At 66.0% G+C, this 57,136-nt stretch carries 47 protein-coding genes, 6 tRNA genes and 1 other RNA gene (2 of these 54 running past the window's edge); 42 read left to right on the top strand and 12 right to left on the bottom strand.

Annotation, left to right across the window (positions count from 1 at the left end; genetic code table 11):
* From AC3FKG_RS12385 to AC3FKG_RS12360, 6 genes are all read left to right on the top strand, one after another.
* Positions 1-6, top strand: a tRNA-Ala gene (locus tag AC3FKG_RS12385) (it extends 70 nt beyond the left edge of the window).
* Between the two features lie 64 nt (positions 7-70).
* Positions 71-146: transfer RNA gene (locus AC3FKG_RS12380), tRNA-Glu, on the top strand.
* 67 nt (positions 147-213) lie between these two features.
* A tRNA-Asp gene (locus AC3FKG_RS12375) sits at positions 214-290 on the top strand.
* A 190-nt stretch (positions 291-480) separates the two neighbouring features.
* A tRNA-Ala gene (locus tag AC3FKG_RS12370) sits at positions 481-556 on the top strand.
* A gap of 107 nt (positions 557-663) precedes the next feature.
* Positions 664-739 (top strand) — tRNA-Glu (locus AC3FKG_RS12365).
* 66 nt (positions 740-805) lie between these two features.
* Positions 806-882 (top strand) — tRNA-Asp (locus AC3FKG_RS12360).
* Positions 883-998: 116 nt separating this feature from the next.
* Here AC3FKG_RS12360 and AC3FKG_RS12355 read toward each other — a convergent pair.
* The 6 genes from AC3FKG_RS12355 to trxA all read right to left on the bottom strand — a co-directional run bounded on the left by AC3FKG_RS12355 (position 999) and on the right by trxA (position 7,581).
* Positions 999-2,351 (bottom strand): MATE family efflux transporter, encoded by a 1,353-nt coding sequence (locus AC3FKG_RS12355; protein ID WP_488743213.1) that lies wholly within the window; start codon positions 2,349-2,351, stop codon positions 999-1,001.
* Positions 2,352-2,446: 95 nt separating this feature from the next.
* Positions 2,447-4,228: an ArnT family glycosyltransferase gene (locus AC3FKG_RS12350; RefSeq protein WP_483708506.1), complete on the bottom strand. Its 1,782-nt coding sequence runs from the start codon at positions 4,226-4,228 to the stop codon at positions 2,447-2,449.
* 183 nt (positions 4,229-4,411) lie between these two features.
* A complete protein-coding gene (locus AC3FKG_RS12345; RefSeq protein ID WP_483708505.1) occupies positions 4,412-4,672 on the bottom strand; it encodes a type B 50S ribosomal protein L31 in 261 nt (86 codons plus the stop codon).
* A 174-nt stretch (positions 4,673-4,846) separates the two neighbouring features.
* A complete protein-coding gene (locus AC3FKG_RS12340) occupies positions 4,847-5,704 on the bottom strand; it encodes a M90 family metallopeptidase (RefSeq protein WP_483708504.1) in 858 nt (285 codons plus the stop codon).
* A gap of 103 nt (positions 5,705-5,807) precedes the next feature.
* A complete protein-coding gene (gene rho, locus AC3FKG_RS12335; RefSeq protein WP_483708503.1) occupies positions 5,808-7,070 on the bottom strand; it encodes a transcription termination factor Rho in 1,263 nt (420 codons plus the stop codon).
* Between the two features lie 184 nt (positions 7,071-7,254).
* On the bottom strand, positions 7,255-7,581 hold the full coding sequence (gene trxA, locus AC3FKG_RS12330; RefSeq protein WP_029046118.1) for a thioredoxin TrxA: 327 nt from the start codon (positions 7,579-7,581) through the stop codon (positions 7,255-7,257).
* Positions 7,582-8,005: 424 nt separating this feature from the next.
* Here trxA and AC3FKG_RS12325 point away from each other — a divergent pair, with 424 nt between their 5' ends.
* From AC3FKG_RS12325 to AC3FKG_RS12315, 3 genes are all read left to right on the top strand, one after another.
* Positions 8,006-8,281, top strand: a complete 276-nt coding sequence (locus tag AC3FKG_RS12325; protein ID WP_483708502.1) for a hypothetical protein — start codon at positions 8,006-8,008, stop codon at positions 8,279-8,281.
* Between the two features lie 176 nt (positions 8,282-8,457).
* On the top strand, positions 8,458-11,337 hold the full coding sequence (locus AC3FKG_RS12320; protein WP_488743212.1) for a PD-(D/E)XK nuclease family protein: 2,880 nt from the start codon (positions 8,458-8,460) through the stop codon (positions 11,335-11,337).
* Positions 11,334-14,933, top strand: coding sequence for a UvrD-helicase domain-containing protein (locus tag AC3FKG_RS12315; RefSeq protein ID WP_488743211.1), 3,600 nt, complete (start codon positions 11,334-11,336; stop codon positions 14,931-14,933). Before AC3FKG_RS12320 ends, AC3FKG_RS12315 begins: the two co-directional genes overlap by 4 nt.
* 228 nt (positions 14,934-15,161) lie before the next feature.
* Here AC3FKG_RS12315 and ffs read toward each other — a convergent pair.
* Positions 15,162-15,260, bottom strand: an RNA gene (ffs, locus tag AC3FKG_RS12310) — signal recognition particle sRNA small type.
* A gap of 132 nt (positions 15,261-15,392) precedes the next feature.
* On the opposite strand from ffs, the gene AC3FKG_RS12305 reads away from it, so the two are divergent.
* The 11 genes from AC3FKG_RS12305 (at position 15,393) to AC3FKG_RS12255 (ending at position 28,554) form a co-directional block, all read left to right on the top strand.
* Positions 15,393-17,873, top strand: coding sequence for an adenosylcobalamin-dependent ribonucleoside-diphosphate reductase (locus AC3FKG_RS12305; protein WP_488743210.1), 2,481 nt, complete (start codon positions 15,393-15,395; stop codon positions 17,871-17,873).
* A 99-nt stretch (positions 17,874-17,972) separates the two neighbouring features.
* Positions 17,973-20,144, top strand: coding sequence for a DNA polymerase III subunit gamma/tau (locus AC3FKG_RS12300; RefSeq protein ID WP_488743209.1), 2,172 nt, complete (start codon positions 17,973-17,975; stop codon positions 20,142-20,144).
* A gap of 64 nt (positions 20,145-20,208) precedes the next feature.
* Positions 20,209-20,535, top strand: coding sequence for a YbaB/EbfC family nucleoid-associated protein (locus AC3FKG_RS12295; RefSeq protein ID WP_224009115.1), 327 nt, complete (start codon positions 20,209-20,211; stop codon positions 20,533-20,535).
* Between the two features lie 58 nt (positions 20,536-20,593).
* Positions 20,594-21,208, top strand: coding sequence for a recombination mediator RecR (recR, locus tag AC3FKG_RS12290; protein ID WP_483708497.1), 615 nt, complete (start codon positions 20,594-20,596; stop codon positions 21,206-21,208).
* A 43-nt stretch (positions 21,209-21,251) separates the two neighbouring features.
* Entirely contained in the window at positions 21,252-22,157 is a 906-nt protein-coding gene (locus tag AC3FKG_RS12285; RefSeq protein ID WP_483708496.1) for a LysR family transcriptional regulator, read from the top strand.
* Between the two features lie 148 nt (positions 22,158-22,305).
* A complete protein-coding gene (locus AC3FKG_RS12280) occupies positions 22,306-23,502 on the top strand; it encodes a CaiB/BaiF CoA transferase family protein (protein ID WP_483708495.1) in 1,197 nt (398 codons plus the stop codon).
* Positions 23,499-24,473, top strand: a complete 975-nt coding sequence (locus AC3FKG_RS12275) for a hydroxymethylglutaryl-CoA lyase (RefSeq protein ID WP_488743208.1) — start codon at positions 23,499-23,501, stop codon at positions 24,471-24,473. The genes AC3FKG_RS12280 and AC3FKG_RS12275 overlap by 4 nt, the downstream gene beginning before the upstream one ends.
* A 78-nt stretch (positions 24,474-24,551) precedes the next feature.
* A complete protein-coding gene (locus AC3FKG_RS12270) occupies positions 24,552-25,565 on the top strand; it encodes a Bug family tripartite tricarboxylate transporter substrate binding protein (RefSeq protein WP_488743207.1) in 1,014 nt (337 codons plus the stop codon).
* Between the two features lie 168 nt (positions 25,566-25,733).
* Positions 25,734-26,777, top strand: a complete 1,044-nt coding sequence (locus tag AC3FKG_RS12265; RefSeq protein WP_488743206.1) for an ABC transporter substrate-binding protein — start codon at positions 25,734-25,736, stop codon at positions 26,775-26,777.
* Between the two features lie 136 nt (positions 26,778-26,913).
* Positions 26,914-27,726 carry an ABC transporter ATP-binding protein gene (locus tag AC3FKG_RS12260; protein WP_488743205.1) on the top strand — a complete coding sequence of 271 codons (813 nt, stop codon included), beginning with the start codon at positions 26,914-26,916 and terminating at the stop codon, positions 27,724-27,726.
* Between the two features lie 36 nt (positions 27,727-27,762).
* Complete coding sequence (locus tag AC3FKG_RS12255; RefSeq protein WP_483708489.1) at positions 27,763-28,554, top strand: ABC transporter permease; 792 nt, start codon at positions 27,763-27,765, stop codon at positions 28,552-28,554.
* Positions 28,555-28,561: 7 nt separating this feature from the next.
* Here AC3FKG_RS12255 and AC3FKG_RS12250 read toward each other — a convergent pair whose 3' ends face one another.
* Together AC3FKG_RS12250 and AC3FKG_RS12245 are read right to left on the bottom strand one after the other, a co-directional pair.
* Complete coding sequence (locus AC3FKG_RS12250) at positions 28,562-29,980, bottom strand: sensor histidine kinase (RefSeq protein ID WP_488743204.1); 1,419 nt, start codon at positions 29,978-29,980, stop codon at positions 28,562-28,564.
* Positions 29,977-30,657 carry a response regulator gene (locus tag AC3FKG_RS12245; RefSeq protein ID WP_483708487.1) on the bottom strand — a complete coding sequence of 227 codons (681 nt, stop codon included), beginning with the start codon at positions 30,655-30,657 and terminating at the stop codon, positions 29,977-29,979. Before AC3FKG_RS12245 ends, AC3FKG_RS12250 begins: the two co-directional genes overlap by 4 nt.
* A gap of 469 nt (positions 30,658-31,126) precedes the next feature.
* Here AC3FKG_RS12245 and AC3FKG_RS12240 point away from each other — a divergent pair, with 469 nt between their 5' ends.
* Positions 31,127-32,185 carry a porin gene (locus AC3FKG_RS12240; protein ID WP_488743203.1) on the top strand — a complete coding sequence of 353 codons (1,059 nt, stop codon included), beginning with the start codon at positions 31,127-31,129 and terminating at the stop codon, positions 32,183-32,185.
* Between the two features lie 170 nt (positions 32,186-32,355).
* Here the strand turns inward: AC3FKG_RS12240 and AC3FKG_RS12235 are convergent, their stop codons facing one another.
* Entirely contained in the window at positions 32,356-33,330 is a 975-nt protein-coding gene (locus tag AC3FKG_RS12235) for an NADPH:quinone oxidoreductase family protein (RefSeq protein ID WP_483708485.1), read from the bottom strand.
* Between the two features lie 207 nt (positions 33,331-33,537).
* Here AC3FKG_RS12235 and surE point away from each other — a divergent pair, with 207 nt between their 5' ends.
* The 5 genes from surE to AC3FKG_RS12210 are packed head-to-tail and all read left to right on the top strand — an operon-like array spanning position 33,538 to position 38,087.
* A complete protein-coding gene (surE, locus tag AC3FKG_RS12230) occupies positions 33,538-34,290 on the top strand; it encodes a 5'/3'-nucleotidase SurE (RefSeq protein WP_483708483.1) in 753 nt (250 codons plus the stop codon).
* 28 nt (positions 34,291-34,318) lie between these two features.
* Complete coding sequence (locus tag AC3FKG_RS12225) at positions 34,319-35,212, top strand: protein-L-isoaspartate(D-aspartate) O-methyltransferase (RefSeq protein WP_488743202.1); 894 nt, start codon at positions 34,319-34,321, stop codon at positions 35,210-35,212.
* Between the two features lie 8 nt (positions 35,213-35,220).
* A complete protein-coding gene (locus tag AC3FKG_RS12220; protein WP_488743201.1) occupies positions 35,221-36,081 on the top strand; it encodes a peptidoglycan DD-metalloendopeptidase family protein in 861 nt (286 codons plus the stop codon).
* A gap of 6 nt (positions 36,082-36,087) precedes the next feature.
* A complete protein-coding gene (gene rpoS / locus AC3FKG_RS12215) occupies positions 36,088-37,254 on the top strand; it encodes an RNA polymerase sigma factor RpoS (RefSeq protein WP_483708480.1) in 1,167 nt (388 codons plus the stop codon).
* Positions 37,251-38,087 (top strand): 3'-5' exonuclease, encoded by an 837-nt coding sequence (locus AC3FKG_RS12210; RefSeq protein ID WP_483708479.1) that lies wholly within the window; start codon positions 37,251-37,253, stop codon positions 38,085-38,087. The genes rpoS and AC3FKG_RS12210 overlap by 4 nt, the downstream gene beginning before the upstream one ends.
* A 36-nt stretch (positions 38,088-38,123) precedes the next feature.
* Here AC3FKG_RS12210 and AC3FKG_RS12205 read toward each other — a convergent pair whose 3' ends face one another.
* Positions 38,124-38,978, bottom strand: a complete 855-nt coding sequence (locus AC3FKG_RS12205; protein WP_488743200.1) for an endonuclease/exonuclease/phosphatase family protein — start codon at positions 38,976-38,978, stop codon at positions 38,124-38,126.
* Between the two features lie 131 nt (positions 38,979-39,109).
* On the opposite strand from AC3FKG_RS12205, the gene rlmD reads away from it, so the two are divergent.
* Entirely contained in the window at positions 39,110-40,513 is a 1,404-nt protein-coding gene (rlmD, locus tag AC3FKG_RS12200; RefSeq protein ID WP_488743230.1) for a 23S rRNA (uracil(1939)-C(5))-methyltransferase RlmD, read from the top strand.
* 79 nt (positions 40,514-40,592) lie between these two features.
* On the opposite strand, the gene AC3FKG_RS12195 is transcribed toward rlmD, so the two are convergent.
* Positions 40,593-41,294, bottom strand: a complete 702-nt coding sequence (locus tag AC3FKG_RS12195; protein WP_483708477.1) for a Bax inhibitor-1/YccA family protein — start codon at positions 41,292-41,294, stop codon at positions 40,593-40,595.
* Positions 41,295-41,638: 344 nt separating this feature from the next.
* On the opposite strand from AC3FKG_RS12195, the gene ndk reads away from it, so the two are divergent.
* From ndk to AC3FKG_RS12120, 15 genes are all read left to right on the top strand, one after another.
* A complete protein-coding gene (ndk, locus tag AC3FKG_RS12190; protein ID WP_483708476.1) occupies positions 41,639-42,064 on the top strand; it encodes a nucleoside-diphosphate kinase in 426 nt (141 codons plus the stop codon).
* Between the two features lie 51 nt (positions 42,065-42,115).
* On the top strand, positions 42,116-43,270 hold the full coding sequence (gene rlmN, locus AC3FKG_RS12185; protein WP_483708475.1) for a dual-specificity RNA methyltransferase RlmN: 1,155 nt from the start codon (positions 42,116-42,118) through the stop codon (positions 43,268-43,270).
* Positions 43,267-44,046: a type IV pilus biogenesis/stability protein PilW gene (gene pilW / locus AC3FKG_RS12180; RefSeq protein WP_483708473.1), complete on the top strand. Its 780-nt coding sequence runs from the start codon at positions 43,267-43,269 to the stop codon at positions 44,044-44,046. The genes rlmN and pilW overlap by 4 nt, the downstream gene beginning before the upstream one ends.
* The gene (locus AC3FKG_RS12175; protein ID WP_488743199.1) at positions 44,039-45,049 is read left to right on the top strand and encodes a RodZ domain-containing protein; all 1,011 of its coding nucleotides are present in this window, start codon (positions 44,039-44,041) and stop codon (positions 45,047-45,049) included. Before pilW ends, AC3FKG_RS12175 begins: the two co-directional genes overlap by 8 nt.
* Before the next feature lie 39 nt (positions 45,050-45,088).
* Positions 45,089-46,381: a flavodoxin-dependent (E)-4-hydroxy-3-methylbut-2-enyl-diphosphate synthase gene (ispG, locus tag AC3FKG_RS12170; RefSeq protein WP_483708470.1), complete on the top strand. Its 1,293-nt coding sequence runs from the start codon at positions 45,089-45,091 to the stop codon at positions 46,379-46,381.
* Between the two features lie 47 nt (positions 46,382-46,428).
* The gene (hisS, locus tag AC3FKG_RS12165) at positions 46,429-47,799 is read left to right on the top strand and encodes a histidine--tRNA ligase (protein ID WP_488743198.1); all 1,371 of its coding nucleotides are present in this window, start codon (positions 46,429-46,431) and stop codon (positions 47,797-47,799) included.
* 96 nt (positions 47,800-47,895) lie between these two features.
* Complete coding sequence (locus AC3FKG_RS12160) at positions 47,896-48,528, top strand: tetratricopeptide repeat protein (RefSeq protein WP_488743197.1); 633 nt, start codon at positions 47,896-47,898, stop codon at positions 48,526-48,528.
* 67 nt (positions 48,529-48,595) lie between these two features.
* On the top strand, positions 48,596-49,765 hold the full coding sequence (gene bamB, locus AC3FKG_RS12155) for an outer membrane protein assembly factor BamB (RefSeq protein WP_483711504.1): 1,170 nt from the start codon (positions 48,596-48,598) through the stop codon (positions 49,763-49,765).
* A gap of 225 nt (positions 49,766-49,990) precedes the next feature.
* Entirely contained in the window at positions 49,991-51,334 is a 1,344-nt protein-coding gene (gene der, locus AC3FKG_RS12150; RefSeq protein ID WP_483708467.1) for a ribosome biogenesis GTPase Der, read from the top strand.
* A gap of 210 nt (positions 51,335-51,544) precedes the next feature.
* Positions 51,545-51,784: an RNA chaperone Hfq gene (hfq, locus tag AC3FKG_RS12145; RefSeq protein WP_238263859.1), complete on the top strand. Its 240-nt coding sequence runs from the start codon at positions 51,545-51,547 to the stop codon at positions 51,782-51,784.
* 254 nt (positions 51,785-52,038) lie between these two features.
* Positions 52,039-53,274 (top strand): GTPase HflX, encoded by a 1,236-nt coding sequence (gene hflX, locus AC3FKG_RS12140; RefSeq protein WP_483708466.1) that lies wholly within the window; start codon positions 52,039-52,041, stop codon positions 53,272-53,274.
* Positions 53,275-53,378: 104 nt separating this feature from the next.
* Positions 53,379-54,749 carry an FtsH protease activity modulator HflK gene (gene hflK / locus AC3FKG_RS12135; RefSeq protein ID WP_488743196.1) on the top strand — a complete coding sequence of 457 codons (1,371 nt, stop codon included), beginning with the start codon at positions 53,379-53,381 and terminating at the stop codon, positions 54,747-54,749.
* Between the two features lie 10 nt (positions 54,750-54,759).
* Entirely contained in the window at positions 54,760-55,671 is a 912-nt protein-coding gene (hflC, locus tag AC3FKG_RS12130) for a protease modulator HflC (RefSeq protein ID WP_483708464.1), read from the top strand.
* 171 nt (positions 55,672-55,842) lie between these two features.
* Positions 55,843-56,994, top strand: coding sequence for an ATP phosphoribosyltransferase regulatory subunit (locus AC3FKG_RS12125; RefSeq protein WP_483708462.1), 1,152 nt, complete (start codon positions 55,843-55,845; stop codon positions 56,992-56,994).
* Positions 56,995-57,080: 86 nt separating this feature from the next.
* On the top strand, positions 57,081-57,136 hold the 5' end (the start) of the coding sequence (locus tag AC3FKG_RS12120) for an adenylosuccinate synthase (protein WP_483708461.1). 1,285 nt of this gene lie beyond the right edge of the window; 56 of the gene's 1,341 nt are visible here — the first part of the coding sequence; its start codon is at positions 57,081-57,083; its stop codon lies beyond the right edge, outside the window.

Raw genomic sequence — 57,136 nt, 5'->3', positions numbered from 1 at the left:
CCACCAAGACATCGGGATTATCTGCGGTTCGGGATGATTCCAGACGGAACGCGTTGAAAGACAAGTTTCTGTCCCCTTCGTCTAGAGGCCTAGGACATCACCCTTTCACGGTGAGTACAGGGGTTCGAATCCCCTAGGGGACGCCATAACATCAGGCGTAATCATATGTCTGGATTGTCACATCGAGCGAAGCTCGGTGTGACGATGGAATATGGAGTGGTAGTTCAGTTGGTTAGAATACCGGCCTGTCACGCCGGGGGTCGCGGGTTCGAGTCCCGTCCACTCCGCCAAAACTAAACCCACATGGTTAATGCCATGTGGGTTTTTTCTTATAAGTGAGAGGATTATCTGATAATCACCGCGGCGGTAAATAAGTGTTGCGGTTTATATCAAGGCAGTATAGAATCCTTTTATTCGCCGATGCATTTTCTTTAATGCTGAAGCGGTGAATAAGCAGTGCCGTAGTAAATGCTGTAATAAGGGGCTATAGCTCAGCTGGGAGAGCGCTTGCATGGCATGCAAGAGGTCAGCGGTTCGATCCCGCTTAGCTCCACCAGAATTCAGGATGCATCGCAGTAAAAAGATGCTTCCAAAGCGAAGAAAAGTTTGTTAGAATAACGGACTGCTCAACGCGAGACGGAACGTGTTGAAAGACAAGTTTCTGTCCCCTTCGTCTAGAGGCCTAGGACATCACCCTTTCACGGTGAGTACAGGGGTTCGAATCCCCTAGGGGACGCCATAACATCGGGCGTAATCATATGCCTGGATTGCTGCAGCGAGCGAAGCTCGGGTGGCGATGGAATATGGAGTGGTAGTTCAGTTGGTTAGAATACCGGCCTGTCACGCCGGGGGTCGCGGGTTCGAGTCCCGTCCACTCCGCCAAAACTAAACCCACATGGTTAATGCCATGTGGGTTTTTTCTTTTGTACTCTGCATGTCAAGCCAATGGCGCTGCGTCGCACCGTCCGTTCCGCCTGGAGCCGGCCAGGTGCGCGCAATCACTGCCGTTGCGCAGCACTGATGCGCATGAAGTAGCGCACCAGCAGGCAGCCGGCAATGGCCAGGCTCAAGCTGTTGGCGATCCAGAAGCCTGAGGCACCGCGCGTAAAGGCCGGCAGTGTCTCGATCAGGCCGAAACCCAGCACGTAGCCCCCGCCAATGCCAATGCCCCATAGCGAACCGGCGTAGATCAGCGTCGGGATCAGCGCGATCTTGTAGGCGCGCAGGATAAAGGCGGTCATGACCTGCACGGCATCAAAGGCCTGGTAGAAGGCGATGAACAGTACCAGCGGCAACGCGGCGGCCACCACGGCAGCATCCTTGGTATAGGCATGCAGCACGGGCTCCCTGAGCAGCCACAGCAGGCAACCTGTTATCAAGGCGAGGGAGGCGGCCAGGCAGATGCCGCGCCATGCGAGCCGGCTGGCGCCCGCCATGTCGCGTGCGCCGATCGACTGTGCCACCAGCGTCGACGTCGCGATGGCCAGCGATAACGGCAGCATGTAGGCCACGGCTCCGAGATTGGCGATGATCTGGTGCCCGGCAAGGGTGACTGTTCCCATGCGCGTGATGAAGATCGACATCAGCGTGAAGGATGTGATCTCGATCAGGTACGTAAGTCCCATCGGCACGCCCAGGCGCAGCAGTGCCATCAGCTGTGCCGGCGCCGGCCAGCTCCAGGCGGAGAAGATCTCCAGGGACAGATAGACGGCGCTATGGCGAAGGATCAGCAGGCCGGTAACGCACCAGCCCCAGCTGATCAGCGTCGACGCCAGTGCGCAGCCCGGACCGCCCATGGCCGGAATGCCAAATCCCCCGTTGATAAACCACGCGTTGAGTGGCACCTTCAGGCCCAGGCCGACGATTTGCAGCACCGTCACCATGACCGGACGCGAAAGCGCGTTATTGAGCGCGGAATAGATGCGGAAACCCAGTGCTGCGGGCAAGCCGAACGCGCCAATGTGAAGATACTGGCTGGCCTTGTCGACCAGTTCTGGCGGGGCCTTGGCAAAGGCGAGCAGTGGCTCCGGGAACATCAGCAGCAGCACGCCGGGAACAGACAGTGCCAGGCCCAGCCATGCGGCTTGCCTGACTTCGCTGCCGATCTTTTCGCTGCGGCCGGCACCGTAAAGCTGGCCCGCGATCGGTGCGAGTGCCTGCAGCACGCCCATCAGGCTGATATAGACCGTCACGTAGATCGAACCGCCGAGGCCGACCGCGGCGAGGTCATTCGCCGAGGCCCGGCCGGCCATGATGGTATCCATGACGCCGAATGCGATCACAGCGAGCTGGCCGACCAGTACCGGCGCGGCAAGATGGGCGATACGACGCAGATCGTGAAGCAGGTTCATGCCGGTTCCGCGCAGGCGCTTTCACGCGCCCGAGAGCCGGCCGGCAGCGGCGGCGGCGCGGCCGCCAGCCATGCCGCCGGCAGGAGGGTTGGGAATTACTGGGGCAGGCGGTGGCGCGGCAGTTCCGGTCGTGCGTGCGTGGCGCGCGAAGTATCGACCAGGCGATACATGCGGAAACGCTCGTCACGGTCAGCGGGCCGGCGACCTTCCCAGATCAGCCGCCATTCGAAATGCGAGATCTTGCTCGGTTCGCCGTAGTCGGCGCTATCGTGCCGCAGCAGGATGTCGCAACCGTCTTCGGGGCCGCCGAAGCGGAAATGGCCAAAGTAGGCGAATGACGCTAGCTGGGCATTGCCCATGCGGATCGGCTGCACGCACTGGTACGTAGACGGCAGCGCCATGGCGGCAGCCTCGACCACGTCGCGGTAGGTCTTGCCGTAGTTGATCGACGGCAGCCAAAGCGTCATGGCCATGACCCACATCAGCGTGGTGCCGGCGGCGGAAATCACCACCGGACGCCAGATCTGTTTGGGCGCGCGCGACAGCCGCCAGCGTACCACCAGCACCCAGGCCACGGTCACCAGCAAGGCAAAGATGACTGAGGAAAGCTTGAAGTGATGCTGGTAGCCGGGCAACTGCCGGAACACGTTGCCCGCGATGCGCGGTGGCCAGCCCGTGGTCTTGGCGAGCCACAGGAACCACACCGTGCCACCGAAAATGGTGAAGAACAGCAGGGCGAACCAGTCGATCGCGTTGATCACGCCGCGCGCCAGCGTGGGCAGCGCAAACGCACCGAGGATCGCCATCGGCGGCAGCAGCAGGATGAACTGGACATCGCTGGCATTGGTCTGCAGGAACAGCAGCGCCAGTGTCGGCAGCAGCAGCGCCAGCGGCAGCGCCACATGTGGGGCGCGGCGCATGCCGGCCCACGCCACCCAGGCCCAGGCCGCGATCGGCCAGACCGGCCACGCGTACAGGAACAGGTTGCGCATATTGAAGCCGAACGACTGCATGTTCGGCGCGCCGTAGCTGCGCCGGTCATAGCGGGCCCATTCGCGGATGAAGGTCACCGCGTCGTGCCGGTCCGCCGCGCTAAAGTAAGCGGCGGCCAGCCAGGCGGCGACAATCAGCAACGCCAGCGGCACGCCGATGGCCGCCAGCCGTCGACCGGGCATCGGGGCGCAGACGGCGGCGCAGATCGTGGCGGCAACCAGCAGGGCCAGCGGCAGGATCGGCCCGCTGGCCAGGGTCAGCGCGCCCAGGCCGAGTCCGAACACAAGGCTGCCCTGCACGGGCTTGTCGAGGCTGCGCACCAGCCCGTACAGGATCATGGCGATCAGCGCGACCTGGCCGACCTGCGCGGTGGTTTCATGTCCCCGGACCGCCAGCCCCACGCAGGCCAGGAACACGAGCAGGGCGCCGTCGGCCAGCGTGCGGCCATAGTCGCGCGCGCTGGGCTGGCCGCCGAAGGCGTAGGCAAACGGCTGCACTTCGTCCCGGCGGCCGAGCAGGTAGGTGGTGTACCAGATGAAAGCGCAGGTGCCGAAGAAGCACAGTGCCGTGGCCAGGCGCGACGCATCCGGGGCGCCGAGCCAGCCGCCGAACAGGCGGATCATGGCCGCGCCGATCCAGAAGACCAGTGGCCCGTCCTCGGTGAACGGACGTCCCGCGATGTTGGGCATCAGCCAATCATGCGCGCCGCCCGTGGCCAGTTGCCACATCACGCCGAAACCGGCGGCATCCTCGTTCTTCCACGGATCGCGGTGGAACAGGCCGGTCAGCCCATAGATGATGCAGATCGCCAGCAGCAGGGCGCGCGGCAACGCGCCCGTTGCGGCGGCGGTCAACTGAACGGGGGAAGTCTTGGCTTCACGCATCGGCGGATCGGGTCAGCAGCGCGGTACCGGCCGGGCTGCCGCAAGCGAGTGGCGGCGCCCAGGGCCGGAACGGTAAGGAGGGCACAAATGCAAAGAGGCAGCCGCTGCTGCCTCTTTGCGGGTCTGCGTGGCGCCGGAACATCTGTCCGCTGGCGCCGCGCAAACGGGTGTTCGCAAGAGCGATTACTTCGCAGCCTTGCCCAGCTTGCTGCCGAACTTCTGGCGGAACTTCTCGACGCGGCCGGCGGTGTCCATGATCTTCTGGGTGCCGGTGTAGAACGGGTGCGATTCCGACGAGACTTCGATCTTGGCCAGCGGGTATTCCTTGCCGTCCCTCACGATCGTGTCGCGCGTCTGGATGGTCGAACGCGTGATGAAGCTGAAGTCGCTCGACATGTCCTGGAACACGACTTCGCGGTAATTCGGGTGGATGCCTTCTTTCATGGTGATTCCTTTCTGGTTGGGTAGCCAGTCCGTTGCGCGCTGCCGGCCCATTGCCGCGGCGCGAGACGAACCACTTGCCGATTACGGGCAAACCGGGATTATGGCAGAAAAACAATGGCTTGGGGAAGCGTAACGGCAATTCCCATCGGGCCGGCGAGCCGCGGATTGGACAGCTTACGCCGATGTGCCGGCCGGGTCCTGCCGGAAGAACGTTGCAAGGCATTGGTACACCACGGGCCAGTGACGTTTCAGGCCCGTTGGTTCAACAAAAAATGCTTCGGCCGTCACGGCGAAGAATTCGCTCGGTGCTTCGCAGCCGTAAGGGTCGATCAGGCGCAAGGCAGGCGGCAGCCGTTCAGGGTGCTCCCAGGCTGTCGCAGGATGCTGGTCCCAGGTTTCGGCGAAACGGTCGTACTCGCTCAGGAAGGTCTCCGCCCAGGCTTCGGCATCGACGCCGGGGTGCAAGACCCGGGAGAAGGGTGGAACGCCGTCGGGTTCGCCGTCGAGCATGTCCAGCTTATGGGCAAATTCATGGACCACCACGTTGTAGGTGTCGGCCGGAACATCGTGTTCGGTATCGAGGCCGCCGCCCGGCATCTCGACATCGGGCCAGGACAGGATGACCGGGCCGTGTTCCCACGCTTCACCGCTGGCCTCCTCGACGACGCCATGCACCAGCCCGATTTCGTCCTGCACCGTGCGCCGGATGACGAACTCGCCCGGATACAGCACGATGCCGTGCCAGCCGCGATACCACTCGATCCCGAGCCGCAGGATGGGCACGCAGGCCTGCACCGCGACGCTGACCACCATTTCGTCGGTCAGCGGCAGCTCGTGCGCGGTGGAGTATTCCTTTTCGGCGATGAAGAGCGTGGCCAGTTCGCGCAGCGCGCGCCGGTCGTCCTCGGCGTAGCGCCGCACGAACGGCAGCGCCGACACGGTGCGTTCCCACAGCGCATCGGGAATGGCGTAGTGCTCGAGCTTGCGGGCTTTCGAGCGGGTACGCAGGAATTGGGTCAGTTTGCCGAGCATGGTGCGTTGAGGGCTAAAAGCCGGGGCCAGCCCTGGCAATGCGACAAAACAAAAAGGCGTGCCGCGGCACGCCTTTTTCTGTTCGGACGAAGATGCCGGAGGCTTAGCCGCCTCTGCGCATCATATCGAAAAACTCCACGTTGTTCTTCGTCGCCTTCATCTTGTCCATGATGAATTCCATGGCCTGCACTTCGTCCATGTCGGAGATGAACTTGCGCAGGATCCAGATCTTCTGGAGGATGTCCGGCTTGATCAGCAGTTCTTCGCGGCGCGTACCGGACTTGTTCAGGTTGATCGATGGATAGACGCGTTTTTCCGCAAGGCGGCGTTCCAGGTGCACTTCCATGTTGCCGGTGCCCTTGAACTCTTCGTAGATCACGTCGTCCATGCGGCTGCCCGTCTCGATCAGCGCGGTGGCGATGATGGTCAGCGAACCACCTTCCTCCAGGTTACGCGCGGCACCGAAGAAGCGCTTCGGACGTTGCAGCGCGTTGGCGTCGACACCACCGGTCAGCACCTTGCCCGAGGCCGGCACCACCGTGTTGTAGGCACGCGCCAGACGTGTGATCGAGTCCAGCAGGATGACCACGTCGCGCTTCAGTTCGACCAGGCGCTTGGCTTTTTCGATGACCATTTCGGCGACCTGCACGTGGCGGATGGCCGGTTCGTCGAAGGTCGACGCCACCACTTCGCCGCGCACCGAGCGCTGCATTTCGGTCACTTCTTCCGGGCGCTCGTCGATCAGCAGCACGAACAGGTCCGCTTCCGGATGATTGTTGGCGATCGCGTGTGCAATGTGCTGCAGCATCACGGTCTTGCCGGACTTCGGCGATGCCACCAGCAGCGCGCGCTGGCCGCGGCCGATCGGCGCGATCATGTCGATGATGCGGCCGGTGATGTTCTCTTCGGCCTTGATGTCGCGTTCGAGCTGGAGCGGCCGGTTCGGATGCAGCGGCGTCAGGTTCTCGAACATGATGCGGTTCTTCACCGCCTCGGGCGCTTGCCCGTTGACCTTGTCGACCTTTACCAGGGCAAAGTAGCGCTCGCCGTCCTTGGGCGTGCGCACTTCGCCTTCGATCGAATCACCGGTATGCAGGTTGAAGCGGCGGATCTGCGACGGGCTGATGTAGATGTCATCCGTGCTGGCCAGGTACGAGGTTTCCGGCGAGCGCAGGAAACCGAAGCCGTCCGGCAGAACTTCCAGGGTGCCGTCGCCGTAGATGGTTTCGCCCATCTTGGCGCGCTTCTTCAGGATCGCAAACATCAGTTCCTGTTTGCGCATCCGCTGTGCGTTGTCGATCTCGAGCGTTGCCGCCATTTCGAGAAGCGCAGACACGTGAAGCGATTTGAGTTCTGTCAGGTGCATAGACAAGGGGTACAGAAGCCCGGACGGGCGAGACCTAGAGGGAAGGGGGAAAGAAATGAGCGAACGCTCGGGGAAGTTGTTGGTGGCATCTTAGCACAATCCGACCGGCGCGCCAGGGGGTGGCGCACGCACATCGGATTGTGGGAAACCCGGAGCCCATGCCAGGGCTCCGGCATGCAAGCGCTTACAGGTTGCCGTCGAGGAACGCCGTGAGTTGCGACTTGGACAGCGCGCCGACCTTCTGGGCCGCGACCGCACCATTCTTGAACAGGATCAGCGTCGGGATGCCGCGGATGCCGAACTTGGCCGGCACTTGCTGGTTCTCATCGACGTTGATCTTGGCGACCTGCAGCTTGTCGCCGTAGTCCTTGGCCACTTCGTCCAGGATCGGGGCGATCATCTTGCAGGGGCCGCACCATTCCGCCCAGAAGTCGAGCAGGACCGGCTTGTCGGACTGGAGGACGTCGGCGTCGAACGAGGCGTCGCTCACATACTTGATTTGTTCACTCATGGCGGAAAACCTCTGGTTTCGCTCTGTTTATGTCAATGGCTGGGAATGGCCGAACTGCTACCTTACACGAGAATCCCGGGATTCGCCTGACGGTACAGTCGGGGATTCTCCGCGGCGGCGGCGGTTGCGCGCCGGTTTCGTCGACATGTTACCAGTTTGCGGATTTTCAAGATGGCACCCAAAAGAGCCCATTGGCAGTCCGGATAATCGACGGCGGTGCATATATACTGCCTTGGATTTGCGAGGCGCATGAATGGTTGTTTCAATCGCGGCGAGAGATTTCCGCAATCGAGGATGTGGGCTATGCCGCACGTTGTCCATGGCTCTGATTTGCCCGGCACGTGTGCCGGATGCGCCCGCCGGACGCGTAGAATAGAAGGACAGCACTTCCTGCGCGCCATGCGCCATTGACAAGGCCATCGACATGACTCCTGATTCCCGCAAGCCCACGCAGCCGGACGCCGAGCCGGCGTCTCCGGATGTGGAACACCTGAGCGACGCGCTGGACCACATCAGCAGCGCGGTGGAGACTGAAAGCATTGCCAGCGGCGCGGCCAAGGGGCTGGTTTACAGCATCATCGAAACCCTGGGCACGCTGGTCGGCGACCCGGACCTGCCCGAGCACGCGCGCTCGGGCTATGAAGGCCTGCTCGAAACCGCGCGCGAGATCCGGGCGCGGCTGGAGGGCGGTTCGGACTGAATCCGGTGCGGGGCAGCCCGCGCGATTTGCAGATCGCCCCGCGCGCTGACTTTTCAGTGCGCGGGAAGCGGCCTTCGTTGTTCCCGCAATAGCCGTTCCCGCAATAGCCGTTGTTTCCTTCCCTTGTTTTCACCCTTTGCCTCCCGCAGTCCGCCTGACCCGCGGCACGCGCGCCCATGACACCACTGCGCTTTCGTCCCGGCCCGGATTTCCTCGACCAGGCGGCTGCGGCTGCCTGGCATTTTCTTGACCACTGCGGTGTGCCGGAAGCCGCCGCGCATGTGGTCGTGCCGACCGCGGCGCAGATTCCAGGCGTGCGCATGGCGCTCGATGCCGTGGCGCGCGCGGCCGGCCGGCCGCGGTTGCTGCCGCGCGTCGTGACGCTCGGCCACTGGCTGCTAGACCTGCCGCCCGATGGCACGCCGGTGCGCAGCCCCGCCGCGCGCCTGCTGGCCGTGCAGCAGGCGGTGCGCGCGCAGGACTGGCTGAGGCGCTCGTTCGGCGCGCAAACGGAGTCCGCGGCGTGGGGCCTGGCGCAGACGCTGCTGTCGGTCTGCGACGAACTCAATACGCGCTGGCTCGAGGACGTCGCCGTGAGCGATGGCGAAGCCATGGACGGCGCCGATCGCGCATCGCTGCTGCAGGGCGCGCTGGAACGGACCTATGCGCATCTGACCGAGCGGATGCTCGGCGAGGAGGCGCGCATCGTGCTGGCGTTCTGGCAGGCGCTGTCCGGTCCCGACGATCCCATGCCATCGCGCCGGCGCGCGTTGCGGCAGCTTGCCCAGCAACTGCGCGGGCCGGTCGTGTGGATCGCCCCGACGCCGCCGACGCCGATCGAGTCCGCGTTCCTGAACGATGCCGCCGAGCTGGTGCCGGTGCTCGCGGTTGGCTACGACTGGTCCGGGGCCACCGAAGCCGGACACAAGGACGAGGCCGCCGGTTGGTATGAGACGCTGGTTGCCCTGTGGCCCGAGGCACGTATTGCCACTGACGACGATGCGCCGCCATTCACGCATGCCCTGCCCGCGTTGCCGGAAGCGCGGCCATCGATCCGCGTCATCGGCGCTGCCCGCTTCGAAGATGAAGCGGCCGCCGCGGCCGATCAGCTCGTGCAATGGCTCAACGCAGGCCGGCGCAACATTGCGTTGGTCGCGCACGATCGCGTCGTGGCAAGGCGCGTGCGGGCGTTGCTGGCCCGCGCGGGCGCACCCGTGCGTGATGAAACCGGCTGGAAGCTCTCAACCACGCGCGCGGCCGCGGCGCTGATGCGTTGGTTCGACTTGCTGGTGCGCGATGGCGACACTGCCGCGCTGCTCGATTTGCTGAAGAGCCCCTTCTGCCTGCCCGAATTCCCGGATCGCGGCGCCGCTATCGCGTTGATCGAGCGTCAGGTCCGGCGTGACCGTATCAGCGGCGGATGGGACCGGCTGCGCCACCTGTCCGGCGCGTCGTCATCCGTGTCGGCAGACGCCGACGATGCGGAAGTCCAGCGTGCGGAAGCGGCGCGCCGCAGCGCGGGTGACCTGCTTCTCGTGCTCGCCGATGAGGCGGCCCGTTGGCCGCGCGGCATTGCTCAGCATCCGTTGTCGATGTGGCTCCGTTGCCTGGAGGGTACGCTCGACGCGCTCGGCATGCGCGCCGCCCTCGCCGCGGAGGAAGCTGGCCGCCAGCTGCTTGACGCGCTGGCGCGGCTGCAGGAGCTGCCGTCCGACGAAACCAGTGCGCACGCCACGCTGTCCCAGGCGGAATTCCGCTCGATGCTGTCTGCGTTGCTGGAGTCGGTGGCCTACAAGGAGCCACCGGCCAGCGGCGCGGCGCGGATCACGATCCTGCCGCTGAACGGCGCGCGCATGCGGCGCTTCGACGGGGTCGTGGTGGTGGGCTGCGACGACGCCCAGCTGCCGTCGAGCGCCGCGGAGCTGATGTTCTTCTCCAACCAGATGCGCCGCGAGCTGGAACTGGAGGACCGCGAAGCGCGTTTTGCGCAGCAGGCCCGCGACCTGGCGGAAGTCCTGCTGAACAATGACGACGTGGTGCTGACCTGGCAGCGCCTGGGCGGGCGTGGCGAGCCCAAGCACGTGTCCGGCTGGATCGAGCGCCTGTCCGCATGCTGCGCGCGTGCGGGCGTGAAGATCGATGCGAGCATGGCGCCGCTCTTCCACCAGACGTTCGCCGATACGCGTGGCATGCCCGCGCCGGCGGCACCGGAGCTGGTGCCGGCCCGCTGGAGCGCGCAGGCCTACAACATGCTGCGTCGCTGTCCCTACCAGTTTTTCGCCGGCCGCATGCTGGGGCTGGCCGGGCTCGAGATCGTCAGCGACGACCTGGAAAAGCGCGATATCGGCGACCTGCTGCACCGCGTGCTGTTGCGCTACCACCGCGAACTGCTGGCGCGCCGCGAGCGCGGCGAGGCGGTGCCGGAAGCGGCGCGGCTCGAGCGGTTGCGCGAAATCTCGGACGACGTCTTCGGCGCGCTGATGGCCGAGGACGGCAATGCGATCGGCTACTACCGACGCTGGTGCGAAGTGCTGCCTTCCTATGTGTCCTGGCAGACCGCGCGCGAAGCGCAGGGATGGTACTGGCGCGGCGGCGAGGTCGACGCGGGCGTGGACCTGCCCATGCCGGACGGCAAGCCGATCCGGCTGAACGGCCGCATCGACCGGCTCGACCAGGGGCCCGATGGCACGCATGCCGTGCTCGACTACAAGACGCAGAGCGCCACGCGCCTCAAGCGCAAGGCGAGCGAGGTCGAGGAGGATTGCCAGTTGCCGTTCTATGGCCTGCTGCGTGCCGATGCCGTGGGCGGAAGCTGGGTGGCGCTGGAGGGCGCGCGCGAAGGCGCCGCCGCGCCGCAGCGCGAAGTCGACCTTCCGGATTTCGACGCCGCCGTGGCGTGGCTGGAGCGGCAGATGCGCGACGACGTCATGCGCCTGCGCCAGGGCGCGCGGCTGCCGGCGTTCGGCGACGCGTCGGCCTGTACCTATTGCAGTGCCCGTGGCCTGTGCCGCAAGGGCTTCTGGGAATCCACCGCCGTGCCGGTGCTGACATCATGACAGTCCACGCCTACCTGCGCGACGGCCAGCCCGTCAGCGAGCCCGATTTCACCCGCGCGGCCTGCGATCCCGCCAGCTCCGTGGTGGTGGAAGCCTGCGCCGGCAGCGGCAAGACCTGGCTGCTGGTGGCGCGCCTGGTGCGCCTGCTGCTGGCGGGTGCCGCGCCACACGAAGTGCTTGCCATCACGTTCACCCGCAAGGCGGCCGAAGAGATGCGCGAGCGCCTGCTGGAAGTGCTCGCGCAGATGGCGCGCGACAGCGACGACGCGGTGGTCGAGGCGCTGGTCATGCGCGGCATGACGACGCAGGCCGCGCATGAAGCGCTGCCGCGTGCGCGGCGCCTGCATGCGCAGGTGCTGGCGGCGCCCGGACGCATGGCCATCGACACCTTTCACGGCTGGTTCGGCACGCTGCTCCGGGGCGCACCGCTTGCCTCCGGGGTCGTGCCGGGCGCGTCCCTGCGCGAGGACTCGCTGCGCATGAAGCGCGAAGCATGGGCCCCGGTCTGGCGCTCGCTCGCGGCGCCGCGCTATGCCGAGCTGCGGCAGGCCTATGAGACGCTGGTGGATGCAGTCGGCGAGTTCCAGGCCCGTGGCCTGCTCGACGCCATGTTCCATGCACGCAGCGAATGGTGGGCCATGCGCGAAGGTGGCGACCCCGCCCGGGCGCTGGCCGATTGCCTTGGCGAAGATGCGCAGGGCGACGTTCTGGTGCCGGTGCTCAGCGACGAAGCCTGGCTTGAAATGTGTCAAGCGCTCGCATCGCGGCTCGGTGCCGGCGGCAAGACCGAACAAGCCCACGCGGGCCGGATCCAGGACGCGCTGATCGCCATCGGCAACTGGCGCGAGGACGGAGCGGCCGCTGGCAAGCCGGCCGAACACGCGTTCGCCCTGCTGCGCACCGCATTCTTCACCGCGGCGGGCAGTCCGCGTTCGCTGCGCCGAACCAGCGCGCTGGTCAAGGCGGCCGGCGGGGAATCGCAGGCCGATGCGCTGGTGGCGCAGCACGGCGAGTTGTGCGCGATGCTCGACGAGATCAGCGCGCGCCGCTGCGAGGCCGCGGTGCTTGCCGTCAACCTGGCGCTCTATCGCTTTGGCGACGCACTGCTGGACCGCTACCAGCAGTACAAGAGCGAGCAGCGCGCGATGGATTTCGCCGACCTCGAGTGGCAGGCCGCCTGCCTGATGGCCGAGGAAGAAACCGCCACCTATCTGCAGGTGCGCCTCGACGCGCGTTACCGCCACCTGCTGCTGGACGAATTCCAGGACACCAACCCGCTGCAGTGGCGCATCCTGCAGGGATGGCTGGCTGGCTATGCGGGCCTGGGCGAGCGCCCGACGGTGTTCCTGGTCGGCGATCCCAAGCAGTCGATCTACCGCTTCCGTCGCGCCGACGCGCGCCTGTTCGGTGCCGCAAGCGCGATGCTTCAGGCGGAGTTCGGGGCCACGGTGCTACGCACCAACCGCACCCGCCGCAACCGCACCGAAGTGCTGGCGTGGGTCAACGCCGTGTTCGATGCCGCCCGAGGCGAGGGCCGCTATCCGCTCTACGAGACCCAGACCACCGCGTTGCCGGAAGGCGGCGGCCCGGTCTGGCTGCTGCCGCTGGTGGAGCCTGAGGACGGCGGATCGGCCGCTGCGGCGGCCGAGGAAGATGGCACGCCTTCGGATGTGCAAACCGAAGCCGGCCATCGCGACACGCTGCTGCAGCCGCGGCAGCACGAGGGCGACTCGTTGCGCCTGGAAGAGGGGCGGCGCGTCGCGGCATGGTTGCGGCATATCCACGATACGGTCCCGGTTCATGAGGGCAGCGAGCGAAGGCCGGCGCGCTGGAGCGATATGCACCTGCTGGTGCGGCGCAAGACCCATCTGGCCGACTACGAGCGCGCCCTGCGCGAGGCCGGCATCCCGTGCCTGAGCCCGCGCCGTGGCGGCCTGCTGGCCACGCTGGAGGCGCTGGACCTGTCTGCGTTGCTGGCGTTCCTGATGACGCCGGAATCCGACCTGGACTTGGCACACGTGCTCAAGAGCCCGCTGGTCGGAGCCACCGACGATGACCTGATAGCGCTGTCGCAACAGGAAGGCGAGGGCGGCTGGTGGGCGCGCATCGAGTCAGGCGGCGTGCCGGAAGCCTGTTCCGATGCCGTCCGCGAAGGCGTGGCGCGGCTGCGGCGCTGGTTGCGGCTGGCGCCGCACCAGCCGGTGCATGACCTGATCGACCAGATTTTCCACGGCGGCGAAGTGCGGCGGCGTTACGCCGAAGCGGCGCCGCCGGATATCCGCGAGCAGGTGCTGGCCAACCTCGATGCGTTCCTGAAGCTGTCGCTCGACCTGGATGGCGGCCGCTATCCCAGCCTGCCGAAGTTCATCGACGAGCTGCAGGAAATCCGGCGTGGCGACGAGCAGGAAAGCCCTGACGAGGGCGGCATGGCGGACGACGCCGAACCCGCCGACGAGGACCCCACGCAGGCGGGCCTGGATGCCGTGCATATCCTGACCGTCCACGCAGCCAAGGGGCTGGAGGCGCCGTTCGTCGTGCTGCTCGATGCGAATCACAGCGACCCGGCGCCCGATCGTGGCGGGATCCTGATCGACTGGTCGCCGGAGTCGCGCGTGCCGCGGCATTTCTCCGCCTACGGCAAGCGCAGCGAGCGCGGGCTGGCCCGCGCGCCGCTGTTCGAGGCCGAAGCCGCGCTGGGCGAGCGCGAGAACTGGAATCTGCTGTACGTCGCGATGACGCGTGCGCAGCAGGGTTTGCTGGTCAGCGGCGTCAGGGGACGGGCGAGCCGCAACGCTGAATCCGAAGCGGGCAGCGAGATCGCGGGCAGCTGGTATGTGCGACTGCAGGCCGCCGGCGTGGCAGACGCCGTGGCGGAGCGTCCGCCCACCGTGGCGGACAACCTGCCCGCAGCTTCGCGCCTGAGTGAGCCCGTGCGTTTCACGGATTTCCGGCTGCGTTATCACGATGCGGCGGACGTAGTGGCCTTTGATGATGATGATGCCGACGGCATGGGGGAGCTACTGCTCGAAGCGTCGGCCGATGAATCCGAAGGCATCGTCTTCAATGCCGCCGCGGCCCGCCATGGCGAACTGATCCACGCACTGCTGGAGCGGATCACGCGCTATCCCGATGCGTTCGATGCCGTGCCGGACGTGCCGACCGTGCTGCGCTGGTTCCCGCTGGCGGGGGCCGGCTCCCCAGGCGCGCGGCAGGCATGGCAGGGGCAGGTGGAAGAGGCCGTCGGCGCGGTGCAGGCAATGCTCGCGGCACCGGCGCTGTCGCGGCTGCTGCAGCCGTTTGATGCGATGTCCGCGCGCAATGAGGTCGAACTCTATGATGCAAGGGGCAGGCTGCTGCGTATCGACCGCCTGGTCGAATTCGAAGACAGGGTCGTCATCATCGATTACAAGCTGCGTCTGTTGCCCCAGGAACATGCCGCCTATCGTGCCCAGCTCATGCGCTACGTGGCCGCAGTGGCGCCGATGTTCGCCGGCAAGCCGGTGGAGGCTGGCGTGGCCACGTCGAATGGCGAGTGGATTCCGGTCGAAGCGCTGTCCGCGCCGGCTGCGGAGCCGGTGCAAGGCTCCTTGTTCTGAATGCCTGACGGGCCGCGTCCTGCTGTCTCGCCCGAATCGGCGCAGAATGCGGGAGGCGGCGCCCGGAATCCCGCTGTACTAAAGTGACGGAATGCCCGGTGTGGCCGGCTGCAACAAGTTGCCGGAAAAGCCTGGGGATGCGTAGGGGATTCTTGCGGGACGGCCCGTGTTCCGATCGGATGACGGGAAGCGGGCGGCAAAGCGAGAGGCAAAGCGGGAAGGAATGAGGTGGACGAGCCTGGCCCTCGGCACTGGTGGAAAACGGCTATGGCTGCTTCGTTCCCGACCTGACCAGGTTGACCGCGCCACCATGCGAGGAGGCCCGTCCGACCGCTATTGTAACCCAGAGTGGCGCACTGCGTTGAAATTGCATCAAGCTTGATTTGGGACAGGCGATATTCGCTGTCATGGCACGAGCATACCGGCTGCCCAATCCGGACACGAATGGTGAGCCAAGACATGAACGCAAACGACCAGATCCTCCGCGGCGCGCTGGCGCCGCAGGAAATCTCGACCGAAGTCCTGCTGGAGAAATATGCCAAGGGCGAAGAGCAGAGCGTCACGGACGTGCGTGAGCGCGTGGCGCGCGCGCTGGCGCAGGTGGAGGCCGAAGACCAGCGCGAAGCCTGGGCGGCGCGTTTCCTGTGGGCGCAGGAGAACGGCTTCGTGCCGGCCGGGCGGATCAATTCCGCCGCGGGTACCGGTATCCAGGCCACGCTGATCAATTGCTTCGTGCAGCCCGTCGGGGACTCAGTGTCGGAGCCGCGCGAGGGCCGGCCCAGCATCTACACGGCGGTTGCGCAGGCTGCCGAAACCATGCGGCGCGGCGGCGGCGTCGGCTATGACTTCTCGGCCATCCGCCCGGCCGGCGCGCTGGTGCGCGCCACGCATTCGCGCGCATCGGGGCCGGTGTCCTTCATGAAGGTGTTCGACGCATCGTGCGCGACGGTCGAGTCGGCCGGCGCGCGGCGCGGCGCGCAGATGGGCGTGCTGCGCTGCGACCATCCGGATATCGAGAGCTTCATCCACGCCAAGGACAAGGGCGAACTGAGCAACTTCAATATCTCGATCGGGGTCACCGACGCGTTCATGCGCGCGGTGGAGGGCGACGACGAGGTGGAACTGATCCACGAGGCCGAGCCCGGCGCCGACCTGATCGCCAGTGGCGCGTACCGTCGCGACGACGGCCAATGGGTCTACCGCCGCATGCCCGCGCGCCTGCTGTGGGACCAGGTCATGCACGCGACCTACGATCACGCGGAGCCCGGCATCCTGTTCCTGTCGCGCATCAACGCCGACAACAACCTCTATTATTGCGAGACCATCGAGGCGACCAATCCCTGTGCCGAGCAGCCGCTGCCGTCGTATGGCTGCTGCTGCCTGGGGTCGATCAACCTGACCGGCTTCGTGCGCAAGCCGTTCATGGCGGACAGCGAATTCGACTTCGATGCGTTCGCGGAGGTCGTCCGCGTGGCCACGCGCATGCTGGACAACGTGCTCGACGCGACGTTCTGGCCCTTGCCCGAACAGAGGGCCGAGGCGCAGGCCAAGCGCCGCGTGGGCCTGGGGTTCCTCGGCCTTGGCAGCGCGCTGGTGATGCTCGGCCTGCGCTATGACAGCGAGCCGGCACGCGAAATTGCCGCCCGCATCTCCGAGCGCATGCGCGACGAGGCCTACCTGGCATCGACCGGACTGGCCGCCGAGAAGGGCGCGTTTCCGCTGTTCGATACCGAGGCCTACCTGCAGAGCGGCTTCGCCAGCCGGCTGCCCGAGCCCGTGCGCGAGGCTATCGGGCGCAACGGGCTGCGCAACTCGCACCTGCTGTCGATCGCGCCGACGGGGACGATCACGCTGGCGTTTGCCGACAACGCGTCGAACGGCATCGAGCCGGCGTTCTCGTGGACGTACAACCGCCGCAAGCGCATGCCGGACAACAGCTACCGCGCCTACGAGGTGGCCGACCACGCATGGCGGCTCTACCGTCACACGGGTGCCGACATGGAGCAGTTGCCGGACGCGTTCGTGACGGCGCTGCAGATGTCGGCGCTGGACCATATGCGGATGCTGCAGGCCGTGCAGCCCTATATCGACACGAGCATCAGCAAGACCGTCAACGTGCCGGAGGACTATCCGTACGAGGCGTTCCGCAACCTGTATTTCGAGGCCTGGAAGGCGGGGCTGAAGGGTCTGGCGACGTACCGGCCGAACAGCGTGCTCGGTGCCGTTCTGTCCGTCAGCGCGCCGGCGGCGGCACCCGTCGCGGCGCCGGCGGCGGACGATCCGCTGGTTCGCCCGTTCGGCAGCCGCCCGGTCGGCGACCTGGAAGGTGTGACCTCCAAGCTCGACTACATGACCTACGAGGGCCACAAGACCGTCTACCTGACCGTGAATTTCCTGCGGGTCAGCGGCATGCTCGATGGCAAGCCGGTCGAGATCGAGCGGCCGATCGAGTTCTTCATGCCGGCCGGGCAGCGCAGCGAGGGGCAGCAGTGGATCACATCGACCATGCGCCTGCTGTCCATGGTGGCGCGCTCGGGCGGGTCGGTGGCCAAGTCGCTCGCCGACATGCGCAATGTCGTGTGGGACAAAGGCACGGTGCGCTACGGCACGCTGGCCCGGCAGGACGGCACGGAGGTGCCGCGCTTCCATGATTCGGAGGTGGCGGCGATCGGGTATGCGCTACAGCGCATCCTGATCAAGCGCGGCTTCCTGGACGCCGAAGGCGGCCAGGTGCCGGTGGCCGGGCTGGCGGCGCGCCTGGCCAGGCGCGAGGGCGCCGCCGTCGCGGCGGAGAACGGCGAGGGCGCCACTGCCGCTGCCCCGGTCAATCCGGCCCTCGGCACGGGAAAACCTTGCCCGGAGTGCGGCGCGCACGCCCTGCACAAAGTGGACGGCTGTGCCAAGTGCGCCAACTGCGGATACGTGGGGGAATGCGGCTGACCGGGCCCGGCGCGAGCCCAGGCGGCGCCACGCCTGGCGGGCGGGCGGGTTGCCGCGGCGGCCGCCGTCGGCGCGCCGCCTTTTGCTACAATCGCCGCCATGAGTTATCAAGTTCTAGCGCGCAAATGGCGCCCCAGGGATTTCACCACGCTGGTCGGCCAGGAGCACGTGGTCCGCGCGCTCACGCACGCGCTGGAACAGCAACGGCTGCACCACGCCTACCTGTTCACCGGCACGCGCGGGGTCGGCAAGACCACGCTGTCCCGGATCCTGGCCAAGGCCCTGAACTGTACCGGCCCTGACGGCAACGGCGGCATCACCGCGCAGCCGTGCGGCCAGTGCAAGGCCTGCACGGAAATCGACAGCGGCCGCTTCGTCGACTATATCGAGATGGACGCGGCCTCCAACCGCGGCGTCGACGAAATGGCGCAGCTGCTGGACAAGGCGGTGTACGCGCCGACGGCGGGGCGCTTCAAGGTCTACATGATCGACGAAGTGCACATGCTGACCAACCACGCCTTCAACGCCATGCTGAAGACGCTGGAGGAGCCGCCCGGCCACGTCAAGTTCATCCTGGCCACCACCGACCCGCAGAAGATCCCGGTCACGGTGCTGTCGCGCTGCCTGCAGTTCAACCTCAAGCAGATGCCGCCGGCGCAGATCGTGTCCCACCTGGACAACGTCCTGGCGCAGGAAGGCATCGGCCACGACGGCAACGCGCTGCGGCTGCTGGCCCAGGCGGCCCACGGCTCGATGCGCGACGCGCTGTCGCTGACCGACCAGGCCATTGCCTATAGCGCCGGCCAGGTCTCCGAGGAAGCCGTGCGCGGCATGCTGGGGGCAATCGACCAGGGTTACCTGGTGCAGCTGCTCGATGCGCTGGCTGCCGAGGACGGCGCCGCGCTGATCGGTATCGCCGATGCCATGGCCGACCGCAGCCTGTCGTTCGCGGGGGCCCTGCAGGATCTCGGTTCCCTGCTGCACAAGATCGCACTGGCGCAGGCCGTGCCGGCATCGGTGCAGGAAGAGTGGCCGGAAGCCGGCGACGTGCGCCGGCTGGCTGGCGTGTTCGATGCCCAGGAAGTCCAGCTGTTCTACCAGATTGCCAATCTCGGCCGCAACGAACTGGCGCTGGCCCCCGACGAGTACGCGGGCTTCACCATGACGCTGCTGCGCATGCTGGCCTTCCGCCCGTCGTCCAGTCCGGAGCCCCTGCCCGCCACGGCAGCGGGGCAGGGCGGTGGTGCCACGCCACGCGCGCGGTCTGCGGCTGCCGCGCAGGTTGCGGCGCCAGTTGCCGCCGCCGAACCGGTAGCCCGCCCTGTGGCGGTCGCCGCGCCGCCGGCAGCCGCGCCCGTGGCGCAGGCTCCGGTCGCTGCAGCGCCGGCCATGCCGGATGCCCGTAGCGACGCGCCGATGTCGCCGGCCCGGGCGGCCCTGGCGGCGGCACGTCAGGCGTCCGCTGCTCGCGGCGGTGGCGGCCGTACGCCGGTCGCAGCGCCCATGCCGTCGCCGACAGGTGGCGCCGCGCGCCAGCCGGCTCAGCCGCTGCGCGCGCCCGCGCCCACTACGGTGTCACGTCCCGCTCCCGCTCCCGCTCCCGCGCCCGCTGCGAGGCCTGCACCGGCTCGCAAGCCCGAGCCGGAAACGGAAAGCGTGCCACCGTGGGAAGCCGCCGGTGGCAGCGACATCCCGCCGTGGGAAGACCTGCCGCCCGACCTGCCAGCCTTTGGACCTTATGACAGCGAGCCCGCGAGCCTGCCGCCGAAGGCGACGACTCCCGCGCGCCAGTCAAAACCCGAGGCCCCCGCGCCGGAGGCCCCGCGCGCGCGGCCCGTCGCTGCAGCGGTCGCGCCACGGCCGCCCGTCGCGGCGGAAGACGGCACGCCGCCCGTGTTCACCGGCGCGTGGCCTGCACTGGCTGCCAGCCTGTCGATCAAGGGCCTGGCGCAACAGCTGGCGTACCAGAGCGAACTGACCCAGGTGGTGGGACGCACCTTCCACCTGCGCATCCCGGTCGCGGCCATCGGCGAGAATGGCGTCGCGGAACGCCTGCAGCAGGTGCTGTCGGACCATTTCGGCGTCGAAGTGCGTGTCCAGTGCGAAATCGGCGCGGTTTCGGAAACGGCCGCCGCGGCCGATGCCCAGGCCCGCGCCGAGCGCCAGGCCGAGGCCGAGGCCAATATCGAGGCCGATCCATTTGTGCAAGGCCTGCTGCGCGATTTTGGCGGGCAGATCGTGCCCGGTTCGATCCAGCCGCGCGTAGCCTGATTTTCCGGGCCGCGCGGGGCGCGGCCTTCCATCCGTTTACCATCGAATCCAGGAGCATTCCATCATGATGAAAGGTCAACTGGCGGGGCTGATGAAGCAAGCCCAGCAAATGCAGGAAAACATGAAGAAGATGCAGGAGCAACTGGCCCTGATCGAAGTCGAGGGCCAGTCCGGCGCCGGCCTCGTCAAGGTGGTCATGACCTGCAAGAACGACGTCAAGCGCGTCACCATCGATCCGAGCCTGCTGGCCGACGACAAGGACCTGCTGGAAGACCTGGTGGCCGCCGCGTTCAACGACGCCGTGCGCAAGGCCGAGGCGACCACGCAGGAAAAGATGGGCTCGATGACTTCGGGCCTGCCGCTGCCGCCGGGCTTCAAGCTGCCGTTCTGATCGATACTGCCGGCACGATGATGCGCGCAATGTCCATGTCGACGACGGGAGAGCGGCCGTGAAGGCATCGCCGCCGACCTCGCTGCAGGCGCTGATCGAGGCGCTGCGGGTGCTGCCCGGCGTGGGGCCGAAGTCCGCCCAGCGCATGGCCTACCACCTGCTGCAGCACGACCGCGAAGGCGCGCGCAAGCTGGGCGACGCCCTGCGCGGCGCGGCTGACCATATCCGCCATTGCGCGCGCTGCAATACCTTCACCGAGCAGGAAATCTGCGAGACCTGCCTGGACGACCGGCGCGACGCCTCGGTCCTGTGCGTGGTGGAGACGCCCGCCGACCAGGTCATGATCGAGCAGACCCTGACCTATCGCGGCAAGTATTTCGTGCTGATGGGGCGGCTCTCGCCGCTCGACGGCATCGGTCCCAAGGAAATCCATCTCGATCGCCTGCTGGCACGTGCCACCGATCCGGAAATGGGCGGTCCGGTGGGCGAAGTCATCGTCGCCACCAACTTCACCAGCGAAGGCGAAGCGACCGCGCACTACATCGGCGAAATGCTCAAGGCGCGCGGACTCAAGGTATCGCGCCTGGCGCGCGGCGTGCCGGTGGGCGGTGAACTCGAGTACGTCGATGCCGGCACCATTGCCCGTGCGGTGATGGACCGGCGCAATCTCTGAGCCCCGGACTTCCGTCCGCCAACCCACTCCGGCAACGCCTGCAATGAACCTGGCCCGCTTCGATCTTGTCACGCTCGGCTTGTTCGTGGCCGTGGTCCGGCAGGGCAGCATTTCGGCGGGCGCCAGGCAGTCTCACCTGGCGGTGGCGGCCGCCAGCAAGCGGATCTCGGACCTGGAAGCGGCCGTTGGCGCGCCGCTGTTCTTCCGTCACGCCGCCGGTGTGCAGCTCACCGAGGCCGGGCAGGCCTGCTTCCACCACGCGCTGACCATCCTGCAGGACGTCGAACGCATGGCCGGCGTGATGTCGGATTATGCGAGCGGCGTGCGCGGACAGGTGCGCGTCTGCTCCAACACCTCGGCCATCACGCAGTTCCTGCCGGATGACCTCGCGACGTTCATGCGGCTGCACCCGACCATCCGCATCGAACTGGAAGAGCAGAACAGCAGCGATATCGTCGCGGCGCTGGTCGAGAACCGCGCCGACGTCGGCATCTTTGCCGACCGCACGCCGAGCGCGGGCCTGGTGACCGTGGAGTACCGCCAGGACGAGCTGGTCATGGTCACGCCGCCGGGCCACCCGCTTTCGGAGCGCGGGCCGGTGCGCTACGCCGATACGCTCGAATACGACTTCGTCAGCCTGCCGCAGGTGACCTCGCTGGCTGCGCGCCTGCTCGAGGAAAGCAGCCGGCTGGACCGTCCGTTCCGGCTGCGCATCCAGGTGCGCAGCTTCGACGCCATGTGCCGCATGGTGATGGCCGGGCTGGGCGTAGGCGTGCTGCCGCGCATCGCCGCCGAGCCGCATGTGAAGTCGATGGGCCTGTCGCTCGTGACGCTGCAGGATGCCTGGGCCAAGCGCTCGCTGCTGATCGGCATGCGCGATCCGGCCGGCCTGACCGTCTCGGCCCGGTTGCTGATTACGCACCTTTGCGGCGATCGCGCGCCGTTCTAGCCACCTCACGCAAGGCCGCGGCCTTTCGCATTCCGAGAAAGCCCGCTTCACCGATTGCCGATTCCGGCCAGCAGGCCGCTGAGGCACACTCCGTCAAAACGCAATTGCGGCCCTCGTAAGGACAGGCCGCAACGGAACGGAGACAAGCATGGCGCAACAGATTCTCGAGGGCATCCGCGTCCTCGAACTTGGGCAACTGATTGCCGGCCCTTTCGCTGCCAAGACCCTGGCCGACTTCGGCGCCCACGTGGTGAAGGTCGAACCGCCCGGGCAGGGCGACCCGCTGCGCAAATGGCGCATGCTGCATGAAGGCACCTCGGTGTGGTGGGAAGCGCAATCGCGCAACAAGGAGTCGATCTGCATCGACCTGCGCCAGCCGGAAGGGCAGGCGCTGGTGCGCAAGCTGGCCGCCGAGGCCGACGTCCTGATCGAGAATTTCCGCCCCGGCACCATGGAGAAGTGGGGCCTTGGCTGGGACGTGCTGCACGCCGACAATCCGCGCCTGATCATGCTGCGCGTGTCGGGCTATGGCCAGACCGGCCCGAAGAAGGACGAACCCGGGTTTGCGGCCGTGGCCGAAGCCATGGCCGGCCTGCGGCACCTGACCGGCGAGCCGGGCCGTGCGCCGGTGCGCGCGGGCCTGTCGCTCGGCGATACGATCGCAGGGCTGCACGGCGCAATGGGCGTGCTGCTCGCCCTCTACCAGCGCGATGCGCGTGGCGGCGAGGGGCAGGTCATCGACGTGGCGCTGTATGAGTCGCTGTTCAACCTGAGCGAAAGCCTGCTGCCGGAGTACTCGGCATTCGGCGCAGTGCGCCAGCCTGCGGGCGGCGCGCTGCCCGGCATTGCGCCGTCGAACGCCTATCCGTGCCAGAGCGGGGAATATGTCCTGGTCGCGGCCAATGGCGACGCCATCTTCAAGCGACTGATGCACGCGATCGGCCGCGCCGACCTGGCGGAAGACCCGGCGCTCGCGCATAACGACGGCCGCGTGAAGCGCGTCGAGGAAATCGACGCCGCCATTACGGCCTGGACCCGCACGCAAGGCGTGGAACCGGTGCTGGCCGTGCTGCGCGAGGCCGAGGTGCCGTCGGGGCGCATCTACACCGTGAAGGACATTGCCGAAGACCCGCACTACCGCGCGCGCGGCGTGATCGAATCGGTCACGTCGGCCGGCGGCCTGACCGTGGAAGTGCCCGGCGTCGTGCCGAAGCTCTCGGGCAGTCCCGGCGGCATCCATGACCGCGCGCCGACGCTGGGCGAGCATACCGATGCCGTGCTGGCCCAGGCGGGGTTCGATGCCGCGGCCATCGCAGACCTTCGTGCCCGCAAGGTGATCGCATGAGCGCCGCAGCAAGCTCAGCCCTGCGCGGCCCCGCCCGCATCGAGATCAACGAGGTGTCGCCGCGCGACGGCCTGCAGATCGAGCCGGTGGTGGTGCCGACCGATGCCAAGGTGGCCTTTCTCGATGCGCTGTCCGCTTGCGGCTTCGCCCGGATCGAAGCAACGTCGTTCACATCCGCCAAAGCCATCCCCGCGCTGGCCGATGCCGAGGCGCTGATGCACCGCATGCACCGCCAGCCCGGCGTGCGCTACACCGCGCTGGTGCCGAACCTGCGCGGCCTGGAGCGCGCGCTGTCGTGCCAGCCGGACGAGGTCAACCTGGTGATGTCGGTCAGCGAAACCCACAACCGCGCCAACCTGCGCATGACACGCAAGCAGTCGCAGGCGCAGTTGCTGGCGATGATCGCCGAGGCGCGCGCCGGGGGCGTGCCGGTCAACGTGTCGTTGTCGACAGTGTTCGGCTGCCCGTTCGAGGGCGAGGTGGACAGCGATGCGGTAATGGCGCTTGCGGAGAACTTTGCGCAAGCCGGCGCGCAAGGCATCACGCTGTGCGACACCACCGGCATGGCTTATCCGAATCAGGTGGCGCAGCTGTGCGAGCAGTTTCAGCAGCGCCTGCCGGACGCGGGGCTGACCATCCATCTGCACAACACGCGCGGCATGGGGCTGGCCAATGCCGTGGCGGCATGGGAAACCGGCGTCACGCGCTTCGATGCCGCCGCCGGCGGACTGGGCGGCTGCCCTTATGCGCCGGGCGCCAGCGGCAACGTCGGCACCGAGGAACTCGTGCACATGTTTGCCTGCATGGGCGTGCAGACCGGTGTCGACCTCCCGGCGCTGCTCGACGTCGTGGCCGGCATTCCGGCGCTGGTGGACCGCGAAATCGGCAGCCAGCTGCTGCGCGCCGGCCCGCGCCTGCGCACGCATCAGCCGCCGGCCTGGCTGGCCGAACACTTCGCCGGCCAGGACTAGCTTCCTGCGGCAAGCGCGCCGCCGCAAGGCAGGCGTCACCATAAAAAAATCAGTCAATACCGATACCGGAGACATTTCATGAAGAAAGCCTTCTCTTTCCTGCCCGCGCGCCGCAAGCTGATGGCCGCAGCCGTGCTCGCCCTTGGGGGCGCCATCGCGGCGACGACCCCACGTGCCTTTGCCCAGGACGGCAGCTACCCGAGCCGCCCCATCACCCTGGTGGTTTCCGCCGCGGCCGGCGGCACCACGGACCTCGCGGCCCGCATGATTTCCGAGCCGCTGGCCAAGGCCCTGGGGCAGGCCGTTGTCGTGGACAACCGCCCGGGCGGCAACGGCAGCATCGCCGCGCAGGTCGTGGCACGGGCCAAGCCCGATGGCTACACGTTGCTGGTGCAGTACTCGGGCTTCCATGTCATCACGCCGCTGCTGGTGAAGAACCTGCCGTGGGACCCGGTCAAGGATTTCGCGCCGGTGGCCAACCTGCTGTCGGCGCCGCAGGTGCTGGTGGTGCGCCAGGCGCTGCCGGTCAAGTCGCTCAAGGAGCTGGTGGCCTATGCCAAGAGCCATCCGGACAAGCTGAACTACGCGTCGTCGGGCAACGGCTCGCTGCAGCATGTCTCGACCGAGTTGCTGAACCAGATGGCGGGGATCCACATCACCCACGTGCCGTACAAGGGCACCGGTCCGGCGATGACCGACCTGCTTGGCGGCAACGTGGACATGACCATGACCACGCCGCCGCCGCTGATGGGCCATATCGCCGCGGGCAAGCTGCGCCCGCTCGTGGTGACCAGCAAGACCCGGCTGCCCAGCCTGAAGGACGTGCCGTCGGCGCCGGAAGCGGGCTACCCCGACCTGGAGGTGTCGTCGTGGTTCGCCATGTACGCACCGGCGGGCACGCCCAAGCCCGTAATCGACAAGCTGGCCGGCGAGATCGAAAAGATCATGCGCACGGACGCGTTCCGCAAGAAGGCCGAGGAACTCGGCGCGCAAGCCGATTTCATGGGGCCGCAACAGCTGGCGCAGTACCAGAAGGCAGAGCTGGCGCGCTGGGCCAAGGTCATCAAGTCCGCCGATATCCACGCCGAATAGGCCCGGGCGGCAAGCCGATCGAAAGCAAAGGCGCGTAAGCTGGGGCCGGCTGCCATTTGGCCGGCTTTAGGTGTTCGCCCCGATGCGGGTCCGTGAAGGGTCCGCTAGCATCGCACTGAGCCGCCGCGCGGCACGCCGTTTGCAGACCCCAACGGGCAGGAGAATCAAATGGATAACAAGAAATTCTGGAAACAGTTGCTGATCGCGCTGGCGTTGTTCCTGGCAGGGTGGCTCACCTTCGGCCAGGCGCAGGCACAGGGCAAGCCGGAAAAGACCAAGGTCACGATTGCCGTCGGCGGCAAGAACCTGTTCTATTACCTGCCGCTGACCATCGCCGAGCGGCTTGGGTACTTCAAGGAAGAAGGGCTGGACGTCGATATCGTCGACTTCGCCGGCGGCGCCAAGGCGCTGCAGGCTGTGGTGGGCGGCAGCGCGGACGTGGTGTCCGGCGCGTACGAACACACCATCGGCCTGCAGGCCAAGGGCCAGCGCTACCAGGAGTTCGTGCTCCAGGGCCGCGCGCCGCAGATCGTGCTGGTGGTGTCGAACAAGACCATGCCGGGCTTCAAGTCGGTCGCCGACCTGAAGGGCAAGAAGATCGGCGTGACCGCGCCGGGCTCGTCGACCAACATGATGGCGAACTTCGTGCTGGCCAAGGCCGGTCTCAAGCCGTCGGACGTGTCGTTCATCGGCGTCGGCGCCAGCGCCGGCGCGGTGGCGGCGATGCGCTCGGGCCAGATCGATGCCATGGCCAACCTGGATCCGGTGATCTCGATGCTGACGCAAAAGAACGAAGTCCGCATCGCATCGGATACCCGCACGCTCAAGGACACGCAAGCGGTGTTCGGCGGCAATATGCCGTCGGGCTGCCTGTATGCGTCGTCGGCGTTCATCCAGCAGAACCCGAACACCACGCAGGCGCTGACCAATGCCATGGTCCGCGCGCTGAAGTGGCTGCAGAAGGCCGGTCCGTCCGACATCGTCAAGACCGTGCCGGAGAGCTACCTGCTGGGCGACCGCGCGCTGTACCTGGCAGCCTGGGACAAGGTCAAGGAAGCGATCTCGCCGGACGGCATGATGCCGGCTGACGGTCCGCGCACCGCGCAGAACATGCTGCAGCAGTTCGATGCCGAACTGAAGGGCAAGACCATCAAGCTGGAAGACACGTACACCAACGCGTTTGTGCAGAAGGCCAACGCCAAGTACAAGTAAACCCAGTTCACCCACACAGCCTCCGTTGCCGGCCCGCTGTGCGCAGCGGGCCTTTGCTTTGGGCGGCGGTGGCCATTCACTCACTCGATCCGAGCCGGCGCAAGCCGCGGCGGCAAGGTTGACGAGACGGTTTCCCATGAGCACTCCCGCACTTTCCCTCGACAAGGTCACCTGCACCTTTGTCTCGCGCGAAGACCGCAACCAGCGCTATACGGCGGTCAAGGACGTTACCCTGGCGATCCAGCCGGGCGAGTTCGTATCGGTGGTCGGCCCGACGGGCTGCGGCAAATCCACGCTGCTCAATGTCGGCGCCGGCCTGCTGGAGCCGTCCACCGGCAAGGTCACGGTGTTCGGCGAGGCGCTGCGCGGCATCAACCAGCGCGCCGGCTACATGTTCCAGGCCGAGGCGCTGATGCCGTGGCGCAGCGCGCTCGACAACGTGGTGGCGGGACTGGAGTTCCGCGGCGTGCCGCGTGCCGAGGCGGTGAAGCAGGGCGAGGAATGGCTGCGCCGCGTTGGCCTGGGCGGTTTCGGCGACCGCTATCCGCACCAGCTCTCCGGCGGCATGCGCAAGCGCGTCAGCCTGGCGCAAACGCTGGTGCTGGACCCCGACATCATCCTGATGGACGAGCCGTTCTCCGCGCTCGATATCCAGACGCGCCAGCTGATGGAGAACGAGGTGCTGGGCCTGTGGGCGGCCAGGCGCAAGGCGGTGCTGTTCATCACGCACGACCTCGACGAGGCGATTGCCATGAGCGACCGCGTGGTGGTGCTGTCCGCCGGACCGGGCACGCACCCGATCGGCGAGTTCGCGATCGACCTGCCGCGCCCGCGCGACGTGGCGGAGATCCGCAACCATCCGCGCTTTGTCGAGCTGCACGCCGCAATCTGGGACGTGCTGCGCGAAGAAGTTCTCAAGGGCTATGCGCAGCAGCGCAACGCGGCCTGAACCCGACGGCCAATCTGATACCGAAACCGAATTCCCATGGCATTCCGTCCTGACTCAAAGGGCATGCTGCGCGTCTGGCAGCTGCTGGTCCTGGTGGTGATCCTCGGCGTGTGGCACTTCGCCACGCGCTCGCAAGAGATCGCCTTCTTCTTTGGCGAGCCGCTGATGGTGGCGCAACGCATCTGGAACTGGTTTATCGTCGAGCGCGATATCTACCTGCACCTCGGCGTGACGCTGATCGAAACGGTGCTGGCATTCGGCATCGGCACCGTGGCCGGCCTGGGCGTGGGCCTGTGGCTGGCGCTGAGCCCGATGACCGCCGCCATCCTCGATCCCTACGTGAAGGCGATGAACTCGATGCCGCGCGTGATCCTGGCGCCGATCTTCGCGGTGTGGTTCGGGCTGGGGATCTGGTCCAAGGTGGCGCTGGCCGTGACGCTGGTATTCTTCATCGTGTTCTTCAACGTCTACCAGGGCGTGAAGGAAGTGAGCCCGGTGGTGCTGGCCAATGCGCGCATGCTGGGTGCCAACCAGCAGCAGTTGCTGCGCCACGTGTACCTGCCGAGCGCGACGAGCTGGGTGTTTTCGTCGTTGCACACCTCGGTGGGCCTGGCCTTCGTCGGCGCGGTGGTGGGCGAATATCTCGGCTCCGCGCGCGGCGTGGGCTACCTGATCCTGCAGGCCGAGGGCACCTTCGACATCAACACCGTGTTCGCGGGCATCGTGGTCCTGACGGCCTTCGCGCTTGTGCTGGACTGGATGGTCGGCATCGGCGAAAAGCGGCTGATGAAGTGGCAGCCGAAGACCGGCGAGACCGAAAAACTCTGAACGGACGCTAGGGCAGCGACTGTCCGCCCGGCGCGGGGAAGCGCACCGTGACGGTCAGGCCTCCGCCGGGAGTTTCATCCAGCGTGGTAGCGGCCTGGTGCAGCCTGGCGATCTCCCTGACGACCGGCAGGCCAAGCCCGGAGCCTTCGACGCCCTGGCCGCTCTCGCCGCGGTAAAAGCGCCGGAACACGTCTTCGCGCTCGGCCGGCGCAATGCCGGGGCCATTGTCGATCACCTGCAGCACGGCGGCCCCGTCCGCTTCTTGCGCGACCCTGACCGTGACAGCGGCGCCAGCGCCCGCATAGCGGATGGCATTGTCGATGAGATTGGCGGTCAGCTCCTGCAGCAGTTCCGTTTGCCCGAGCACGGTCGCCGGCTTATCTCCCTCGAAACCCAGATCGACGCCCTGGCGGCGCGCGACCAGCGCCCATTCCAGCGCCACCGCGCGCGCCGCGGCGTCGAGCGGAAGATCGCGTAGCGTGGGCGCGTAGCCGCTTTCTGAGTCGAGCCGCGACAGCGACAGCAGTTGCTGCACACCCTTTGCGGCATGGCGCACGGTGCCGTGCAGCACACGCATGTGTTCGCGCACGCGCTGGCCATCGGGCTCGCGCAGCGCCAGTTCGGATTCGGCCTGGATCACGGCCAGCGGCGTCTTGAGCTGGTGCGCGGCATCGGCGAAGAAGCGCTTGCGCGCCTGCAGCATGCGGTGCAGGCGGTCGACGTACTGGTTGAGCGCGCGCACCAGCGGCTTCATCTCCGACGGCAGGTCGCGGTGCTCGATCGGATCGAGCTGGCTGGCGCTGCGCGCCGCCACGGTATCGGACAGGCGGTGCAGGGGCCGCAGGCCGCGGCGCACGCCGAGCCAGACGATGCCCAGCGCCAGCGCCACCAGCACGAGTTCCTGCAGCAGTGAACCGACCAGGATCTCGCGCGCCAGTGCCTGGCGCGGCTCGATGGTTTCGCCGATGACGATCCATACCAGCTGGCTGCGCGCGGAGCCCACGTCGTGGACCGGCAGTGCCTGCGCCGCCATGCGCAGCGGCTGCTCGCGGAAGACGGTGTCGTAGAACACGGTCCGGTACAGCGGCGGGCGCGCGCCGGGCGGCCCCGGCAGGTCGTTGTAGCCGGTGACCGTGTCGCCATGGTCGTCGCGTACCTGGTAGAAGACATGCGGGCCGGCCTTGTCGTCGAACAGCTCCAGGGCGAGGTTCGGCACGTCGATGTCCAGCCGGCCATCGCGCAGCGCAATGCCCTCGCGCATCGCGCGCAGCGAGGCTTCTAGCGTGCGGTCGAAGGCCGTGTGCGCCGCCGACATGGCGCGCTCGTACGTGAGCCAGGCATCGAGTGCCAGCAATCCCAGCAGCGGCAGCAGCAGCCACAGCGACAGTTGCAGGCGCAGGCTCGGCGTCCTGCCGAGGCGGCTCATGGCGCGGGATCTGCGCGCGCTTCGAGCAGGTAGCCGAGGCCCCGCAGGGTGACGATGCCCACGCCGCTGCCGTCCAGCTTCTTGCGCAGGCGGTGGATATAGATCTCGATCGCATCGGGGTTGACCGACTCGTCGATGCCGAAGATCTTCTCGGACAGGGCCGCTTTGTTCACGGCCTTGCCATCGCGCAGCATCAGCACCTCCAGCACCGAGCGCTCGCGCTTCGTGAGCTGCAGCAGTTCGCCGTCGATCGTGAAAGCGTGGCTGATCGTGTCGTAATGCAGCGGGCCGCAATCGAGCTGCGTGGATTCGTGCCCGTGGCTGCGGCGGATCAGCGCCCGTGCTCGTGCCTCCAGTTCCGAGAGATCGAAGGGCTTGGCCAGGTAGTCGTCCGCGCCCAGGTCCAGGCCGCGCACGCGGTCTTCGACCGAGCCATGGGCGGTGAGGATCAGCACGGGCATCCGGTTGCGGCGCTGGCGCAGCCGGCGCAGCACCTCAAGACCGTCGAGACGCGGCAGGCCAAGATCCAGGATCAGCAGCGCATAGTCCTGCGTGGCCAGCAGGTGGTCGGCGCTGCGGCCGTCGTGCATGCAGTCGACCGCGAAGCCGGCCTGGGTCATGGCCTGCGTCAGGGAGTTGGCCAGCATCACGTTGTCTTCGGCAAGCAGGATACGCATCAGGTAATTCAAGGCAGCAGGGCAGGCGGCGCGGCGGCATGGGCCGGGCGGCGCTCGCTGCACAAGCGGGATGTGCCCGTCCGTGACCCGTCACGGCGCACAGCCCTGGGCAATTCAAATGAATGGAATGGCCCAGACTGATACAGCGAAGTGCGCAATCTTTAAAGCTAGGGAAACTCCCAACCCCGAGTTGGCCCAACACGCGCCAAAGCGCGTTCGCCCGAAAGCGAACTGAAAGTGCCGCTCCCCTACGATGCCGCCATTCCAGCGTTCCACCGCTTGCCGGATGGAACGCCATAACGACCAGGGGACAGTTGCGAGGGACGTGCCGGCAGACGGCTGCCGGCACCGGGGCCGACGCGGGGCGGCCACGACTCCAACGCAATGCGCTGCCGGCTTGCCCGGCGGACAAGATCCTCCGGCGCAAGCGACTGGCATTACCACAACAAGCAAAGCAAGGAGGGAAAGCATGAAACGTACGGCACTGGCCCTGGCCTGCATCGGTCTGACGGGTACCGGTTCGGCCTTCGCGCAGTCGAGCGTGACGATGTATGGCCTGGTGGATGCAGGCGTCGAGTATGTCAACCATGCCGGGCCCAATGGCTCGTTGGTCAAGCTGACGTCGGGCGGCCGCAATACCTCGCGCTGGGGCCTGCGCGGTACCGAGGACCTGGGTGGTGGCCTGAAGGCGCTCTTCAACCTGGAAAGCGGCATTGCCATCGACACCGGCAACCTCGATACCAGCGGCACGCTGTTCGATCGCCGTGCGACGGTGGGCCTGAGCAGCAGCTATGGCCAGGTGGTGATGGGACGCACGTTCACCACGACCTACGATTTCATGCTGCCTTTCGATCCGATGGGCTACGCGCCGAACTATTCGTGGGCGACGTCTTCGACCGCCACCGGCGGCCGCAAGGACGGGCTGTTCTCGCGCGCGTCGAATGCCATCCGCTATGACGGCGCCTTCGGTGGCTTCAAGCTGGGCGCGACCGCGGCCATGGGTGAAGTGGCCGGTGATTTCAAGACTTCGTCGAAGTATGCCCTCGGCGTTGGCTACAACGCGGGCAAGTTCGCCGCCGCGGCGACCTGGGACCGCCAGAACGGCGCCGGCAGCAGCACCACGCCAGCCGATGCCACCGACTACATCCAGGGCATCCACGCTGGTGCCAGCTATGACTTCGGCAGCCTGTCGCTGTTCGCCGGCTACCGCAACTACAAGCGCACGCTGACCACGGGCGCGGCTTCGGAGCGCAGCGACATGTACTGGGGCGGCGCCAGCTACGACTTCACGCCGGCGTTCACGCTGTATGGCGCGGTCTACAAGCAGAACATCAAGGGCGGCAACGACGCCGACCCGATCCTGTTCTCGCTGCGCGCGCAATACTCGTTCTCGAAGCGCACGCTGGCCTATCTGTCGGCCGGCTACGCCAAGGCCCGCAATGGCCAGAACGTCAGCCTGTCGCGCGATTTCATCGGCTATGCCAACAGCCAGACCGGCGTGATGGCCGGTCTGCAGCACCGCTTCTGACGAGGTTCATGTCGATGCAGCAATCCACCGATTGCTGATTTGGGAACTGTCTTCCGCTGCCAGTAGGGGTGTGCATTCAGGCGGAAGACGGCTTGGGGCGAATTGCCCCATCGGAGGGCGCAGGGCGTTGCCGCACGCACTGCGCCCTTATTTTTATGACCGTTTCCGCTTCAGGGAACGATCACGACCTTGCCGGTCACCTTGCGCGCTTCCATGTCCTTGAGCGCTTGCGGAGCCTGCTCCAGCGAGTAGCGCGCGGAAATGTGCGGACGCAGCTTGCCTTCCCTTATCCAGCCCAGCATCTGCGCCATATTGGCCGCGTTGGCTCGCGGTTCGCGCCGCACGAAATCGCCCCAGAACACGCCCACCAGCGATGCGCCCTTCAGCAGCGCCAGGTTCAGCGGAATCTTCGGGATCTCGCCATTGGCGAAGCCCACCACCAGATAGCGGCCGCGCCATCCGATCGAGCGGAAGGCCGGCTCGGCATAGACGCCGCCGACGGGGTCGTAGATGACGTCCGGGCCGTTGCCGTCGGTCAGCGCCTTGACGCGTTCGCGCAGGTCTTCGGTGCTGTAGTTGATCAGCGCGTCGGCGCCGTGCTCCTTGCAGACCGCGAGTTTTTCATCGGTCGATGCCGCCGCGATGACCCGCGCGCCGATTGCCTTGCCGATTTCGATCGCGGCGAGCCCGACGCCACCAGCGGCGCCCAGCACCAGCATGGTCTGGCCAGCCTTGAGTTCGCCGCGGTCCACCACCGCGTGGTGGGAGGTGCCGTAGGTGAGGGTGAACGCTGCCGCGGTTTCAAAATCGATGCCCGGCGGCATCGGCATGACCTTGTTGGCGGGCGCTTTCACGTGCGAAGCGAAGGCGCCATTACCGAGATAGGCAATCACGTGGTCGCCCGGCTTGACGTGGCTCACTCCCGCGCCGACCGCGGTGACGATGCCTGCCAGTTCCGAACCCGGCGTGAACGGCAGTTCGGGCTTGGCCTGGTATTTGTTCTGGATGATGAGCACGTCCGGAAAGTTCACGCCGGCGGCCTTCACCTCGATCAGCACTTCGCCCTGGTCCGGGACCGGATCCGGCAGGGTTTCGACGGTCAGGGAATCGGGCGGCCCCCAGGCTTTGCACAGAACGGCTTTCATCTTGTCTCCGGTGATAGGTATGGTTGATTAATGCTGGCGCCTGTCCGCTTGCCGCAGCCAGACGGCAAAGCCAAGTGTAGCGCAAATAGCACGATCGTTTTTTTTCTCGATTTCACCGGTTTGCGTCCCGCATGGCGGCGCGGGACGGCAGCTTTCGCGGCGCCTGCGGGGGCCGCTTGTGCAGGCGCCGTCAGGTACAATCGCGGGATGCACATCCTTCTAGCCAACGACGACGGTTATCTCGCGCCGGGACTCGCCGTCTTGCACGCCGCGCTCGCTCCGCTGGCGCGTATCACGGTGATTGCACCCGAGCAAAACCACAGCGGGGCTTCGAACTCGCTGACGCTGCAGCGGCCGCTGTCGATCTACGAGGCGCGTGAAGGCGTGCAGAAGGGATTCCGCTTCGTCAACGGCACGCCGACCGACTGCGTGCATATCGCGCTGACCGGCCTGCTCGACGAAAAACCCGACCTGGTGGTGTCCGGCATCAACCAGGGGCAGAACATGGGCGAGGACGTGCTGTATTCCGGCACGGTCGCGGCCGCCATCGAGGGCTACCTGCTCGGCATTCCCTCGATCGCGTTCTCGCAGGTGCACAAGGGCTGGGAGCATCTCGACGCTGCTGCGCGTGTGGCGCGTGCCGTGGTCGAGCGCGCGATTGCGACGCCGCCCACCGAGCCGTTCCTGCTGAACGTCAATATCCCGAACCTGCCTTTCGAACATATCAAGGGCTACCGCGCGACGCGGCTTGGCAAGCGGCATCCGTCGCAGCCGGTGATCACGCAGGTCAACCCCCGCGGCGATACCAACTACTGGATCGGCCCGGCGGGCGACGCGCGCGATGCGAGCGAGGGCACCGATTTCCACGCGACGGGCGAGGGCTATGTGTCGCTCACGCCGTTGCAGCTCGACCTGACGCATCGCGGCCAGCTCGACGCGCTTGCCAAGTGGCTGAACTAGCCATTCCCGCCGTAGCGTCTCACCCCCGATGAGCCCAACGCCCCCTCGCAGCAAGTTTCCCCTGCCGCTGGACGCCGTCGTGCAGCGCAAGCCGGAACCGGCGCGCACGGCCGGCATGCCGGCAGTCGGCGCGCCACGCCCGGCAGGGGCGCCGGCCAAGCTCCGCGACAAGCAGCCCTGCACGCCCACGCCGGCGGCGAGTGCCGTGGAGGCACGCGCTTCGGCCGCGACGGCGGGCGGCGGCGGCATGGCATCGGACCGCGCGCGTGGCGCGCTGGCGGCGCGGCTGCGTGCCGGGGGCATCCGCGACGAACGCGTGCTGGCCGCCATCGGCACCGTGCCGCGTCATCTGTTCGTCGAGCCAGGGCTGGCATCGCAGGCCTATGAGGATGCCGCGCTGCCCATTGGCCATCAGCAAACCATCTCGAAGCCGTCGGTGGTCGCGCGCATGATCGAACTCCTGCGTGAGGGACTGCCGGCGGCCACCCCCCTGGAGCGCGTGCTGGAGATCGGCACCGGCTGCGGCTACCAGGCCGCGGTGCTGAGCCTGGTCGCGCGTGAAGTCTTTTCCATCGAGCGCATCCGTCCGCTGCATGAGCAGGCGAAGGCGAACCTGCGGCCGCTGCGCGTGCCAAACCTGCGGCTGCATTATGGCGATGGCATGCTCGGCCTGCCGCAGGCGGCGCCGTTCTCGGCCATCATCCTTGCCGCGGCCGGCATGGACGTGCCACAGGCCCTGCTCGAGCAGCTTGCCATTGGCGGCCGGCTGATCGCGCCAGTGGCGCTGATGCCGCCACCGGGAGCAACGGGCCAGACGGTCACGCAGCAGCTGCTGCTGATCGAGCGGCTCAATCGGCATCGCTTTCACCGGACCGCGCTTGAAGCCGTTTTCTTTGTGCCCTTAAAATCGGGCACCATCTGAGTCGAACTATGCACAAGATCGTGAATTCGCATCACTTTGCACGCGCTGGCCAGCTTGTGGCGGCTTCCACGCTGGCGACGCTGTTGGCCGCCTGCGCCAATTCGCCGATGCCGGCGCCCGTGGTGGACCGCACCTCGACCGCCAGCACGGCGGCTGCGCCGCTGGAACCCGCACCTCCTGGATACTATCGGGTCAAGCGAGGCGATACCCTTTACCGCATCGCGCTCGAGAACGGCCAGTCGTACCGCGATGTCGCGGGCTGGAACAATATCAGCAACGCCAACCAGATCGAGGTGGGCCAGTTGTTGCGTGTCGTCCCGCCTGGCGCGGACGTCAATGCCGGCCAGGGCGTGACCACCACGCCGGTGGCGCCGGGTTCGATCCAGGGGCAGCCGCTCGACCAGGCGCGTCCGGCTGGCACGCCGGTGCCGCCTGCCCCGGCCGCCGCCGCGCCGGCGGCAGGTGCCGCAGCGTCCGCCAGCACGTCCGCGCCGGTCGCCGACGGGGCGATGAAACTGGCGTGGCCGGCAACCGGCCAACTGATCGGTAGATTTGATGACAAGAGTAATAAAGGCATCGATATTGCGGGCAAGAAAGGCGATGCCGTGCTGGCTGCCGACGACGGTCGGGTGATTCACGTTGGCCCCTTGCGCGGCTACGGGAATCTTGTCATCATCAAACACAATGAGACATTTCTTACTGCCTACGGTCACAACGACAAGGTGCTGGTGGCAGAGCAATCAACGGTCCGAAAGGGACAGAAGATTGCGGAGATGGGCAACAGTGATACCGACCGGGTAAAGCTTCACTTCGAAGTTCGCAAGAACGGAAAACCGGTTGATCCGATGCGGTATCTGCCGCCACAGTGAGGGTTCATGCCACGCCAGAAAACTGTCTCCTCCGGAACCGCCAGCAGGGCCCGCCGTCCCAAGCAGCCGGAAGTGAAGGCTGGTGTGGCCCATGCCGACGATCGCGTTGATCTGGACGACGTCGGCGCTGACCTGCTCCCCGTCACCGATGAACCGATCGCGACGACGGCGGCCGTCGGCCTTCGCGAGGCCGACCTGCTCAGCGACGACAATGATCGCCAGCTGCGCGATGATGACGACGATGAGGCAGAAGAGGAAGAAGAGAGCGAGGGCGAGAATGGCACTGAACCCGCCGCGGCGGAGCACGATGACTTCCGCACGGTCCTGCACACGGAACTGGCTGCCGATACGGTCCAGCACTACCTGAACCGCATCAGCATCAAGCCGCTGCTGTCGGCGCCCGAGGAGCTGCATTTCTCGACGTTGGCCAAGGACGGCGACTTCTCCGCGCGGCAGGTCATGATCGAGCGTAACTTGCGCCTGGTCGTGAGTATCGCCAAGGGCTACCTGAACCGCGGCGTGCCGCTGCTGGACCTGATCGAGGAAGGCAACCTCGGCCTGATGCACGCGATCGAGAAATTCGATCCCTCGCGCGGCTTTCGTTTTTCCACTTATGCGACCTGGTGGATCCGCCAGAGCATCGAGCGCGCCATCATGAACCAGGCGCGCACGGTACGCTTGCCGGTCCACGTGATCCGTGAACTCAACCAGGTGCTGCGTGCAAAGCGGCACCTGGAAAAAGGCGGCACCGACGGCCGCGACGCCAGCCTCGAAGATATTGCCCACCTGCTGGGCAAGACGCCTGACGAAGTGCAGGACGTGCTGGCGCTTAACGAACATACCACCTCGCTCGATACGCCGTTTGACCTGGACCCGGGCTCCAGCCTGCTGGACTTCCTTTCCGACGAGCACAACGCCGCGCCGGACCAGGAGGTCGCGCACCGCGAGCTCGAAGGGCTGATGAAGCTGTGGCTGGCCCGCTTGTCGGAAAAGCACCGCTATGTGGTGGAGCGCCGCTTCGGCCTGAACCACATCGAACCGGCCACGCTGGAAGAGCTGGCCGAGGAAATGGGCCTGACGCGCGAGCGCGTGCGCCAGATCCAGCAGGAAGCCCTGGTCAAGCTCAAGCGGCATTTCGCATCGCAAGGTGTCAGGAAGGACGCCGTTCTATGACTCCTGTGCTGGTATTCGACATCGAGACCATTCCCGATGTCGACGGCCTGCGCCGTTTGCATGACCATCCCGCATCGATGAGCGACGACGAAGTCGCCGAGCATGCGTTCTCAGCCCGCCGCGAAAAGACCGGAAGCGATTTCCTGCCGCACTACCTCCAGCGCGTGGCAGCGATTTCCTGCGTGTTGCGCCGTACGCAGCGCGACGGATCGGCCGTCTTCCATGTCGGCTCGCTGGGAACCCTGGAGGATGGCGAGGCGACGCTGATCCAGAAATTCTACGAACTGATCGCACGTTACAGCCCGCAACTGGTGTCGTGGAATGGCGGTGGCTTCGACTTGCCCGTGCTGCACTACCGTGGCCTGGTCCACGGCGTCGCCGCGCCGCGCTACTGGGAAATGGGCGAGGGCCGCGAGGACGACAGCCGCGACTTCAAGTGGAACAACTACATCAGCCGCTACCACATGCGGCACCTGGACCTGATGGACCTGCTTGCCATGTACCAGCCGCGCGCGAGCGCACCGCTGGATGACCTGGCCAAGCTGTGCGGCTTCCCGGGCAAGATGGGCATGGACGGCAGCAAGGTATGGCGCGCGTTCCAGGATGGCCAGCTCGAATCCATCCGTGCGTACTGCGAGACCGACGTCGTCAATACGTATCTGATGTACTGCCGCTTCCAGCTGATGCGGGGCGGCGTGACGCCGCGAGAGTTCGATCAGGAGGTGGAGCTCGTGCAGGAGTCGCTGGCCGAACTGCCGGGCGAGCAATGGATGGAATACCTCCAGGCGTTCCGCCTGAAGCGCCTGACGCCGGAAGACGAAGAGCTGGACTGAGTCACCGGCGGGGCCCGCCGGTGGCGCGGGCTTTCTTCAGATGTCCAGTGACAGCACGATGGGCTGGTGGTCCGAGTCCTTCGTCGCGGCATTGACCTCGCACCGGGTGACCTGGCCGGCAAGATTCTCCGTCACGAAGACGAAATCGCAGGCGAAGGGCGGTTCGGGCCATTGCTCCTTGTCGTACATGGCGCAGGTGGGCGCGTGCGGCTGGCCCGGATGCCCGAGCAGCCATGCGTCGCGCCATCGCGTGGTGCCATCGTCGAAAGGCTCCAGCACCCTCCGGTAAGCAATGTCGGAGGGTTTGCTGTTGAAGTCGCCGCACAGGACGGCTTCGGATGGCCGGGCTTCCGGTGTGAATGGTCCAGGGGTCGGTTCGCTGCGGCCGGGACGGCGTGCGTGGCCGCAGGCCTCGGCGTGCCAGTTGCGCAAGGCGTCGGCCTGGGCCGCACGCTGGGTCGCCGAATAGTATTCCAGGTGCGTACAGACGACGCGCAGGCGCTTGCTTCCCGATTGAACAGTAGCTTCCAGTGCCACGCGGGGCATCGATGCCACATCGGGATCGGGAGGCCAGGGCAGGGCGTGGCGGAATAACTCTCGCACCGGTAGCCGCGTGGCGATCACATTGCCGAACTGGCGCGGACCGCCGTTGCTGCCGAAGCGGTCGACGCCCGGGGCGAACATCACGCGATAGCCCGGCAGCAGCGCCGCCAGCTCCGCCACCTGATCGGCACCGGGGGCTCCGCGCAGGTCGCCAAAGCCGCGGGTGACTTCCTGCAGGCAGATGACGTCGGCGTCTGCCATCGCGCGCATGGTGGCCACGCTGCGCGACAGGTCGACTTGTCCGTCGGCGCCCCGGCCCCACTGGATATTCCACGAAATCAGTTCCATGGCATGACTCCTTTCGCGGTGCGCCACCGTTCGACCGGCTTCGCACTGCGTGTCTGGACTACAATCGCGCTTTCGCAAAACAATACGTCAGGTTTCGTCTGGTGTCCCAAGTCGTGTCCTCTCCGCAAGAAATGCCGGCAACGCCGCGTGCTGTATCTGCCAACCCCCCCGCGGCCCCCGCTGCCGCCGCGCCCACGGCCGATCCCGTGGTCGCCATTGACAGCCTCGACATGGAGGCCCGCGGTGTCGGCCGCCTGGTCAATGAGGACGGTACACCCGGCAAGGTGATCTTCGTCGAGGGCGCGCTGCCCGGCGAGACCGTGACCTACAAGAGCTATCGCCGCAAGCCGAGCTACGAGCAGGCGCACCTGCTTGAAATCCGGCAAGAGTCCGTCATGCGGGTCAAGCCGGGCTGCCAGTATTTCGGCATTTGCGGCGGGTGCTCGATGCAGCATCTTGACTCGCGCGCGCAGCTCGCCATCAAGCAGCGCGTGCTGGAAGACAATCTCTGGCATCTCTCGAAAGTCCGGCCGGAAGTGATGTTCCGGCCCATTGCCGGCCCGGACTGGGGCTACCGCTATCGGGCGCGCCTGACCGTACGGCACGTCGCCAAGAAGGGCGGGGTACTGGTCGGCTTCCACGAACGCAAGAGCAGCTATGTCGCGGATATGAAGAGCTGCGAGATTCTTCCGCCACATGTCTCCGCGATGCTGGTGCCGTTGCGCGAACTGGTGGGGAGTCTCTCGATCCTCGACCGCATGCCGCAAATCGAACTGGCGGTCGGCCACGAAGTCACGGCGCTGGTGCTGCGTATTCTTGAGCCGCTGACCGAAGCGGACAAGGACTTGCTGCGCGCTTTCGCCGACCAGCACAACGTCCAGTTCTGGCTGCAGCCCAAGGGGCCGGACACCGTGGCGCCGTTCTATCCGCTCGACCGGGAGCTGGCCTATACGCTGCCGGAGTTCGGCATCCGCATGCCGTTCAAGCCGACGGATTTCACGCAGGTCAACCACCAGATCAACCGTGTGCTGATCGGCCGTGCTTTGCGTCTGCTGGACGCCAGGCCGGATGACCGCCTGCTCGACCTGTTCTGCGGCATCGGCAACTTCACGCTGCCGCTGGCTACGCAGGGCCGCTCCGTCATGGGTATCGAAGGCAGCGAAGCGCTGACGACCCGCGCGCTGGCCAATGCCGGTCACAACGGGCTGGCGCACAAGACGGAATTCGCCTGCCGCAATCTGTTTGAAGTCACTGCCGAGGATATCGCCGCGCTGGGCCGCTTTGACCGCTGGCTGGTCGATCCGCCGCGCGAGGGCGCGCTGGCGGTGTGCAAGGCGCTTGGCGAACTGGCGCAGCAGGGCAGCGACGTGCTCCCGAGCCGGATCGTCTACGTTTCATGCAGCCCGTCGACGCTGGCCCGCGATGCTGGCCTGCTGGTGCACGAGGCTGGCTACCGGCTGGTGGGCGCGGGCGTCGTGAACATGTTCCCGCATACCTCGCACGTCGAGTCGATCGCCGTGTTCGAGCGCGGTTGAGCGGCAGGGCAGCGATAGCCGCCCAATGAAAAACGCCGGCCATGTGGCCGGCGTTTTTCTCATCTTCGCCGAAGCGGTGTCAGTCCCGGCTGCCGCCGAAAATGCCCAGCAGGGCCAGCAGGTTCGTGAACACGTTGTAGACGTCGAGGTAGATCGCCAGGGTCGCGGTGATGTAGTTGGTTTCGCCGCCATTCACCACGCGCTGCACATCGAACAGGATGTAGGCCGAGAAAATACCGATGGCGATGACCGACACCGTGATCATCAGCGACGGCAGTTGCAGCCAGATGTTGGCCACGCTGGCCAGGATCAGCAGGATCACGCCGACGAACAGGAACTTGCTCAGCCCGGAGAAATCACGCTTGCTGACCGTGGCGATGGTGGCCATGGCGCCGAATACGGCCGCGGTGCCGCCAAAGGCATACATGATCAGTGCCGGCCCGTTCGAGAACTGCAGCACCGCGCCAATCAGGCGCGACAGCATCAGCCCCATGAAGAACGTGAAGGCCAGCAACAGGACCACGCCCATGCTGCTGTTCTTGGTCTTCTCGATGCCGTAGAAGAACGCGAACGCGATGCCCAGGAAGAGGATCAGCGACAGGCCGGGGCTACCCGCCATGAAGCTGAAGCCGCTCGCCACGCCGATCCACGCGCCGAGCACGGTCGGGATCATCGAGATGGCCAGCAGCCAGTAAGTGTTGCGCAAGACCCGGTTGCGCACGACGACGTCACTGACCGTCGACGCATTGCCGAATCCATATGTGTTCAGCTTGTTATCCATGGTGACTCCTGTTTCTTAACGGTGAGGCGCCGGGGCAACCCGGTGCCGACGCATCGCCAATGTGGCATCGCCTCTGCGGAATTGCAAGGGGATTAAAGTGTTACATCGGTCACTTATATGCAGTTGTGGTCGGGTTTGTGGCTCATGTTTGACGGTTTTGCATGTATTGCGTTCCGTGCATGGGGCCGGCGCGGGATATGAAGAATGTGTCGCATCGCATGTTGCAGTGCCGCATCCGGCTTCCCTTGGGCCAGCATAGGGCGGGCGCGCTCGAAACCGTCATCGTCTCATGCTAGAATTCTCGTTTAATCCATTTGTAACCCCTTCATTTTTCGGAGTTTTTCATGGCGATTGAGCGCACCCTGTCGATTATCAAGCCGGATGCCGTGGCCAAGAACGTTATCGGCCAGATCTACGCCCGTTTCGAAGCTGCTGGCCTGAAGGTCATCGCTGCCAAGATGGTGCACCTGTCGCGCGGCGAAGCCGAGCAGTTCTACGCTGTCCACAAGGAGCGCCCGTTCTTCAAGGACCTGGTCGACTTCATGGTTTCGGGCCCGGTCATGATCCAGGCTCTGGAAGGCGAGAACGCCATTGCCAAGAACCGTGAGCTGATGGGCGCCACCGACCCGAAGAAGGCCGACAAGGGCACCATCCGCGCCGACTTCGCCGACAGCATCGATGCCAACGCCGTGCACGGTTCGGACGCTGCTGAAACCGCCGCTGTGGAAGTTGCCTTCTTCTTCCCTGGCATGAACGTTTACAGCCGTTGATTGTCTGGTCTTCCACAAGCCTGGACTAAAACGGAAGTTGAGTTTGCCGTCATGAACGATCTCGTCAACCTGCTCGACCTGGATGCGGACGCGCTCACCGCCTATTGCGGAGAGCTCGGCGAGAAGCCGTTTCGTGCGCGGCAGCTGCAACGCTGGATCCACCAGTTCGGTGCCAGCCGTTTCGACGCCATGTCGGATCTCGCCAAGTCGCTGCGCGAAAAGCTCGCGACGCGCGCCGAGATCCGCTCGCCGGCCGTCATCACCGACCATTTGTCGGGTGACGGCACGCGCAAGTGGCTGCTCGATGTCGGCAACGGCAACGCAGTGGAGACGGTGTACATCCCCGAGGAAACGCGCGGCACGCTGTGCGTCTCCTCGCAGGCCGGATGCGCCGTCAACTGCCGGTTCTGCTCGACCGGCAAGCAGGGGTTTTCGCGCAACCTGACCACGGGCGAGATCATCGGCCAGCTCTGGATGGCGGAATTCGCCATGCGCGAGCAACTGGGCCGTGGTCCCAAAGATGACCGCGTCATCTCCAACGTGGTGATGATGGGCATGGGCGAGCCGCTGCTGAACTACGACCAGGTCGTCCCGGCCATGCGGCTGATGCTGGACGACAACGCGTATGGCCTGTCGCGCCGGCGCGTGACGCTGTCCACCTCTGGCGTGGTGCCGATGATGGACCGGTTGTCGAAAGACCTGCCGGTGGCCCTGGCGGTGTCGCTGCACGCGTCCAATGACGCCCTGCGCGACATGCTCGTGCCGCTGAACAAGAAGTATCCGCTGGCCGAGCTGATGGCGGCATGCCGCCGCTACCTCGAGTTCGCGCCGCGCGACTTCGTTACCTTCGAATACTGCATGCTGGATGGCGTCAATGACGGCGTCGAGCATGCGCGGGAGCTGTTGAAGCTGGTGGCCGACGTGCCTTGCAAGTTCAACCTGATCCCGTTCAATCCCTTCCCCGAATCGGGCCTGAAGCGCTCCAACAACGAACAGATCCGGCGCTTTGCGCAGGTGTTGATGGATGCCGGCATCGTGACCACGATCCGCAAGACGCGTGGCGACGATATCGACGCGGCGTGCGGCCAGCTGGCCGGGGAAGTCAAGGATCGCACCCGGCTTGCCGAGCGCGGCAAGTTCGGCAAGATCACGCCTTTGGTGCCGGTCGCCGCGACTGGCCAAGCTGGGGAGGCTCGCCCTGCATGATCCGTCTGATCGCTGCAGTCCTGCTGGGGCTGCTGATGTTGTCCGCCTGCCAGTTGCCGTCAGCGCCCACGCAGGATCTCCAGACCACTTCCGACCAGACCGATGCACGGCGCCGCGCCAGCATCCGGCTGCAGCTGGCCACGAATTACCTTGAAGCCGGCCAGAACAGCGTTGCACTCGACGAGGTGAAGCAGGCGATTGCCGCTGATCCGACCATGGCCGATGCCTACCATGTGCGGGCGCTGACCTACATGGCCATGAACGAGAAGGCGCTGGCCGACGACAGCTTCCGCACGGCGGTTTCGATGCGCGGCAACGATGGCGACCTGCTCAATAACTATGGCTGGTTCCTGTGCCAGGAAGGGCGTTATAGCGAGGCAGTCCCGGTGCTGGAGCGTGCGGTGTCCGCTCCCTCGGCGGGCGGGCCGGCCAAGCCGCTGATCAGCCTCGGCGCTTGTCAGATTCGCAATGGCGCGGGCGCTGACGCCGAAAAGAACCTCAAGGCGGCGCTTGGCTATGACCGGAACAACCCGGTCGCCAGCACCAACCTTGCGCTGGTCTACTACCGGCGCGGCGATCTGAAGCAGGCTCAGCAGTATGTCGAGCGTGTCAACAACGGTAAATTCGCAAGCGCGCAATCCCTCTGGCTGGGTGCGCGCATTGCGCGTCGTCAGGGCGACACGGCAGCGCAGGGTGCCCTGGTGGCACAGCTACGCCAACGTTTTCCCGACTCGCGCGAACTGAGCGCCTACGAACAAGGAGCATGGGATGAGTGAGCAAGAGCGCGCCGCAGGCCAGGCCGCTTCGACGGGACACGTCGGCGGTGGCGCGACAGATTCGGAACGTGAAGCCGTAGCGCGCGAAATCGGCGCGCTGCTGGCGCAGGCACGGGAATCGCAACGGCTGTCCGTCGAGGACGTGAGCGCCCGGCTGAAAGTCGCCGCGCCAAAGCTGGCAGCGGTCGAGGCCGGTGACCTGGCCGCGTTGCCGGACGTCACCTTTGCCAAGGGCGTGATGCGTGCCTATGCGCGTATCCTGCACGTCGACGTGGACGCCTCGCTCGCGCGCTTGCAGCCGCGACCGGTGCAGGTGACCGAGATGGCGCGCCAGCGCGAAGGCGGTATCAACCAGACGTTCGACGATCGCAGGCGCTTCGGCAGGCGCAGCGGCGCCGGCGCTGGCGGACGCTGGGTCTGGCTGGCGTTGGTCGTCGCAGGCTTGGCGGCGGGCGGCTGGTTCGGGCTCGATCATATGAAGCAATGGCTGGAAGCGCGCAACAGCGCAGCGCCAGCCGCGCACGTCGAAGCGCAGGAGCAGCCGGCTCAGACGTCCGAGTCCGGCACCGTGACGGCCGCTCTGCCGCCGGTCATGGCTGGCGCCGACTCTCCGGCTCCGTCCGAGGCGTTGCCTGCCAGCGCGCCGGCCGCAGCCGCCAGCAACGCTGCCGTGCCCGTAGCGGTTGCGGCGGTGGCCCCAGCCGCGACCGTGGAGCCGGCCGCGCCGGCCGCCGCGACGGCGCCCGCGACGGCTGGCTCGGCACAGGGTGAACTGCAGATCAAGTTCGCGTCCGACACGTGGTACGAGATCCGCGACCGCAACGGCAAGGTCGTGCTGGGCGGCACCGCCAAGGCCGGCCAGGAGGTCTCCGGCGGGGGCGCGGCACCGTACAAGGTGGTCATCGGCAACGTGAAGGGCGTGGAGTCGATGAGCCGCAACGGCACGCCGGTCGACCTGAAGGCGGCCAACCGCAACAACGTCGCGCGGCTGACCCTGCCCTGACGCCAGCCCGGCACCGCATCATTGCGAGGTGGTAACGCTATGAACGAACAGCTTTGTCTTCCGGTACTGCCCGGCCCGCTGCCGCGCCGCGAAACGCGCCAGGCGCGTATCGCATGGCGCGATAACATCGTCACGATCGGTGGCGGGGCGCCGGTGCGCGTGCAGTCGATGACGAATACGGACACCGTCGATGCCATCGGTACGGCCATCCAGGTCAAGGAGTTGGCGCGCGCGGGGTCGGAGATCGTGCGCATCACCGTCAATACGCCCGAGGCCGCCGCGGCCGTGCCGCACATTCGCGAGCAGCTCGACCGCATGGGCGTCGACGTGCCGCTGGTGGGTGACTTCCACTACAACGGCCACAAGCTGTTGCAGGACTATCCGGCTTGTGCCGAGGCGCTGTCGAAGTACCGCATCAATCCCGGTAATGTCGGGCAAGGTGCCAAGCGCGACACGCAGTTCGGCCAGATGATCGAGATGGCTTGCCGGTTCAACAAGCCGGTGCGCATCGGCGTCAACTGGGGCAGCCTGGACCAGGACCTGCTGGCGCGCATCATGGACGAGAACGCCGGCCGCGCCGAGCCCTGGCCCGCGCAAAGCGTGATGGTCGAGGCGCTGATCACCTCGGCGATCGACTCGGCGAAGAAGGCCGAGGAAATCGGCTTGCCGGGCAACCAGATCATCCTGTCGTGCAAGGTGTCGCAGGTGCAGGAGCTGATCGCGGTGTACCGCGAGCTGGCGCGCCGCTGCGACTATGCGCTGCATCTCGGGCTGACCGAGGCGGGCATGGGCAGCAAGGGCATCGTGGCCTCGACGGCGGCGCTGTCGGTGCTGCTCCAGGAAGGCATCGGCGATACCATCCGCATCTCGCTGACGCCGGAACCGGGCGCACCGCGCGAGAAGGAAGTCTATGTCGGGCAGGAAATCCTGCAGACCATGGGCATGCGCAACTTCACGCCGATGGTCATTGCGTGCCCGGGCTGCGGCCGTACGACCAGCACCGTGTTCCAGGAACTGGCGGCAAGCATCCAGGCCTACCTGCGCGAGCAGATGCCCCACTGGAAGACGGCCTATCCAGGTGTCGAAGAGATGGACGTGGCCGTGATGGGCTGCATCGTCAACGGTCCGGGCGAGAGCAAGCACGCGAATATCGGCATCTCGCTGCCGGGATCGGGCGAATCGCCGGCGGCGCCGGTGTTCGTGGATGGCGTCAAGGTCAAGACGCTGCGCGGCGAGCGTATCTCGGAAGAATTCCAGGCGATCGTCGACGAGTACGTTCGCACGCATTACGGCCCGGGCGCGGCGCGGGCAGAGAAGCAAGCGGTGGCCTGAGCCGGTTTGGACCGGCTCGACCCCCACCCCAGCACGATAACTACAGAATGACGCAAAACGAGAATCCGTCCGCGCAAAGCGGCGCCAAGACAGAAGAGAAAGTACGCCCGGCCAAGGCATTGCAGGGCGTGAAGGGCATGAACGACATGCTGCCGGCCGATGCCCCGTTGTGGGAGCATTTCGAGAACGCCGCGCGCGCGATGCTGCGTGCCTACGGCTACCAGCAGGTTCGCACGCCCATCGTCGAGCATACCCAGCTTTTCGTGCGTGGCATCGGCGAGGTGACGGACATTGTCGAGAAGGAAATGTATTCCTTCACCGATTCGCTGAACGGTGAGCAACTGACGCTGCGTCCGGAAGGCACCGCTGCCGCCGTGCGCGCCACCATCGAGCACAACCTGCTGTACGACGGCCCCAAGCGCCTGTGGTACACCGGCCCGATGTTCCGCCACGAGCGTCCGCAGCGCGGCCGCTATCGCCAGTTCCACCAGCTCGGCGCCGAGGCGCTGGGTTTCGCCGGGCCGGACGTGGATGCCGAGATCATCCTGATGTGCCAGCGCCTGTGGGATGACCTGGGCCTGGTGGGCGTGCGCCTGGAGATCAATTCGCTGGGGCAGGCCAACGAGCGTGCCGCGCATCGCGAAGAGCTGATCAAGTACCTGGAAGGGTTCAAGGAGATCCTGGACGAAGATGGCAAGCGCCGCCTGTACACCAATCCGCTGCGCGTGCTGGATACCAAGAATCCCGCGCTGCAGGAGATGGCGGCCAATGCGCCGAAGCTGATCGACTTTCTCGGTGAGGAATCGCTGGCTCACTTCGAAGGCGTGCAGCGCCTGCTCAAGGCCAACAACATTCCGTACAAGATCAACCCCCGCCTGGTGCGTGGGCTGGACTACTACAACCTGACGGTGTTCGAGTGGATCACCGACAAGCTCGGCGCGCAGGGCACCATTGCCGGTGGTGGCCGCTACGATCCGCTGATCGCGCAGATGGGCGGCAAGCCGGCGCCTGCCTGCGGCTGGGCCATGGGCATCGAGCGCATCATCGAGCTGATCCGTGAAGAAGGCGTGGTGCCGGATGCGGTGGGCTGCGATGTCTACCTCGTGCACCAGGGCGAGGCCGCGTCCCAGCAGGCCATGGTCGCCGCCGAGCGCCTGCGCGACGCCGGGCTGGACGTGGTCGTGCATGCCACGACCGACGGCAAGAGCGGCAGCTTCAAGTCGCAGATGAAACGTGCTGACGCGAGCGGCGCGGCGTATGCCGTGATCATCGGCGACGATGAAGTCGCTGCCGGCGTGGTGCAGGTGAAGGAACTTCGCCAGGCCGCGCAGGCCGAAGGCGGTGGCCAGCAGGCGCAGGTGCCGGCTGAAGGCCTGGTCGATTACCTGATCGACGCAATGGTCGGCGCGAGCGAATAACGTAGCGAGCCGCGGCCCGCGATATCTGTCCAGCAGGAAACGGAGGCCGCCCGGGCGGCCTTTGACCCCAACCCAAACGCAAGAGATTGCCTCGACATGGCATACGATCTGGAAGAGCAGGAACAGCTTGAAAACCTGAAGGCCTGGTGGCGTCAGTACGGCAATGCCCTGACGTGGCTCCTGATTGCCGCCCTGCTGGCGTTCGCCGCCTGGAACGGCTGGAAGTACTGGGAGCGCAAGCAGGCCTCCGAGGCGGCCGTGTTGTACGACCAGGTGGTCAAGGCCGCCGAAGGCCGCGATGCCGAGCGCGTCAAGCGCGCCGCCGGCGACCTCGAAGACAAGTTCGGCAAGACCGCGTATGGTCCGATGAGCGCGTTGGTGGCCGCCAAGGTGCTGTACGATGCGGGCGACCTCGCGGCTGCCAAGACGCAGCTGCAGTGGGCCATTGATCATGGCGACGGCGAGTACGCGCTGATCGCCCGCGTGCGCCTTGCCGGCGTGCTGCTCGACGAAAAGGCCTACGACAAGGGCCTGGCGCTGCTCAAGGACGAGCCGCCGGGACCGTTCGTCGCGCTGTATGCGGACCGCAAGGGCGATCTGTTGGCCGCGCAGGACAAGCGCGACGACGCGCGCGCGGCCTACCGCAAGGCGCTGGACAAGCTGGGCGCCGACGATCAGTCGATGCGCCAGATCATCCAGTTCAAGCTCGACGCGCTTGGCGCGGCCTGACCGAGTGCCGCTCTACGTGAAGGACATCCGCCACCAACCAATGCAGGATCCTAACCTTATGACGTCAATGCTCTCCGCTGCCGAACAACAAGGCGACTCGCGCCGCAAGATTGCCCGTGCGTTCGTCGCCGGCGCCTGCCTTGTGGCGCTGGGCGGTTGCTCGCTGTTCAGCAAGGAGAACAAGCATCCGCCGGCCGAACTGAAGCCGGTGTCGGCGACGCTGTCCGTGCGTCAGGCCTGGAAGGCGGATGTCGGCAAGAGCGGCCCGTATGCGCTGCAGCCGGCCGCGGCCGGCAACAACGTGTACGTGTCGGCCAACAATGGCAACATCATGGCGCTGGACGGGGCCACCGGCCGTACGCTGTGGAAGGCCAAGACCGATGTCGACATCACCACCGGTCCGGGCAGTGACGGGTCCGTGACGGCGGTGGCAGGCGAGAAGGGCGCGGTCTACGCCTTCGACACCAGCGGCAAGCAGATCTGGAAAAAGCAGGTCAACGGCGAAGTCCTGTCGGCGCCGCTGGTCGGCAACGGCGTGGTGGTGGTGCGCACTACCGATACGCGGGTGCTCGCGCTGGACGCCCAGACTGGTGAACGGCGCTGGATCTACCAGCGTTCGCAGACGCCGCTGAACCTGCGCGCCGCCATGGGCATGGTGTTCGCCGGTGACGGCATAGTCATGGGCTTCCCCGGCGGCAAGCTGGGCGTCCTGACGCCGGGCAATGGCGTGCTTCGCTGGGAGAGCGCGGTATCGTATCCGAAGGGTGTTTCGGAGATCGAGCGCCTGAACGATGTCACCGGCCAGCCCATGGTCAGCGGCCGCCAGGTTTGCGCCACGACCTTCCAGGGCCGTATCGCCTGCCTGGAACTGGCCAGCGGCCAGCCGCAATGGGGCAAGGATTTCTCGTCGCCGACCGGCCTCGCCCAGGATGACAATGCCATCTATGCCAGCGACGAACAGTCCGTGGTATTTGCATTCGATCGCCAGAACGGCAACGAGCGCTGGAAGAACAACGAACTGCGCTATCGCCGCCTCGGCGCGCCCTTGGTGCTGGGCCGCTCGGTGGTGATGGGCGACTTCGAAGGCTATGTGCACTTCCTCTCGCGAGACGATGGCACCGAAGTGGCGCGCATGAAGACCGATGGCAGCGCCATCAGCGCCGCGCCGGTGGTGGCAGGACAGACGCTGGTCGTCCAGACCCGCGACGGCGACGTCTACGGCTACGTGCCGGACTGAGCCATCGATGGCAGCGCAGGCCGTACACCTGTCGGTACGGGCTGCGCCAATTCCGGTAGCATGATCCCTGGTCGTGCGGCGAAATACGGAGCGGGCCCTGGGGCTACGTTCCACCCGACAGGAGAAGCGGCTGGCCATGCATTTATTGCATGAGGCGCCGTCGGATCAACTGACTCCGGAGTTCCAGGGGGGCGGCAGGTGCCGGCCCCCGTTTCCGTTTATTGCATGAAACCAGTTATTGCACTTGTCGGCCGCCCGAACGTCGGGAAGTCGACGCTATTCAACCGCATGACCCGGTCGCGCGACGCGCTTGTCGCCGACCTGCCGGGCCTGACGCGCGACCGCCACTACGGCGAAGGGCGTATTGGCGAACGTCCCTTCATTGCGATCGATACCGGCGGTTTCGAGCCGGTGGTCAAGGAAGGCATCGTCGCCGAGATGGCCAAGCAGACCAAGCAGGCCGTGGTCGAGGCGGACGTGGTCATCTTCATTGTCGACGGCAGGCTGGGCCTGGCGCCGCAAGATCGCGCCATCGCGGACTACCTGCGCAAGACCGGCCGGCGGGTGATGCTGGCCGTCAACAAGGCCGAGGGCATGAAGTACACCTCGGTTGCGGCCGATTTCTACGAACTCGGCATGGGCGATCCCTATGCGATCTCGGCGGCGCACGGCGACGGCGTTCGCGAGCTCGTGGACGAAGCGCTGCAACTGGCGATTCAGGAGCGTCCGGAGCTGGCCGAGGAAGAGGACGACAGCGGCAAGGGCGTGAAGATCGCCATCGTCGGCCGTCCGAACGTCGGCAAGTCGACGCTCGTGAATACGCTGATCGGCGAGGAGCGCGTGATTGCGTTCGACATGCCCGGCACCACGCGCGACGCCATCTACGTGGAGTTCGAGCGTGGCGGCAAGCCGTACACGCTGATCGACACGGCGGGCCTGCGGCGGCGCGGCAAGGTGTTCGAAGCGATCGAGAAGTTCTCGGTGGTCAAGACGCTGCAGTCGATCGCCGACGCCAACGTCGTGATCCTGCTGCTCGACGCGCAACAGGATATTTCCGACCAGGATGCCCATATCGCCGGCTTTATCGTCGAGTCCGGCCGAGCGCTGGTAGTGGGCGTCAACAAGTGGGATGGTCTCGATGGGCATACCCGCGATCGCATCAAGCATGACCTCGAGCGCAAGCTGCAATTCCTGAGCTTCGCCAATTTCCACTTCGTGTCTGCGCGGGAACGCACAGGCATTGGCGCCCTGATGCGTTCGGTCGACGACGCCTATGCCGCGGCCATGGTCAAACTGCCCACGCCGCAGCTCACGCGCGTGTTGCAGGAAGCGGTGGAGTTCCAGCAGCCCAAGCGCGCCGGCGTATCGCGGCCGAAGCTGCGCTACGCGCACCAGGGCGGATCCAACCCGCCGATCATCGTGATCCACGGCAACGCCTTGTCGAGCGTTTCCGAGACCTACCGGCGCTACCTGGAAAACCGCTACCGCGCGGCGTTCAAGTTGAAGGGCACCCCTCTTCGCATTGAATTTCGCACGAACAAAAACCCGTATGCGGACTCGAAAGACTGAGTTCCGGGCGAGTGCATGGCGAGGCAAGTTTTCGTTTGCGTTCGTTTGGAACTGCGGCTAAATTTGCGTAAGCAGGGGGTTCTCTGCGCGCTGATGCCGCTTTGGTACTGTTTTTGATCTTTTTTCTGGCGCGAGCTTGCGCCGCATGACTTGAACCGGGGACTTTCGTCCCCATTAATCACCACTAAACCTATAAATTTGGAGTGTGCCATGAGCAACAAAGGGCAACTGCTACAAGACCCGTTCCTGAACGCGCTGCGCAAAGAGCACGTGCCGGTTTCCATCTATCTCGTCAATGGCATCAAGCTGCAAGGCAACATCGAATCGTTCGACCAGTATGTCGTGCTGCTGCGTAACACCGTGACGCAGATGGTCTACAAGCATGCAATTTCCACCGTCGTCCCGGCTCGCGCGGTCAATTTCCGCGTGGATGATTCGACCGAAGGCTGATCTTCCCGGGGGCCGCAAGTCGTTGCGGCCCTCGACAGCCGGCATCGCGCACACGCCACCCGACGTTGCGGCGGTGCCGGCCTCCGGTTCGCGCATGCGGCCGGCTCGCGGTGAACCGGACTGGCTGCCTGCCATGCCGGCGCCTCAATCGCGCAAGGGAGCGCGTGCCTGTACCGGCCCGCTCCCGTCTCAGAATCCGGCCAGTTCCGGCCATCTTCCCAAAACCGTCTTTCTTCGCGCGTAGCGCCGCCCGCTTGGATCCCAGAGCTACCTCCAACACCGAACCGTCACGTGCCATTCTCGTTGGCGTGGATTTCGGCAAGCACGACTTTCAGGAAAGCCTGAGCGAACTTGCCCTGTTGACCACCACCGCAGGCTCCATGCCGGTGCATACGCTGACCGGCAAGCGCTCGCGGCCGGACCCTGCGCTGTTCATTGGCTCGGGCAAGGCCGAGGAGCTGAAGGAGGCCGCCGATGCGCTGGATGCCGACATCGTGGTGTTCAACCATGCCCTGAGCCCGGCGCAGCAACGTAACCTGGAGCGCTTTCTCCAGCGCCATGTGATCGACCGTACCGGCCTGATCCTGGATATCTTTGCCCAGCGCGCCCAGAGCCATGTGGGCAAGGTGCAGGTGGAGCTGGCGCAGGTCCAGTACCAGGCATCGCGCCTGGTTCGTGCGTGGAGTCACCTGGAGCGGCAGAAGGGCGGTATCGGCATGCGCGGCGGACCTGGCGAGCGCCAGCTCGAACTGGACCGCCGCATGCTCGATACCCGGGCCAAGCGGCTGAAGACCGACCTTGCCCGGCTGCAGCGGCAGCACAGCACGCAGCGGCGTGCCCGTGCGCGCAACGAGACCTTGAGCATCTCGCTGGTCGGCTATACCAACGCGGGCAAGTCGACGCTGTTCAATGCCTTGACCAAGGCCGGCGCCTATGCGGCCAACCAGCTCTTCGCGACGCTCGATACCACGTCGCGCCGGATGTTCCTGGACGGGCTCGGCAACGTGGTGCTGTCCGATACGGTCGGCTTTATCCGCGACCTGCCTACCCAGCTTGTCGAGGCGTTCCGCGCGACACTCGACGAAACCGTGCACGCCGATCTCCTGCTGCATGTCGTGGACGCCTCGAGTACGGTGCGTCACGAGCAGATCGAGCAGGTGAACCGGGTGCTGGCGGAAATCGACGCCTCCGGAATTCCGCAGATCGTCGTGATGAACAAGATCGATGCGGCGCCGGAATTGCAGGAGCAGGGCGCGCGTATCGAGCGCGACGAAAACGGCGTGCCGACGCGCGTGTTTCTGAGCGCCCGCGAGGGCGTGGGCCTGGACGCGTTGCGGCAGTCCATCGTCGAAGTCGCGCAGTGGCTGGCAAACCAGCCGCCTGAACCGGCGCCGTTCGATCCGCGGCTATCGGAGCAGGGCCCGCGCGTGGAAGATGACGAATTTGACAGGGACGAGGGGCGCGATCCCGATGATCGCGTCCAGTCCTGAGCCATTTCGGCGAGATTCGGGCCGGTTTGCGCGATTTGGCCAAAAGTGGCGCAGATGACTGCTAGAATCCCCCAGTTACAAACTTCCCCGGACCCGTGCACTTCATGCCCCAGTTCTCCCGGAATCCTGAATCGAGCCAGCCCCCGGGCGGCCGCTTTCCGCTGCATGCGGGATGGCAGCGCCTGCGCGCAATCTTCTCGCTGAACGATCCTCGCTGGGGACGCGACGGCCAGGATGAGGATGACAAGGACAGCCGCGGGAACGACCGTGATGCGAACCGTCAGCACCAGCGGCCGCAGGATGGTCCGCCCGATCTCGACGAGCTCTGGCGCGACTTCAACCGGCGCCTGAACGGGCTGCTCGGACGCAAGGAGAACGGCGGTGGCGGCAACCAGGGCCTCGGCGGCCCGCGCGTGCCGGGCAAGGGCTCGGGCGTCGGTGTTGGCGTAGTGGTGGCCGCCGTGGTGGGTATCTGGCTGGCCAGCGGTTTCTTCATGGTGCAGGAAGGCCAGACCGCGGTGATCCTGCAGTTCGGCAAGTTCAAGTATTCGACGGGTCCCGGTATCAACTGGCGCCTGCCCTGGCCGATTCAATCGGCCGAAGTCGTCAACCTGTCGGCCGTGCGTTCGGTGGAGGTGGGCCGCTCCACGTCCATCAAGGACAGCAACCTGAAAGACTCGTCGATGCTGACGCAGGATGAGAACATCATCGACGTCCGCTTCACGGTCCAGTACTCCATCCAGGACGCCAGCGAGTTCCTGTTCTTCAACAAGACCGATCGTGGCGGCGACGAGGAACTCGTGACGCAGGCCGCCGAAACCTCGGTGCGCGAGATCGTCGGCCGCAACAAGATGGATGCGGTGCTGTACGAGAATCGCGAGCAGATCGCGCAGGGGCTGGCCAAATCGATCCAGTCGATCCTGACCGCGTACAAGACGGGTATCCGTGTCATCTCGGTCAACGTGCAGAGCGTGCAGCCGCCCGAGCAGGTGCAGGCCGCGTTCGATGACGTGAACAAGGCCAGCCAGGACCGCGAGCGCGCGATCAGCGAAGGCCAGGCCTATGCGAACGACGTGATTCCGCGCGCCAAGGGTACGGCCGCGCGGCTGAAGGAAGAATCCGAAGCCTACCGCGCCCGCGTGGTGGCGCAGGCCGAGGGTGATGCTTCTCGGTTCCGCTCGGTGCAGGGCGAATACGCCAAGGCACCGCAGGTGACGCGCGACCGCATCTATATCGAGACCATGCAGCAGATCTACGCCAATTCGACCAAGGTGCTCGTGGATGCGCGCCAGGGCAGCAACCTCCTGTATCTCCCGCTCGACAAGCTGATGGCGCAAGCCCAGGCAGATAACCGCGGCACGGCGTCGCCATCCCAGCCGGCCAGCAGTGCCGGCACGCAGGCTCCGGCGCAGGATTCGGCTGCCGATATCCGGTCGCGTGAATCCCTGCGCAACCGTGACCGCGATTCGCGTTGAGGAGACCGTCATGAACCGACTGATTTCCTTCGCGATTGGCGCTTTCATCCTGCTGGCCGTGGCATCTTCGATGATGTTCGTGGTGGACCAGCGCCAGTACGCCGTGGTGTTCGCCTTTGGCGAGATCAAGCAGGTCGTGCGCGAGCCGGGCCTGCACTTCAAGCTGCCGCCGCCGCTGCAAAACGTGGTGTTCATGGACCGCCGCCTGCAGACCATCGACGTTGCGGCCAGCGAGCGTTTCCTGACCGCCGAGAAGAAGAGCATGGTGGTGGACTGGTTCGTCAAATGGCGCATTACGGAGCCGCGCAAGTTCTACGTCGCCTTTGGCGGTAATGTGCGCGGTGCCCAGGACCGCATGACCCAGCGTATCGACGCCGTGGCACGCGAGGAGTTCGGCAAGCGCACCGTGGCCGACGTGGTCGCAGGCGAGCGCGAGAAGGTCATGCAGAACATTCGCGCCGGCATGGCCGAGTACGCGCAGTCGGTCGGCGTGGAAATCCTCGACGTGCGCCTGAAGCGCGTGGATCTGCTGCCGGCCATCAGCGAATCGGTGTACCGCCGCATGGAAGCCGAGCGCAAGCGCGTGGCCAACGAGTTGCGTTCGACCGGCGCGGCCGAGGGCGAGAAGATTCGCGCCGATGCCGACCGCCAGCGCGAGGTGGTACTGGCCGAAGCCTATCGCGATGCGCAGGTGATCAAGGGTGAAGGCGATGCCAAGTCGTCGCAGATCTATGCGGATGCCTTTGGCAAGGATCCCCAGTTCGCCCAGTTCTGGCGCAGCATGGAAGCCTATCGCAATACCTTCCGCGACAAGCGCGACATCATGGTGCTGGAGCCGAATTCGGACTTCTTCCGCTATATGCGCTCGAGCGGCGGCGCCGCGGCGCCGGCGGCTAGCGGTGCGTCCGGAGGGCGGCGCTAGCGAGACCGCTGAAATTGTGGCGAGTTGACAAAACCCCGGCTTGCCGGGGTTTTGTCCGGCTGGAGGTCCGTGTCTGAAGTGACGGCGCGGACGCGCGCGGCCGTATCCGATTCGCCGGGTGTGCAGGCTGGGGCCTGCTCGCAAACGTGTCATACAGAGAAGAGATTCATCATGTCCAACCATTGGCTGCTGCCAGAAAACATTGCCGACGTCCTGCCGTCGGAGGCCCGCAAGATCGAGGAATTGCGCCGCCGCATGCTGGACCTGTTCCGCACCTACGGCTATGAACTGGTCATGCCGCCGATGCTGGAGTACCTGGAGTCGCTGCTGACCGGAACCGGGCATGACCTGGACCTGCGCACGCTCAAGCTGGTGGACCAGTTGTCCGGCCGCACGATGGGCCTGCGCGCCGATATCACGCCGCAGGTCGCCCGCATCGACGCGCACCTGCTGAACCGGCCCGGCGTGACGCGCCTGTGCTATGCGGGCAACGTCCTGCATGCGCGCCCGGCTGGGTTCCATGCCACCCGCGAGCCGATTCAGGTCGGCACGGAAATCTATGGCCACGCGGGCCTGGAGGCCGATGTCGAGATCCAGGAGCTGATGCTGGCTGCGCTGCAGGCGGCGGGGCTGTCGGATATCCGCATCGACCTGTGCCATGCTGGCATCCTGGAGGCGCTGCTGGAAGGCCTGCCTTCGATCCGAAAGATCGAAGATGCCCTGTTCGCGGCGCTGGAAACCAAGGACAGTTCGGCCCTGCGCGAAATCACGCAAGGCATGCCCCAGACCGAGCGCGACGCTCTGCTGGCGCTGCCGACGCTGTACGGTGGCGTCGAAGTCCTCGACCGCGCGCGCGCCACGCTGCCCGCCAGCCCGGCGATCGGGCGCGCACTGGATGAGCTCGCGGCATTGGCGACGCAGGTGCGCGGCGCCAGCGTCAACGTCGACCTGTCCGATCTGCGCGGCTACCACTATCACAGCGGTGTGATGTTTACGGCGTATGTGGCGGGGCTTCCAAACTATGTGGCGCGGGGCGGCCGCTATGACAAGGTTGGCGAGGCCTTTGGCCGCGCGCGTCCGGCCACCGGCTTTTCGCTGGACCTGCGCGAGGTGGCTGCACTGTCACCCATTGAAGTGCGTGCCCAGGCAGTTTTCGCACCTTGGGATGCGGATCCGGCGCTTCGTGCCGCGATCGTCGCGCTGCGGGCCGCCGGGGAGATCGTGATCCAGTCGCTGCCCGGGCATACCAATGAACTCGACGAGTTCAATTGCGACCGTCAACTCGTGCGCCAGGATGCTGGCTGGGTTGTTGTGCCGCGCTGAGCCTTGATACCGGTCATTTGCCCAAAAAGCGAGAATCGACCGGCAACGAGAGTAGAATACGTTTTTAACCTATTGACCAAAGCAATATGTCCGCATCCGCAGTAGGCCAGGGACGCAACGTCGTCGTGATCGGCACCCAGTG

The organism is Cupriavidus sp. 22TCCZM04-2 (assembly GCF_057798895.1).
This window is presented reverse-complemented; position numbering and strand designations above follow the sequence as displayed.

Coding starts and splice junctions, on each gene's coding strand:
- AC3FKG_RS12355 (WP_488743213.1), bottom strand. CDS start 2,351: ATGAACCTGCTTCACGATCTGCGTCGTATCGCCCATCTTGCCGCGCCG.
- AC3FKG_RS12350 (WP_483708506.1), bottom strand. CDS start 4,228: ATGCGTGAAGCCAAGACTTCCCCCGTTCAGTTGACCGCCGCCGCAACG.
- AC3FKG_RS12345 (WP_483708505.1), bottom strand. CDS start 4,672: ATGAAAGAAGGCATCCACCCGAATTACCGCGAAGTCGTGTTCCAGGAC.
- AC3FKG_RS12340 (WP_483708504.1), bottom strand. CDS start 5,704: ATGCTCGGCAAACTGACCCAATTCCTGCGTACCCGCTCGAAAGCCCGC.
- rho (WP_483708503.1), bottom strand. CDS start 7,070: ATGCACCTGACAGAACTCAAATCGCTTCACGTGTCTGCGCTTCTCGAA.
- trxA (WP_029046118.1), bottom strand. CDS start 7,581: ATGAGTGAACAAATCAAGTATGTGAGCGACGCCTCGTTCGACGCCGAC.
- AC3FKG_RS12325 (WP_483708502.1), top strand. CDS start 8,006: ATGACTCCTGATTCCCGCAAGCCCACGCAGCCGGACGCCGAGCCGGCG.
- AC3FKG_RS12320 (WP_488743212.1), top strand. CDS start 8,458: ATGACACCACTGCGCTTTCGTCCCGGCCCGGATTTCCTCGACCAGGCG.
- AC3FKG_RS12315 (WP_488743211.1), top strand. CDS start 11,334: ATGACAGTCCACGCCTACCTGCGCGACGGCCAGCCCGTCAGCGAGCCC.
- AC3FKG_RS12305 (WP_488743210.1), top strand. CDS start 15,393: ATGAACGCAAACGACCAGATCCTCCGCGGCGCGCTGGCGCCGCAGGAA.
- AC3FKG_RS12300 (WP_488743209.1), top strand. CDS start 17,973: ATGAGTTATCAAGTTCTAGCGCGCAAATGGCGCCCCAGGGATTTCACC.
- AC3FKG_RS12295 (WP_224009115.1), top strand. CDS start 20,209: ATGATGAAAGGTCAACTGGCGGGGCTGATGAAGCAAGCCCAGCAAATG.
- AC3FKG_RS12285 (WP_483708496.1), top strand. CDS start 21,252: ATGAACCTGGCCCGCTTCGATCTTGTCACGCTCGGCTTGTTCGTGGCC.
- AC3FKG_RS12280 (WP_483708495.1), top strand. CDS start 22,306: ATGGCGCAACAGATTCTCGAGGGCATCCGCGTCCTCGAACTTGGGCAA.
- AC3FKG_RS12275 (WP_488743208.1), top strand. CDS start 23,499: ATGAGCGCCGCAGCAAGCTCAGCCCTGCGCGGCCCCGCCCGCATCGAG.
- AC3FKG_RS12270 (WP_488743207.1), top strand. CDS start 24,552: ATGAAGAAAGCCTTCTCTTTCCTGCCCGCGCGCCGCAAGCTGATGGCC.
- AC3FKG_RS12265 (WP_488743206.1), top strand. CDS start 25,734: ATGGATAACAAGAAATTCTGGAAACAGTTGCTGATCGCGCTGGCGTTG.
- AC3FKG_RS12260 (WP_488743205.1), top strand. CDS start 26,914: ATGAGCACTCCCGCACTTTCCCTCGACAAGGTCACCTGCACCTTTGTC.
- AC3FKG_RS12255 (WP_483708489.1), top strand. CDS start 27,763: ATGGCATTCCGTCCTGACTCAAAGGGCATGCTGCGCGTCTGGCAGCTG.
- AC3FKG_RS12250 (WP_488743204.1), bottom strand. CDS start 29,980: ATGAGCCGCCTCGGCAGGACGCCGAGCCTGCGCCTGCAACTGTCGCTG.
- AC3FKG_RS12245 (WP_483708487.1), bottom strand. CDS start 30,657: ATGCGTATCCTGCTTGCCGAAGACAACGTGATGCTGGCCAACTCCCTG.
- AC3FKG_RS12240 (WP_488743203.1), top strand. CDS start 31,127: ATGAAACGTACGGCACTGGCCCTGGCCTGCATCGGTCTGACGGGTACC.
- AC3FKG_RS12235 (WP_483708485.1), bottom strand. CDS start 33,330: ATGAAAGCCGTTCTGTGCAAAGCCTGGGGGCCGCCCGATTCCCTGACC.
- surE (WP_483708483.1), top strand. CDS start 33,538: ATGCACATCCTTCTAGCCAACGACGACGGTTATCTCGCGCCGGGACTC.
- AC3FKG_RS12225 (WP_488743202.1), top strand. CDS start 34,319: ATGAGCCCAACGCCCCCTCGCAGCAAGTTTCCCCTGCCGCTGGACGCC.
- AC3FKG_RS12220 (WP_488743201.1), top strand. CDS start 35,221: ATGCACAAGATCGTGAATTCGCATCACTTTGCACGCGCTGGCCAGCTT.
- rpoS (WP_483708480.1), top strand. CDS start 36,088: ATGCCACGCCAGAAAACTGTCTCCTCCGGAACCGCCAGCAGGGCCCGC.
- AC3FKG_RS12210 (WP_483708479.1), top strand. CDS start 37,251: ATGACTCCTGTGCTGGTATTCGACATCGAGACCATTCCCGATGTCGAC.
- AC3FKG_RS12205 (WP_488743200.1), bottom strand. CDS start 38,978: ATGGAACTGATTTCGTGGAATATCCAGTGGGGCCGGGGCGCCGACGGA.
- rlmD (WP_488743230.1), top strand. CDS start 39,110: ATGCCGGCAACGCCGCGTGCTGTATCTGCCAACCCCCCCGCGGCCCCC.
- AC3FKG_RS12195 (WP_483708477.1), bottom strand. CDS start 41,294: ATGGATAACAAGCTGAACACATATGGATTCGGCAATGCGTCGACGGTC.
- ndk (WP_483708476.1), top strand. CDS start 41,639: ATGGCGATTGAGCGCACCCTGTCGATTATCAAGCCGGATGCCGTGGCC.
- rlmN (WP_483708475.1), top strand. CDS start 42,116: ATGAACGATCTCGTCAACCTGCTCGACCTGGATGCGGACGCGCTCACC.
- pilW (WP_483708473.1), top strand. CDS start 43,267: ATGATCCGTCTGATCGCTGCAGTCCTGCTGGGGCTGCTGATGTTGTCC.
- AC3FKG_RS12175 (WP_488743199.1), top strand. CDS start 44,039: ATGAGTGAGCAAGAGCGCGCCGCAGGCCAGGCCGCTTCGACGGGACAC.
- ispG (WP_483708470.1), top strand. CDS start 45,089: ATGAACGAACAGCTTTGTCTTCCGGTACTGCCCGGCCCGCTGCCGCGC.
- hisS (WP_488743198.1), top strand. CDS start 46,429: ATGACGCAAAACGAGAATCCGTCCGCGCAAAGCGGCGCCAAGACAGAA.
- AC3FKG_RS12160 (WP_488743197.1), top strand. CDS start 47,896: ATGGCATACGATCTGGAAGAGCAGGAACAGCTTGAAAACCTGAAGGCC.
- bamB (WP_483711504.1), top strand. CDS start 48,596: ATGCTCTCCGCTGCCGAACAACAAGGCGACTCGCGCCGCAAGATTGCC.
- der (WP_483708467.1), top strand. CDS start 49,991: ATGAAACCAGTTATTGCACTTGTCGGCCGCCCGAACGTCGGGAAGTCG.
- hfq (WP_238263859.1), top strand. CDS start 51,545: ATGAGCAACAAAGGGCAACTGCTACAAGACCCGTTCCTGAACGCGCTG.
- hflK (WP_488743196.1), top strand. CDS start 53,379: ATGCCCCAGTTCTCCCGGAATCCTGAATCGAGCCAGCCCCCGGGCGGC.
- hflC (WP_483708464.1), top strand. CDS start 54,760: ATGAACCGACTGATTTCCTTCGCGATTGGCGCTTTCATCCTGCTGGCC.
- AC3FKG_RS12125 (WP_483708462.1), top strand. CDS start 55,843: ATGTCCAACCATTGGCTGCTGCCAGAAAACATTGCCGACGTCCTGCCG.